Origin of the sequence: Paenibacillus koleovorans NBRC 103111 (assembly GCF_004000845.1) — a bacterium.
Classification (GTDB): domain Bacteria; phylum Bacillota; class Bacilli; order Paenibacillales; family NBRC-103111; genus Paenibacillus_AA; species Paenibacillus_AA koleovorans.
The window spans coordinates 1-57,671 of record NZ_BIMA01000036.1; the positions used below are offsets into that span (position 1 = coordinate 1).

The 57,671-nt window shown below is 48.1% G+C and carries 36 protein-coding genes, 2 pseudogenes, 2 riboswitches and 1 other annotated feature (1 of these 41 running past the window's edge); of the genes and pseudogenes, 5 read left to right on the plus strand and 33 right to left on the minus strand.

What is annotated here, in order from left to right:
- Positions 1-279 precede the first annotated feature (279 nt).
- The 9 genes and pseudogenes from PKO02S_RS13900 to PKO02S_RS13945 all read right to left on the minus strand — a co-directional run bounded on the left by PKO02S_RS13900 (position 280) and on the right by PKO02S_RS13945 (position 8,651).
- The gene (locus tag PKO02S_RS13900) at positions 280-1,128 is read right to left on the minus strand and encodes an AraC family transcriptional regulator (RefSeq protein WP_127583757.1); all 849 of its coding nucleotides are present in this window, start codon (positions 1,126-1,128) and stop codon (positions 280-282) included.
- A 555-nt stretch (positions 1,129-1,683) separates the two neighbouring features.
- Positions 1,684-3,081: an alpha-helical endospore appendage domain-containing protein gene (locus PKO02S_RS13905; protein WP_127583759.1), complete on the minus strand. Its 1,398-nt coding sequence runs from the start codon at positions 3,079-3,081 to the stop codon at positions 1,684-1,686.
- Positions 3,082-3,633: 552 nt separating this feature from the next.
- Positions 3,634-4,005 carry a hypothetical protein gene (locus PKO02S_RS13910; protein WP_127583761.1) on the minus strand — a complete coding sequence of 124 codons (372 nt, stop codon included), beginning with the start codon at positions 4,003-4,005 and terminating at the stop codon, positions 3,634-3,636.
- Positions 4,006-4,069: 64 nt separating this feature from the next.
- Positions 4,070-4,489: an IS200/IS605 family transposase gene (gene tnpA, locus PKO02S_RS13915; protein WP_127583763.1), complete on the minus strand. Its 420-nt coding sequence runs from the start codon at positions 4,487-4,489 to the stop codon at positions 4,070-4,072.
- Positions 4,490-4,950: 461 nt separating this feature from the next.
- Positions 4,951-5,262: a hypothetical protein gene (locus tag PKO02S_RS13920; RefSeq protein WP_127583765.1), complete on the minus strand. Its 312-nt coding sequence runs from the start codon at positions 5,260-5,262 to the stop codon at positions 4,951-4,953.
- Positions 5,263-5,544: 282 nt separating this feature from the next.
- Positions 5,545-5,920 (minus strand): annotated as a pseudogene (locus PKO02S_RS33885) (reverse transcriptase domain-containing protein); the annotation flags it as partial.
- 592 nt (positions 5,921-6,512) lie between these two features.
- Positions 6,513-6,962, minus strand: a complete 450-nt coding sequence (locus PKO02S_RS13935; protein WP_246067012.1) for an SMI1/KNR4 family protein — start codon at positions 6,960-6,962, stop codon at positions 6,513-6,515.
- Positions 6,963-7,088: 126 nt separating this feature from the next.
- Complete coding sequence (locus tag PKO02S_RS13940; RefSeq protein WP_127583769.1) at positions 7,089-8,072, minus strand: phosphotransferase enzyme family protein; 984 nt, start codon at positions 8,070-8,072, stop codon at positions 7,089-7,091.
- Between the two features lie 141 nt (positions 8,073-8,213).
- Entirely contained in the window at positions 8,214-8,651 is a 438-nt protein-coding gene (locus PKO02S_RS13945; RefSeq protein ID WP_127583771.1) for a hypothetical protein, read from the minus strand.
- A gap of 434 nt (positions 8,652-9,085) precedes the next feature.
- On the opposite strand from PKO02S_RS13945, the pseudogene tnpA (PKO02S_RS13950) reads away from it, so the two are divergent.
- Positions 9,086-9,505, plus strand: a pseudogene (gene tnpA, locus PKO02S_RS13950) (IS200/IS605 family transposase).
- A gap of 183 nt (positions 9,506-9,688) precedes the next feature.
- Here tnpA (PKO02S_RS13950) and PKO02S_RS13955 read toward each other — a convergent pair.
- Positions 9,689-10,279, minus strand: a complete 591-nt coding sequence (locus PKO02S_RS13955; RefSeq protein ID WP_127583773.1) for a histidine phosphatase family protein — start codon at positions 10,277-10,279, stop codon at positions 9,689-9,691.
- A gap of 381 nt (positions 10,280-10,660) precedes the next feature.
- The gene (locus PKO02S_RS32385) at positions 10,661-10,831 is read right to left on the minus strand and encodes a hypothetical protein (RefSeq protein WP_164821452.1); all 171 of its coding nucleotides are present in this window, start codon (positions 10,829-10,831) and stop codon (positions 10,661-10,663) included.
- Between the two features lie 180 nt (positions 10,832-11,011).
- On the opposite strand from PKO02S_RS32385, the gene PKO02S_RS13965 reads away from it, so the two are divergent.
- Positions 11,012-11,374 (plus strand): hypothetical protein, encoded by a 363-nt coding sequence (locus tag PKO02S_RS13965; RefSeq protein ID WP_127583775.1) that lies wholly within the window; start codon positions 11,012-11,014, stop codon positions 11,372-11,374.
- Positions 11,375-11,909: 535 nt separating this feature from the next.
- On the opposite strand, the gene tyrS is transcribed toward PKO02S_RS13965, so the two are convergent.
- The 9 genes from tyrS to PKO02S_RS14010 all read right to left on the minus strand — a co-directional run bounded on the left by tyrS (position 11,910) and on the right by PKO02S_RS14010 (position 31,907).
- Positions 11,910-13,109 carry a tyrosine--tRNA ligase gene (gene tyrS / locus PKO02S_RS13970; RefSeq protein WP_246067014.1) on the minus strand — a complete coding sequence of 400 codons (1,200 nt, stop codon included), beginning with the start codon at positions 13,107-13,109 and terminating at the stop codon, positions 11,910-11,912.
- A 107-nt stretch (positions 13,110-13,216) separates the two neighbouring features.
- Positions 13,217-13,470: a binding site (T-box leader), on the minus strand.
- An 87-nt stretch (positions 13,471-13,557) separates the two neighbouring features.
- Positions 13,558-14,838, minus strand: coding sequence for a GyrI-like domain-containing protein (locus tag PKO02S_RS13975; protein ID WP_127583777.1), 1,281 nt, complete (start codon positions 14,836-14,838; stop codon positions 13,558-13,560).
- A gap of 12 nt (positions 14,839-14,850) precedes the next feature.
- Positions 14,851-15,801, minus strand: a complete 951-nt coding sequence (locus PKO02S_RS13980; protein ID WP_164821453.1) for a helix-turn-helix domain-containing protein — start codon at positions 15,799-15,801, stop codon at positions 14,851-14,853.
- 282 nt (positions 15,802-16,083) lie between these two features.
- Positions 16,084-18,561, minus strand: coding sequence for an ATP-binding cassette domain-containing protein (locus tag PKO02S_RS13985; protein WP_127583781.1), 2,478 nt, complete (start codon positions 18,559-18,561; stop codon positions 16,084-16,086).
- Positions 18,534-19,424, minus strand: a complete 891-nt coding sequence (locus PKO02S_RS13990) for an energy-coupling factor transporter transmembrane component T (RefSeq protein WP_127583783.1) — start codon at positions 19,422-19,424, stop codon at positions 18,534-18,536. Before PKO02S_RS13990 ends, PKO02S_RS13985 begins: the two co-directional genes overlap by 28 nt.
- On the minus strand, positions 19,421-20,278 hold the full coding sequence (locus PKO02S_RS13995) for a DUF4430 domain-containing protein (RefSeq protein WP_127583785.1): 858 nt from the start codon (positions 20,276-20,278) through the stop codon (positions 19,421-19,423). Before PKO02S_RS13995 ends, PKO02S_RS13990 begins: the two co-directional genes overlap by 4 nt.
- Positions 20,279-20,290: 12 nt before the next feature.
- On the minus strand, positions 20,291-21,922 hold the full coding sequence (locus PKO02S_RS14000; protein WP_164821454.1) for an S-layer homology domain-containing protein: 1,632 nt from the start codon (positions 21,920-21,922) through the stop codon (positions 20,291-20,293).
- A gap of 75 nt (positions 21,923-21,997) precedes the next feature.
- Positions 21,998-30,112 (minus strand): S-layer homology domain-containing protein, encoded by an 8,115-nt coding sequence (locus PKO02S_RS14005; RefSeq protein WP_127583789.1) that lies wholly within the window; start codon positions 30,110-30,112, stop codon positions 21,998-22,000.
- 248 nt (positions 30,113-30,360) lie between these two features.
- A riboswitch (cobalamin riboswitch) is annotated at positions 30,361-30,487 on the minus strand.
- 220 nt (positions 30,488-30,707) lie between these two features.
- Positions 30,708-30,907, minus strand: a riboswitch (cobalamin riboswitch).
- 76 nt (positions 30,908-30,983) lie between these two features.
- Positions 30,984-31,907: an aminoglycoside phosphotransferase family protein gene (locus tag PKO02S_RS14010; protein WP_127583791.1), complete on the minus strand. Its 924-nt coding sequence runs from the start codon at positions 31,905-31,907 to the stop codon at positions 30,984-30,986.
- Positions 31,908-32,545: 638 nt separating this feature from the next.
- Here PKO02S_RS14010 and PKO02S_RS14015 point away from each other — a divergent pair.
- Positions 32,546-33,637, plus strand: a complete 1,092-nt coding sequence (locus tag PKO02S_RS14015) for a helix-turn-helix transcriptional regulator (protein ID WP_127583793.1) — start codon at positions 32,546-32,548, stop codon at positions 33,635-33,637.
- Positions 33,638-33,683: 46 nt separating this feature from the next.
- On the opposite strand, the gene PKO02S_RS14020 is transcribed toward PKO02S_RS14015, so the two are convergent.
- A complete protein-coding gene (locus tag PKO02S_RS14020; RefSeq protein WP_127583795.1) occupies positions 33,684-35,363 on the minus strand; it encodes a LamG-like jellyroll fold domain-containing protein in 1,680 nt (559 codons plus the stop codon).
- A gap of 182 nt (positions 35,364-35,545) precedes the next feature.
- Here PKO02S_RS14020 and PKO02S_RS14025 point away from each other — a divergent pair, with 182 nt between their 5' ends.
- Positions 35,546-36,445, plus strand: a complete 900-nt coding sequence (locus PKO02S_RS14025; RefSeq protein ID WP_127583797.1) for an AraC family transcriptional regulator — start codon at positions 35,546-35,548, stop codon at positions 36,443-36,445.
- 63 nt (positions 36,446-36,508) lie between these two features.
- Here PKO02S_RS14025 and PKO02S_RS14030 read toward each other — a convergent pair whose 3' ends face one another.
- The 3 genes from PKO02S_RS14030 to PKO02S_RS14040 all read right to left on the minus strand — a co-directional run bounded on the left by PKO02S_RS14030 (position 36,509) and on the right by PKO02S_RS14040 (position 40,051).
- Positions 36,509-37,282 (minus strand): IclR family transcriptional regulator, encoded by a 774-nt coding sequence (locus tag PKO02S_RS14030; protein WP_127583799.1) that lies wholly within the window; start codon positions 37,280-37,282, stop codon positions 36,509-36,511.
- Between the two features lie 64 nt (positions 37,283-37,346).
- Positions 37,347-38,021, minus strand: a complete 675-nt coding sequence (locus PKO02S_RS14035; RefSeq protein WP_127583801.1) for a cyclase family protein — start codon at positions 38,019-38,021, stop codon at positions 37,347-37,349.
- 227 nt (positions 38,022-38,248) lie between these two features.
- Positions 38,249-40,051: a heparinase II/III domain-containing protein gene (locus PKO02S_RS14040; RefSeq protein ID WP_164821455.1), complete on the minus strand. Its 1,803-nt coding sequence runs from the start codon at positions 40,049-40,051 to the stop codon at positions 38,249-38,251.
- Positions 40,052-40,209: 158 nt separating this feature from the next.
- Here PKO02S_RS14040 and PKO02S_RS14045 point away from each other — a divergent pair, with 158 nt between their 5' ends.
- On the plus strand, positions 40,210-41,091 hold the full coding sequence (locus tag PKO02S_RS14045; RefSeq protein WP_127583805.1) for an AraC family transcriptional regulator: 882 nt from the start codon (positions 40,210-40,212) through the stop codon (positions 41,089-41,091).
- Positions 41,092-41,657: 566 nt separating this feature from the next.
- Here the strand turns inward: PKO02S_RS14045 and PKO02S_RS14055 are convergent.
- The 9 genes from PKO02S_RS14055 to PKO02S_RS14095 form a co-directional block, all read right to left on the minus strand.
- Positions 41,658-44,009, minus strand: a complete 2,352-nt coding sequence (locus PKO02S_RS14055; protein WP_164821456.1) for an alpha-L-rhamnosidase-related protein — start codon at positions 44,007-44,009, stop codon at positions 41,658-41,660.
- 17 nt (positions 44,010-44,026) lie between these two features.
- A complete protein-coding gene (locus PKO02S_RS14060) occupies positions 44,027-47,176 on the minus strand; it encodes a glycosyl hydrolase (RefSeq protein WP_127583809.1) in 3,150 nt (1,049 codons plus the stop codon).
- A 17-nt stretch (positions 47,177-47,193) separates the two neighbouring features.
- Entirely contained in the window at positions 47,194-48,579 is a 1,386-nt protein-coding gene (locus PKO02S_RS14065) for a sulfatase family protein (protein WP_127583811.1), read from the minus strand.
- Positions 48,580-48,608: 29 nt separating this feature from the next.
- Positions 48,609-50,600, minus strand: a complete 1,992-nt coding sequence (locus PKO02S_RS14070; RefSeq protein ID WP_127583813.1) for an FG-GAP-like repeat-containing protein — start codon at positions 50,598-50,600, stop codon at positions 48,609-48,611.
- 42 nt (positions 50,601-50,642) lie between these two features.
- Positions 50,643-52,274, minus strand: coding sequence for an extracellular solute-binding protein (locus PKO02S_RS14075; RefSeq protein ID WP_127583816.1), 1,632 nt, complete (start codon positions 52,272-52,274; stop codon positions 50,643-50,645).
- A gap of 51 nt (positions 52,275-52,325) precedes the next feature.
- Positions 52,326-53,216, minus strand: a complete 891-nt coding sequence (locus PKO02S_RS14080; protein ID WP_127583818.1) for a carbohydrate ABC transporter permease — start codon at positions 53,214-53,216, stop codon at positions 52,326-52,328.
- Positions 53,217-53,226: 10 nt separating this feature from the next.
- A complete protein-coding gene (locus PKO02S_RS14085) occupies positions 53,227-54,075 on the minus strand; it encodes an ABC transporter permease (RefSeq protein ID WP_127583834.1) in 849 nt (282 codons plus the stop codon).
- Positions 54,076-54,751: 676 nt separating this feature from the next.
- Positions 54,752-57,022 (minus strand): helix-turn-helix domain-containing protein, encoded by a 2,271-nt coding sequence (locus PKO02S_RS14090; protein ID WP_127583820.1) that lies wholly within the window; start codon positions 57,020-57,022, stop codon positions 54,752-54,754.
- A 158-nt stretch (positions 57,023-57,180) separates the two neighbouring features.
- Positions 57,181-57,671, minus strand: partial view of an amidohydrolase family protein gene (locus PKO02S_RS14095; protein ID WP_127583822.1) — the 3' portion only. It continues 367 nt past the right edge of the window; 491 of the gene's 858 nt are visible here — the last part of the coding sequence; its start codon lies off the right edge, out of view; it ends in the stop codon at positions 57,181-57,183.

Consider the following 57,671-nt stretch of genomic DNA (forward strand, 5'->3'; position numbering starts at 1 on the left):
TTTCCTCCAATTCGATAGGTTACCCCTATCATAATTGCGAATCGGAGCGGTTCATACATCCTTTAGTATGTTTTTTCATGCTGTTTGGGTATCAGAGAAATGCAAGTCTACAAGCCTTAACGTCGCTCTATGGACAGCTACCATCGCGGATTTACACTCATCAAGGGTGAATATAGTATTATTTAACTATTCTGCCCGTTTGTTCAACGAAATAAGGGAGCGCGGCTTCAGCGGTCTGCTCCCTAGTTCATTTCACTAATATTCCTCGTTGAACAGTCGTTACTTTTTCTTTACTGGTATCCAGATCTCACCCTGTGTATGCCCTGGCATTCCATAATACATTTCGAATTGAGGGCCCTCAACCTGTTCGTATCCTGATGTCGGGAACCATTCGGTATATATACGTTCCCATAGTTTTTGCAAATCACATTGAGGTTCTGGGAAGATTGCCCATGTTAAAGTCGGTACTGACAGCTTGGTGAATCTTTCCGGAAGTTCAAGCCCCTTCGGTAAATGATAACATACCATGTACTTGAATGATTCACCCGTGTGATCATATAAGGCAGCATGTAACACATTATTACCAAACCGACCCAGTAGCCCGTTCATTAGATCTACACTACCATCTTCATCGCACTGTTGACGGAACCGAGGAACATCAATAAATGCTGATTGGAAATCCTGACTGACGAGACCATAAACGCCGAACATCTCAAACGACTTTTTTGGTTCAATACGATAATTCATTTCGATAGCTCCTTTAATTGAAATATTAAAGGACATACGAGGGTAGGCCTTGAGAGAAACGCCTTGATCACGCGCAGATGTCGGCATAATCCCGTGAAGACTCTTGAACGCCCGTCCGAACGCTTCTGGCGATTGATATCCATATTTAATGGCTACATCGATCACTTTTACATCGGTTGTCTGCAGTTCAAAAGCCGCCAATGTCAATCGTCTACGCCGGATATACTCGGATAACGAGATTCCGGTAATGAATGGAAACATTCTTTGAAAATGATAAGAAGAACAACAGGCTCTCTGCGCTACTTCATCAAGCGAAATATCGTCCGTTAGATTTGTTTCGATATATTCCATTGCACTCTTCATTCTCGTCAACCAATCCATCGTATCCCCTCCCTTCGAGATCAATTATATTGGAGTCAAAAAAGGAATACCGTGCATTCTCTGCACGAAATAGTCACATTGAGATCCGCCGCCAATACTAAGCTAAAAGAACCGTCGATACAGTTCTCTCCGACGTCCGCCACGGAGCTGTGGGGTATACGTTCGCTTCAATTTCTCCTCGATCTGCAAGCCGTTTTAAGGCCCTTCTAATCGATACCCAGGCGCTTGGCTTTAATCACTTAAGTTCATAAATTTATAATAAAACCTCCCTATAGCAGCTATTAAATCTTATAAGTTGAACCAGAACATTTCCTGTTAACAGGCAGGTATACGAAACCTCACCGTCGAAGTCATACTTACAAAATATGGGCGATGATTGACTATGAAAAACACAGAAATATCGGAAGAACAAACGCGCTTAATATCCTTAAATCTAATGCGGTCAAGGTAATGGGCTGCTGAGCTATCCTGTAGTAGAAAAAACCGCTCGTCTCAAAGGGAGAAACAAAGCGGTTTTTTTCATTATTTTATTGTAAAGTGCAATAATGCCAGCTGTTAAACTCGGTCTATTGCGATACTGCCGGTGAAATTGAATGGAAGAGCTTGCGCTACAACTCCACCGCTGTTTTCATATCCGGTAACTATTGCGATTCGCTCCCCTTTAGACACCGGAATGTTCAGCCCTTCAGCAATGCCAAATCGGGGTTCGCGAATTGGGTAGCTAACTCCAAGAACATAAGGCGGAGCGAGAGCTTTCGAGCTGTTTACAATAGTGAATGTGTTGGAATTCTGAGGGGCAATTGCAACCGCGATATAAAGACTCATATTGGATGGAGCAATCCATGCCGCAACTGTAGAGTATTGACCCACTACAGCGGTAATGATTCCATCGTATGGCATGCTAAAAACAACAAACTCATCATTAGCATCCAGTGAAAAGGTGTCTCCACCAGTCACTGAAATGATACCTGAATTGTAACCAAAACCTAATAAATAGGTCGAGGTGAGATCCGCGGAAGTATTCGTAATAGGAGTAATTGCATTCAAGCTAGCTGCCGGTATAATAGAACCGCCACCGGAACCGGCTGGCCCCGTCGCTCCTGTTTCACCGGTGCCGCCCGTGGCACCCGTGGCCCCGTCCGCGCCGGTAGCACCCGTCGCTCCTGTTTCGCCGGTGGCGCCTGTAGCGCCCATGGCGCCCGTGGCCCCGTCCGCGCCGGTAGCACCCGTCGCTCCTGTTTCACCGGTGGCGCCTGTAGCGCCTGTGGCCCCGTCCGCGCCGGTAGCACCCGTCGCTCCTGTTTCGCCGGCGGCTCCTGTAGCGCCTGTGGTACCGGCGGCTCCAGTAGCGCCAGTTGGACCGGTAGGGCCTGTTACAGAAGGGTTTTCTATAGTGATAATAGCTGATCCCTGGGCCACCGTAATATCCAGCGTACTGGATTGGAAGATCAGATTATCCCCTACTCCCATTGTAGCAACACCGGAAGGCCCAAGCACAGTAAATAGCGGCGATTCGGTATCAAACGCCCCGGTAGCTCCGGTAGGTCCGATAGGTCCGATAGGTCCGATAGGTCCGGTGGGCCCGGTAGGTCCAGGTGGCCCCTGTGGCCCGCCCGCTGGGCCTGTAGGTCCTGGAGGGCCGGTGGGGCCAACCATTGTGCTCGAATTTAACGCGCTATCCAATTTCGCCTGCAGAAACATTTGGTTCCGTGCCGTACTGTCCAACGTATTCCGAATGCTCTGGTTAACAGACAATAGATCCTGCACAGTCGCTGGAGGCCCGCTTAAGCCAGGCAACGTTCCCAACACATATTGGAGTTTTTCACCCTCGGCATTTAAAATATGGCTCAACCCAATTTCTTCCATTGCGATTGAAGATAGTACCAAGTTGATGACGTCTTCTCGGGTAATTGTAATGCTGGGTGTAATATTAGGGATGTTCGGTTGCGACATGTTTCTTCCTCCCACTTAAAAGTAAGGTCTTCACCTGCTACCTCACTCATTCATTTCAGATGAGGCAAAGAATGTTTAGGAGCACAACGCTGTCTTTACACAGTCCTTCAGTCTCGAGCAAGCGTTGATCCGACAAACGGGTGACAAAGTTCCTCTTCGACGCCCCATCTCCTATGTGCTTAGATAGGACGGGTATAGTTTGGGTTTATTTTTTCAATCCTCCCCTAAAAGAGTAGCGATACACTTTACATCGTACCGCTGCTCTCCAGAATTATTTCTTGGCTATATTATGCAATTGAGGAGTACAGTGCCTGTACGGCAATCTATTTTTTTCAAGACTAATCTACTTGGCGGTAAGCGTCAAATTGAGCCCGTCTCCAACAGAGGATCGTAAGTCTGAAATCCAAGTTCTCCGCACGTAGTTTGGAAAATACCGAATAAGCTGTGCCAATAACTAATTTGTAGAAAAAATCGTTTTTAAATCAATTCAGATGGTCCGTTAATGCCTTGCCAGCTCGTCTTCTCGAAATCTCCCAAGGGAAGCAGCAGGTTTTAGCCGCCTACATCGGCCGGATTGGCTCCAATCGCGGTCAGCGCCAGAACTAGGCGAGAATACTCGGTAAACTTCTTGTCGTGCAGATCCCCCTTCAATACAACGACATATTTCTCAACGGTTTTGTAGTACGCATCGAAGTAACTTTGAGCCACGGCTTGATCCGACCGAGCCAGACCGATGACCGCCCACTCCCCGCCGACCGAGCCACCCTCCGGATGGCTGACCTGGTTGAGCAGATATTGAGCCGTGTCTTCCAGAGCCATATCCACTTCTGATTGGCTTGCCGCCATTCCCGATGTCTCGGCTAGTAAATTCAAAGCCATGACGATAATTAACATCATTAAGGAATTTATGCGTATTTTGCTCATGGATGTCCCTCCGATAAAAAAGGAATAAGGAACAATCAATAAAAACCGGCTACCCCTTAAGGGGTTACTTCCCTGCCTTATCTTCGATGATATCCGCTTCTTCTTGCTTCTGAATGCACTCTCGAATCACATCTTTGTTGATTCCGACGGTACTTACATAATACCCTCTAGCCCGCAGATGTCTGCTACTCCCTTGCTTCATTTGCGGGAAGCGATCAAAAACCATTAGAGCGCTTTTCCCTTTTAGGTATCCCATGAATTCGGATACGCTCAACTTCGGCGGTATCTTTACGTACATGTGCACATGATCCGCACTTAAGCTACCTTTCACCAATTCCACATTCTTGTATTCACATAGCGTCCTTAATATTTCCCCTACTTCTTTTCGGATCTCCTTGAAGAACACCTTTCTCCGATATTTCGGGATGAATATGATAGGATAACTGCAAGCCCACCGGGTGTGGGCTAGACTGCTACCACCCATGGGTACCGTCCCCCTTTGCTTGAGAATTGGGCTGGCGAAACCAATTCTCAGTATAGCAACGGGGGACTTTTTCCCATCACGCCTCACGGCACTTCCTGTTCAGTTCTCCCAGGCATAGCCTGGGGCTTAATATTTGAGTTAAGATCCTCGATATTGATCATTTCCACTTTCCCAATCCGGCAGCCGGTGCTGTAGAGAAACTTAGCAGTGCTTATTCCCTAAGTGACTGACATGAGATTTTCAAGTGGATGACGTCTTCCTTAATCAAAAACTTAGGAATGCGGACTGAAGCCTTGAATGCGCTTGTCAGCTTCATACAACCCCCACAACTCACTTAAGTTCATAATAAAACCTCCCAATAGAAACTTTTAAATCTAGTTGCATCTAAGGAGAGGTTTTAATCTGTTTACTGTTTTGAACTAGCGTTCTCCGTTACTTCAATAAGTTTTTTCAATGATTTTTCACCTAAATGAACGATGGGGATTAATTTTAACAATCTCATAGTATGTACTTTTGTTTATTTCGAATCCACAACATGTACAAACTTCATGCATGGATTCAATTTTCCTCATTTTGCTGCCACAATTCACATAAAAGAAACTTCCTAGTTCACTTTTTTCAACTTCAGATATCTGTACTTTAACCTCTTTAGAATTTTCTATTGTTTCATTAAAAACTTTCTCCATGTGCTTTGAAAAATAACTATCTCCAGCTTTACAATATAACTTTGCATTATTAAATTTCAGTTCTTCTCTGCAATAAGGGCAATACATTTTTTTTAATCCTCCCTCAAATTAAAGTAGCAATAGGTAAGCGTTTGATGCGATCTCCAGCTTTTCCCCTGCTCCACACGGAGCGTGCCAGTTTCCCAAGCACTCCGCGTACCGTCTAATGGAGGTTACTCGTTCATTGGCTCCTCGTTACTCATGGATATAAGGTCTGGTTAGATCGGTTCTAGGCCGCATTGTTTGCGGTATAGGTTGATCTTTATCACCATTGACTCGGTGGGACCGAGTCGGGAAATGAGTACACCGTTTTTACATTAACAAGCGGGCATTATGGATCCCGAGTACAAAATTGTTGAAGAGTATGGCATTTGGAGCGGTCGGCGATGATCGCAGTATTTGAATTCGTTTCTTGGCTTCGGCCACGATTTTTTGCCTTTTGCCGGTTTTAATGCCGGTGTGCGCCACTCTCTTCTTTCCCTTTTTGTTCGCGCGGATGGTGAATCCATGGAATTCAGATTCTCGTTTTCGTAGATTGACGATCTGCGATTTTTCCGGCGAAAATATCCAGTTTGAGGCGCTCTTTCAGAAACTTTCTTACGGCATGGTACTATCTCTGGGCGGTCTTCCAATCCCGACAAAGGATCTTGAAATCATCGGCGTAACGTACGATGTATCCTTTTTTGAGTGTGGTTCGTCTCTTTGCATATAGCTCGCCTGATCTTGTCTTTTTCGGGTGACAGCCCTTGTTGCAACGTCCCTTGCTTTCCAAGTCCCTTACCGCCTAGCTATTCATACTGAACTTAGGTGCTCCCTTTAGGCCTTGAGCTGGATGCCGCCATAGTTCGGCATAGCGTATTTCAGTGGGCAAATTTTTACTTTACGCCACTCACACCATCGTGGATGGCCTATATGTTTCCATATGTTTTAACTGTAGACCCTTACATTCGGTTGTTTGTCAGTCCCTTTTTCGAACATTCTCACCGTATTCAGTTTTTCAGCCGCGCGGCATATCCGTTGGCGTACCTGTTCCGTTAGGACTGGCTCTAGTCTTCGTTCTGCCGGCTCCACCTGAACTTCATACCTCATGGCCTGTCCGCCACGACGCACGCAGGAGTATTGGCGGGATGGTTTTCGAATACATGGTTCCGTCATTCCCATCCTCGGTTGTAAAGTTAAGATTTTTCTTTAAATCTCCTGCATTTCGCACTGTACTGCTTATAGCAGAACTTGTCGAACCTGCCCGTTACTTCAATGAATATGGGAGCATCCGCCACGGCGGTCTGCTCCAAGGTTCATTATTCTAATTTTTCAATAAAACTGTCAAAACTTGCAGCGATGAAATAGTCAACGAGATCTTCATCATAAAAATATACTACTGCTGGATTTGCTACTTGATTTCTATAGTCTAGACACACATATCCATGGTTCTCAACACTAATAGGCACTATGTGTTTATATGCTTGATACACTTCTTTATTATGATCACTAAATGCTAACTGCTCTTCGATTATTGAAACATGTTCCCGATAGTTTTTTATAAGGTCCTCTAAAGGATAAAACCTACCAGTGTCTATGTGTTTAATGCCAGTTCTCTTTGTTATTTGAATTGTACCCTTTTTAAGCTTGCCACCATTCTGATGCTCCATTAAATTCAAGTAACTCTTAGGTAATTTATATCCAATACTGTTTTCAATCTCAATTAATTTATTTAAGTCGAGAGGTCCTCTCCTATTTTCATTAGTCATAAGCCACACGTCATTGCCTCCTAAAGAAATATGGACAAACTACCGGCATTTTTCCTTTTCTTCAACAAACGTTCGCCGTTACTTCAACAATCTGGCGATAACTTCGGCAGCCTGGCCGTATCCCAATTACAATTGAATGTCACATCCATCAAAGGTCAGGTCTTTTTGAATGAGTTCAACAGCGTTGACGATTGCACTTTTCTGGAGTTCTGAAAGGTTTCCTTCATCTCCATTCCAGGCGCTCAGCCACCAGAAGAAGGAACAAATATTTCTGTAATCCATAAACAGTGGAATCTGTTGGATCCAGAACGTGTCAAAGTTATTTTGCTTAAAGTAGCCTGTCAGAAACTCATTCAAAAACTGCTTTGCAAATTCATGTTTTGATTTCCGATCATGCTTAGGTGAACCCCACCAGACTGCATGGGTGGCTGCGACTCCAATATCCAGCGCAAACCAACCGTATATAGAGTCGTCGAAATCAAAAACCGTAATCTCGCCTTGTTCGATAAGGAAATTATATGGATGGAAATCATAATGGATCAGTCCGTACGATTTCTCGTCTTTGGGGAAGGATGAAATCTTTCTTTCAAACGACCGTAATTTATCAAGGAGGATCCGATAATTCCCTTCCTGCAAGTGAGGGTTATCGTTTTTGGCTGGACCCCAATCCGCTCTCTTTAAACTTGGGTCACCAAGATTGTAAGATTTCGTAAGCTGATGAATCTTCCCCATTAATTCTCCCCATTGATTAAACAAAGAGGGGCCCCACATTTGCGGCTCTCTGTCAAAGAAGATCCCTGGTGCCATTTGAAAGGCCGCCGCAATAACCCATTTCTCATTCTCATTATAAACGGCGATTAATTGTCCATCTGTTGTTGTGATTGGCAACGAAACCTTTATTCCGTTCTCGGCCAAATAGCGCACCCAATGAACTTCCGCTTTTATGTTGTTTACATAATCAAATGGCTTTTCAGATAATCGTAAGATGTACGGCAAATCGTTTTTTGAAAATCGGTACACTTCATTTGTTGAATTACTGATAAACGCTAATGTTTCAACATCAAATCCAAAGGATAAAGCTGCTCTAGACAATATTTCAGGAGATGCCATGTAAATCCTCCACACTCAATGTTTCCAGGCTAGGTCATAAACTACTTTACATGGAATAACTCGTCCCTCAGCTTTAACGCCATACTTCACTATGACAGCAGCGGCAGGAGAATCACTATTGAAGTAAACTCTTCCTTTAGTTCAAAGAGCAATATCCGCTTCATCAATCCAATCAGTTGGTATCTGATAATACTGCACTTCTCCACTGCTTTTGCTTTCCCAATCGGCCTTCCCGTTCTTTCCTTCAAGTCTGAAGTAGAGATTGTCATTCTTGTACTTTTGTAATATTGCTTTTAGAACAACCCCAATAAAGCTATAACGGGGCACAATGCGAGCGCCATCGCTAAACGTCCTTACTATGATCAATTTGCCGCCCATGCTGGACTTCCGTTCAAGTGTAGCAATGTGATCTTGAACCTGCCCGTACTTAATTGCAACGTCCGTGCTGGGACCCTTATTCTTAAGATGGTTATGTCCGCGAGCTTCGGTTGCAAATGCGTCCCTACCAAAGTTCTCAGCTGCCCAACGTTCCGCTATCTTGTATTGAAAATGATTTTTTCTGGCTTGATACCCCGGCATTATTGCGTCCCCCCTAATTGTTATAATGGAAAGATACCAGAGAAATCAAAAAGCCTCAAACCGACAGTTTTTTGACAGAGAGCAACAGAAACCCAGTTTCCTCCATAATTTAAGATTCAGCAACGTTTATCACCAATTTTTCATTTTCCGAAAATATTGATTCCTGAATCGTTCATTAATTCTCCATCTCTTCTATCAGTGCAAGTTGTGAGCATCACATAAAAATCAAAACTGAAGAGCAGCTGCCGTGGTGGCAAACAGCTCGTGGATAGCTGAACTCCCTCGTCACTCGTTAACTCAAATATTAAGCCCCAGGCTATGCCTGGGAGAACTGAACAGGAAGAGCCGTGAGGCATGATGGGAAAAAGTCCCCCTTTGCTATACTGAGAAGTGGTTTCGCCAGCCAAATTCTCAAGCAAAGGGGGACGGTACCCATGGGTGGTAGCAGTCTAGCCCACACCCGGTGGGATTGTAGTTATCCTATCATATTCATCCCAAAATTTCGCTGAAAGGTATTCTTCAAGGAGATTCGAAAAGAAGTAGGAGAAATATTGAGGAAGCTGTGTGAGTACAAGAATGTGGAGTTAGTGAAAGGCAGCATCAGTGCGGATCATGTACACATGTATGTAAAAATTCCACCGAAGCTGAGTGTATCCGAATTTATGGGATACCTGAAAGGGAAGAGTGCCCTTATGGTATTTGATCGGTTCCCGCAAATGAAACAAGGGAGCGGAAGACATTTGTGGGTACGAGGTTATTACGTAAGTACGGTCGGGATCAACAAAGATGTGATCCGAGAGTACATCCAAAAGCAAGAAGAAGCAGATATCATCGAAGACAAGGCATCGAAATAAACCCCTTCAGGGGTAGCCAGTAAAAATGGCTGGCGAAACCGCGCCTTTAGGCGCTGCCAGTATTAGGCCCCTTATAGGGGCGATATCAAGCCACCCGTTGAACGGGTGGTACTGTGACTTAGCTTCAGTATGTGAGTCCAATTTAGAGGAAGCTTGTAGTCGCTCAAATGCTGTTCAATAAAATTAGTTTTCTTCAAGATTAACTATCAATTCAGACAGATGAGATGTATCATTAAATTTATGCAAGGCATGCTGACTAAAGATGTTTGTTTGTAAAATTGAAATACTTCCGACAGATGCTAAGTAGTATGCTCTAGACAACATTTCAGTTTGAAAGTTCATCCACCACGCAATAATATATCCCAATGTTCCACCGTGAGTAACAATAATTAAGTTCTTCTGCTCCGAATTATATATTTTATCCATACAGTTACATACTCGAGTGAAAAATTGCCTCCACGTTTCACCTTCGTGAAATTCTTGATAATCTATATCAAATCCAGTGCCAGTTCGAGGATTCCTGTTTGCTCTTGCCCATTCTTTTGTTTTTCCAGCTGCAATCCCAGTGTTAATCTCTCGAAGGTCCTGCTCTTCAATAACGTTTAATCCAAGATGATTACCAACAATTTCGGCAGTTTGGTTTGCTCGCATCAAATCAGAAGAGTAAAGAATGTACTCATCTGTAGCAATCTCTTTAGCTAATTTTAATCCTAAGAATCCCGACCTTATTTGGCACGACTGAGAATGCCGTCTATGGCCAACTCTTCTCCGCACTCATCGTCTTCGTGCTGCTAAAATGGTTGTTTGATGGCGCATGTCATACGTTGCCTCGCCATGCGGAACTTAGTTTTGTTCGATTTACTCGCTTGCTGTTGCAAGATGAATTACCGATAGAATGGATAATAGGCATAAATCGCATGATTCGTTTTAATTTCGCACCCATTCCAGTTACAATTTCTGGTTAATCAACAGGCCTGTTCGTAAGTATATGTTACAAATCCTTCAATAGTTCGGAAAGAAAAAGCTGCCGCTTGGACCACGGCAGCTTCTTGAATTAGGCCAATCTTTTTTCCCTATACAGGACTCATCACCAATTGGTTAGTGGATACGGGATCAACCCGATTCCTAGCCGGTTGTTCGTCGATTGAGTCAACTCTACGGATTTGTAAACCAGCTCCCCTTTGCTGCATCATTGACGATCACCGCATACCCGACGTAGTTGGTTCCGGTTGCCCCTTTGTCCGCATCCTTCTGGTCCCAATAGATTGTCGGCGTAAGCGACGTCACGATAATTGGGAATTGGAGAACGAATGTCCAACTGCCCAATAATCGGGGTCTAAATCCTCGGTCCCCCACAGCACACTATCGTCTCGCTCCATATCGTCCGTATAACTTATGATAAACTTCAGATTGTAACTATATTTTCAGTCCATCCTTGAATAAGGTTGACATATTTGGACACATGTGCTAGAACGAAATTATCCAATCTGAAAGGAGGGATATATATTGAGTAAATACACATTTAATCCAGCTGAAAAAAGCGGAGAGAGTCTTACTGTCAAATATGACATCGAACATGTGTATAACGCAACACTTAAAGCTTTATCGGATTCTAAGGGGTACAAGAAGGTCGAGGGAAATAAAGTTCTGCATAGAATTTCTACCGTCACGAAAGCTTCACTGTTCTCTTGGGGTGAAAGGATTACAGTACAACTCAATGAGATTGAACCTCAAAAAACTCAAATATCTGTATTATCTGAATTAAAGACATCTGTAGGCTCTCAAGGAGTAGGTACACAGGCGACCATAGGCAAAAAGAATAAGAAAAATATTGACGTACTCTTCGAACTTATTAGCAAGTATCTATAAAATCATTTCGTGCGTTCAATTTATCAATGAAGGCGGACAAGTTGCTTAAATTTACTGTCTCTTTGCGCCTTTCTTGTGCAAGGGTTACAGTCATGGTAGCGAGCCCGCCTTTCGCTTATGAAACAAACCAAGTGTTTATTTAGGGCCAAACTGCTCAAAAGGTCATACATGATTCGTAAGCGATTGCCCTGAGACTTTGTCGAAAACACTTGACTTTTTAAAAAACCCGCATAAACGCGAAGGATACCTGTTCAACGGTATATCTTACGAGATTATAGGTGATCGATTTTGAAACAAACCCTTGAGCCACCACGGTTCCGTAAGCTTTCGCAAGGAGAGTGCGCCGGCGCACCGATTCTGCGTACCCTGTGGGAGAAATTTGATTTTTCCTTGTTGCTGACGCAATCCGGTATTTTCAAACGCAGTGGCGCACCGGCATGGATGCTTTGTTTTTTATAGTTTCAAAAACAATGTTAAGATTTGGTTCAATACCGTTTGCTATCCTGCACTCGTTCATCAACATCACAACAAAGGCCTAGCCAACAACTATTTTGGCGAACTTTCTTTTGCCTGCTTGAATGATGTCCCCACTTTGAATCTCCGCTCGTTCATTAGGGTCAAGAAGCTTAATTTCGTTGAGTTTAACCGCCCCTTGAACGACACTACGCCTCGCTTCGCTATTTGAGGACGCAAATCCGAGAGTTACAAGGAGATTGCTAATGGAAATCCCCCCTTCTTCTAGAAGTTCTTTTTTAACATGAACTTCTTCGATATGCTCAGGAAGGGATCGCTTCTGGAATACGGTGATAAAATGTTGCTCCGCTTGTTCAGCCTCTTCCTCCCCGTGGTACATCCGAACCAATTGTTTGGCCAGTTGAATCTTAGCATCACGAGGATGAACATCCCCATTTTCCAGTCCTTCTTTCAACTCGAAAAGCTCTTCATTCGTTATGCTTGTACTAAGTTCAAAGTATTTCAGCATCAAGTCGTCAGGGATGGACATGGTCTTGCCGAAGATTTCATTTGGGGATTCATCAATGCCAATATAGTTACCAAGACTTTTGCTCATTTTCTGGACTCCATCAAGTCCCTCCAGTAATGGCATCAGGATGGCCGCTTGACTGTCTTTAAGACCGAATGCCCCTTGTAATGTTCTGCCCATCAAAATATTAAAAGTTTGATCTGTACCACCAATCTCAATATCGCTCTCAAGTGAAACTGAATCATACCCTTGCATCAGCGGATAAAAGAACTCATGGATGTGAATGGACTGGTTGTTAGAGAACCGCTTTGCAAAGTCATCTCGCTCCAACATTCGTGCAACCGTAACTTTAGCTGCCAGTTGCAGAACCTCTTGAAAGTTCAGTTTTTCGAGCCATGTTGAATTAAAATGAAATTTTGTTCTATTCGGGTCAAGAATTTTATACAATTGCTGTTCGTAGGTTGCTGCGTTTCGTTTTACATCATCCTCTGTCAGTTGTTTTCTTGTCTCGGATTTTCCAGTAGGGTCCCCGACTCTTCCAGTAAAGTCACCTATAATGAGCTGTACCTCATGCCCCAAATCTTGAAATTGTCTTAACTTTTGCAGTACGACTGTGTGGCCTATATGAATATCAGGCGCAGATGGATCAAGCCCAAGTTTTACCCTTAGAGGTTTGCCCGATGTCACTGAGGCTGCTATTTTTTGTTTGAGTGCGTCCTCGGGTATGATCTCAGCGGTCCCTCTTCGGATGATGTTTAGTTGTCATTCCACTTCTTGTTTTTGTTCTTCAGAAAGCTGCTTCATGGTATCCATCCACCGTCCTCTTAATATTCAAAAATAAAAAGACAACCTTCAATCCCATAAGGGACGAGAAGGTTGTCTCGCGGTACCACCCTAATTAAAGAAGTATCCATAACTTCTTTCACTTATATTGAGATAACAGCATCTTAAAGATGCCGAGAGGAGCTACTTAGGTTCAACTTTTCACTTCTCCAACTCCGGATTGTAATTCGGAAAGATGACAGCACCGGTTCGCACCACCCACCGGCTCACTGAATGCATTCAATCATCCTTCTTACTAAGGGGCTCAGCCCCGATCCATCATTGCTTTTTACTTTATTCAATTTTCACCATTTAATCATATGACGAAAAGCATGTCAACTGCTCAATTCCCATTTACCCTCTTGATTATTAGTTTTCTTCAATACTTTTGAATACTAAATCGATTTCCATCTGGATCGAAGAAATGGAACCGCGCAAATCCGTTTAGATTACCGGAAATATCGGAAACGGATACACCGCTTTCAAGTAAGAATTGATGATAGTTTTGGAATACCCATTTATCATGAAGGACGCAGCAAGGTGTAACCGGGCCGTTAATTGGACCTGTATACGCATTCGGGGGCAGCGTTTCTAGCCACCATAATGATGTTCCGGGATGATGCTCTACCCCAAGCCCCATAAGAACCCATCCCTTTTCAGAATGCTCCTCTAGTAGAGACATCCCTACATGCTTCCGGTACCATTCCTTGGCTGCTTTTACATCCCTTACTCCGATACGAACCCAACTTGGACAAAGCCTTGCTCCGTAATCTTGTTCAAGCTCCGGGTACCCGCAAACGGTCAGACGCGTACCTTCGAAAGTTGCCCAAAGATCGAAATAATACCTTTCCCCCGGACCCAAATAAATGTCGGAAATGCGGATTTCATTTTCCTTAAAGTAATTGTGAGCCCCCACAATATCTTTAGTATTCCAGCACCAACGTACATTGGGATCAACTCCGCGATCCACCAAATCTGGATGCGGCCCACTTTCGGAAAGTACGGATTTTATCCATGTCCCAAAAGCATGCCGAGTCAGTTTCTCTGAGCTAGAGGCATGGGTGTCACCGCTTTTCCAAAGGAAATGCTTGGAGTACCATTCCGTCGCCGCTTCATGATAATCCCATAAAACATGGATAAAACCTCCGTCATATTTTAAGGAAGGGACTATGTTATGTTCCGTAACCTTTTTTTCTTTTCTCAATACAACGGGAAACCATACATCTATAACTAACGATGAATCGTCAACCATGCTCCTTAGCAGTTGAAAGTAAAACGGCGAAGCTTCAACATAATCTGAATTCGGCAGCCATTGCTTCAGGAAAAAATCTACGGTGGGACCTGTAGTCCGCACGGACCCGTTGTGAGAAATGACCGCATACTGATGTGCCGCTACTTTTGTAGAAGACATTCCTTCGGGCAGCCTCACCTGTTCCTCTGACTCAACACCGACAAAGAGTGTAAACGTTCGCCCGGGCATATAGTCATCAGAAAACATGGAATAGACATACACTTTATCGTTTTTGCGGCCGGGGATCTCTCCGATACGCTTCATGAATGCTTTAACTAAGTTGGCGGAGTCCCTGCCACTTGAGTCAATCGCTTCGGTTGTAATACCAACCAGAATTAGAGCATCGAGAACTGTCAATTGAACATTCATCAGATTTCGCTCCTATCCTCTTTTAATAATCGGAATGCAGCAATCCACATAAACTGCATTCCTGACATCTGATACTGAGAATAGCTCAAGCAGCGTTCTGTTATCATCAAAGACAAAACCACTTTCAGGAAGCCATTCATAAAAAAAGATATCCATGATGAAATCAAACAGGTTGGGATGCTTCTCTAACTGAATGACACCATACGTTCCGCCAGCAAGCTGGCGACTACCCATTCCTAAGGTATCATCCAGATTAGCAGGTATCGTTCGACAAGCATCATACCTCCAATGAACCTGATCCCCGCGTAAAGGGAAATGATAAGGGATTCCGATGTTCATGGATTGGTAAATCGCATTCGGGTTTAACTTGGCCCAGATCGAAACCCTCTCGAATGCTTGTCGGATCCTTTCTTGATCAGAGAAAGAATCTGTTCTTCCGATACATCGATCGTAGATGACACTGTAAGAAGGCAGCTGTTTTACAAAAACCTTTAGAGATCTTTTTACTTCAATTCGCACTGTACCATCCGGATTACTATTATTGTAATAGTTTGTATCGAAATATCTTTCGGTGATCTTGCGATCTATTTCACAAATCTTGCGATTTTGAAGATTACCTTCCCTGAACTCTGAAGCATTTCTTCCAAAGTAACTTTTGAACGAACGAGAAAAATCGCCGATAGATGAAAAACCGCAATCTACAGCAATTTCAGATAGACTTTGGCCATGATGGAGTATTATTTTAGTTAGAGATCGTTCCAATCGAGTTCTTTTTACATAATCGTTGAGATTTTCACCGGTGACCGCTTTAAATAAGCGATGAAAGTGAAAAGGCGAGTAGGAAACTAACTCCGCTACCTTTTGGAGCGTAAGCTTTTCATTAAGGTGCTCTTCAATGTAATCCATTGCATAATAAACTAAAAGGCGATGCCTCTCTTGAACCACAATGTGTTGACTGCTCATCTGCGCTCTCCCAGTCCCATAAAGGAGTTCATTGGACAATTTAGATTCCCGAAACATTGATTGCAAAAATATGGATGATCCCTTCCTCAGAAAATATTCGAGAAACGATTAAACTATCCTGCCTGTTAGTTTAATGGCCTTGCAGTTGCTCATCACTTCACGGCCACACCGTAGAATGCAAGCATCGGCAAATACGTCGCATCATCGACTGCGAATACGCGTTCCTGCGGAGCGCCGATCGCTCTCATCAGTTCCCGGCGCCCAATTGGATCCTTCCTGCCGTCATTGCATCATCCCGTACTTCTCTTTGATCCGATCCAGCTTCTCCAGCATGGGGTTGGTCAACAAGAACAGAAACACAACGGTTGCAAAACCATGAATCAAATCAAAGGGTACCCCTCGCAGAGCCGCAACCATAAACATTTCAAATGTAGGTTTGTTTTGTGCCATTAAGACCGACGACACATTCATAAGAGTCCCGTAAAGCACGAATGCCGTTACCCCGCCAAATAGACTAAGCGCAACTCGATTTCGACGAAGCAGCCCTTTCTTAAACAAGACTCCGGCGAAGAAACCAATGATGCCAAATCCGAACATTTGCCACGGCGTCCACGGCCCTTGACCGAAGTAGTAGTTAGAGACGAACCCTGTAATAGCCCCCACCATAAACCCAGCCTCCGCTCCGAAGGCCACGCCGGATAAGATCACGATCGCTACAACCGGCTTGAATTGCGGCACCATGAAGAACGCCATTCGGCCGGCGACTCCCAGTGCGCATAACACAGCTAATGTGACCAGCTCTTTGACATGCGGCTTACGTCCCTCATAAATCATTGCGAAGGGTAGTAGGGTTTCTAGAATAACAAGCATGGATATAAAATAGTACTTTCGGTCGTCCAGGTAATAGATCCCGAACCAGATCGTAAGCGGAATGATCAGCAAGATCGTCAGCATGGCCGTCAAGGTTCGTTTGGAAAGCTTGCGTTGTTCAACGGGCATCAGGTCCGCCGGCACAAGTGGCGCAATAGACCTAACGATTGCTGGTCGGGAACCCGGGTACGGGGCTCTCTTCACAGGTAAGGCGTCCTTCGTCTCTATGCCCCCAAAAGCGCGGATGATATCGTTGGATGTAATCGCTTGAGGAACAAAGTCACGGGCCATCCGGTTAGCGGATGTGGTGTAGTATCTGTTCCCTGCGAAGAATTCGCGAGGTCTGCCTTCCGAGACAATCGTACCGTCGAAGAACATGAAGCATCGATCGGCCAACTCGGCACAAAAATCGATATCATGGCTGACCATTACGATTGTCGTGCCATTGGATCGGAGCTGCCTCAAGACTGAAGCCAGCTTCTGCTTGTATCCGGCGTCCAGCCCCTTGGTGGGCTCGTCCAACAACAGAATAGCCGGTTCGAGCAGCAGCACTTTAGCCAAGGCGGCCCGTTGCTGTTCGCCTCCGGACAAATCGTAAGGATGCCGGTCGACCAGCTCCTGCAGCTCCCACAATTCCATAATGTAATGCAGCCGCTCCTTTGTTTGTTCTTGACTCCATCCTTTCCCGTACAGCATCTCTCGCAGATCCGCATCGACCGTTTTCCCGACGAGAATCGCTTGCGGGTTCTGAGGCAAGACGCCCAGCAACCCGTTATATTTCTCCTGATCCGCGTAATCCCCAGCCAGCTTCCCGAAGAGCTTGATGTAGCCGCGATAAGGCTGGCGCAGCCCGGCAATTAGGGAGAGCATCGTCGATTTGCCCGTACCGTTCCCGCCAACGATTGCATGAATCTCCCCGGAAGCGACTTTCAAGCTCAATCCTTTTAGAATGTCGGGGCTGTTTTTCCCGTACTTGAACCAAACTTCGTCAAGTTCGATCGCGGTTGCTCCGCTGGTATATTCAACTTGCTCCGGCGGAAACTCTATAGTGTAAGGTCGGGTCTCTGCCAATTGGTGAAGGAACTCCCTGCCCTCGCGGACCGTAACCGGACATTCTAGTTCATTATTGATTCTTGAGAAGACAGCCATCGGAGTTGGCATGGCATTGAACATGTCGTGCTGCAAGTCACGCAATTTCTGACCGACTTCCCTAGGCGAACCCGACGCGACAATCACGCCGTTTTCAAACACGTAAGCCTCGTCAGTCAACGGAAGCACTTCTTCCAACCGGTGCTCGGAAATAAGGATCGTTACCCCAAGGTCGCGGTTGATCTTTCCCAGAGCACCAAGAAATTCCGACGCTGCAATCGGATCCAATTGACTGGTCGGCTCGTCCAGCAAGAGCACTTGGGGCTGCATAACCATAATCGATGCGAGATTGAGCAACTGCTTCTGTCCGCCGGACAACTCCGTCACTTTCTTATGAAACCATTCCTGAATGCCGAAGAAGCTGGCTGTTTCGGCTACTCGCCGGCGAATTTCCGACGAGCTGCAGCCTAAGCTTTCCAGTCCGAAGGACAGCTCATGCCAAACTTTATCGGTGACCAGTTGATTGTCGGGGGACTGTAGAACGAAGCCGATCTCCGCAACTTGCGTTCGAGAGTCGACAGCCTCAATCGGCGCTCCTCTATATCGAATAGCCCCCCTTCTCATCCCGTGGGGAGCAAGCTCCGATTTCAAAAGCCGCAATAACGTGGATTTGCCGCAACCGGATTTGCCGCAGATCGTCACGAATTTCCCTTGCCGAATTGTGAACGAAACCTCGTGAAGGGCGGGACGACTCGAACCGGGATAGGTAAATGTCAAACCTTCGATTGCAAATGCTTCCATCGGATATCCTCCCGCACATTGATGAATAAAGGAATCGCACACAGCAGCGCATAGGCGGCAAACACACTAACGCTATAAACGGATAGCTCTACGCTGCGCATCGTAGGAAAATAGCGAAAATACACGGCATCCGCATACGCTCCGATCAAGGTGTAGCCTCCGATGGCGACGATCGCGGCTAATGCCTTCCGATCACGCCGGTCGAATCGAAATAGGGTGAAAGCGGTCCTCCCCTTCAAACCATACCCCCTGCTTTTCATCGAAGCCGCCGTCTCTACTGCGTTCTCCAGCATCCATGTCATCAGGATCGATAGAATGCGAATGCCGTTTCGAGCCCTCGCCAAGAGGCTGCCGTTCGAAACATCTTTGCCGATGCACCGTTGAGCGGAAGACACAAGCGCAAGCTGGGCCTTGAACCTCGGAACGAGGCGTAGCACCATCGATAGAACAAGCGAAAACGAAGGAATAAGGCGTCCAAACAAATAGATGAATTTATCTGAGGTCATCACGGCGTTGTAACAGGAGAACCAGCATATGACTGAAATGAACATTGTTGCCGCTGCAATCCCATACGTGATCGATTCCAAGGTGAGCGGATTGCCGCTGCTCAAATAAACAAGAATGGTCGCACCCTCATGATTGAAAGCCGGGTTCAGCAGTGCTGTCACCACCAGCAGAGGCATCATGTAATACAAATGGAACTTCACCGCTCGTCTCCCGTTCAGATAGATGGAATACGCAATAGCAAGGGTTAGCGAAATCGCCAGGCATCCCGGATGCATGAAAACCATCGCACAACTGATCACAAGCGCAAAATAAGCAAAGCTGACAATGGGATGATAGCTGGAAAAAGCATCCTTCATCGGGCGGCACTTCCTGCCGCTTTGTAGGTATCCCCTACATCACGCCCCAAATCGCATGTGTATACCCACTCGATAACATCGCCTTGTTTCAGCTTATAGCGGCTGCTTCCATAGTTGGGAAACCAATCGTTCACTTTGTACATCCATCCGGACAACTCGCCGCAATCGAATTCATACAGATTATGAATGCCTTCGATGTAAGCTGAGTTATAGATGGGCGTGTTCTCGAACTCCATATGAATCTTGTTCTTCTTCATTTCCCTCTGCAGTACGTTGAATACGGACTCTCCTTCATAGAAGGTGACCTCTCGCTTAGCGAAAATAACGCCATCCTTCGGCACCAGCTCGAGTTTTTCGCGGTCCAGCTTATTGAGATTGTTCAAGATCGTCTCGCAGGTTACGGATAAATAAGCCGTAAAAGCTTTGTCGGTAATCTTGACATCCTGCGGTTCCACAGGCAACGGTTTGCCGGAAGGGACCGGCTCGGTTAAATATTTGTCTGTTTCCGCCTTGGGTTCACCGGCTAGAGTCGTGGGCGAGGTGGGAACAAGCTGTTCCGTTACCGCTGGAGGCGGAGTTGCAGGCGGTTGAACCGATGCGGACGGCGTCGGTTGAGGCGTAACCGGTGCGGTCGTCGGCTCCGGTTGACTGGCGCTCGACGGCTGAACCACTTGTGCCAGCTGAGTGGATTGCGGTCCGTTAGGCGACTTTTCAGGGGCTGACGTTGCCGACGGTGAAGCCGTCCGTGTAGGCGCATCCACCTTTTTATCCGGAGGTCCGCTGCTGAAATAAGCTGCGATTAGAACCAGCACCACCGCAACGGCGGCAATGAGTTTATTTTTCGACACTTTCATAGGAACCCGCCTTTAAAGCAGATTTGCCGTAGTGAGCAGACGATGCAGCATCTCCGCCATTTCACCGCGTTTGACGGCGACCTGTGGTTCAATGTCCATAGCATCCTGCGACAAAATATGCTCACGGTAGTTAAAAGCAAGCGCATCCCGTGCCCACTCAGCCGATTGCACATAGTCTCCGAACTGGGCCAGCATATCTCTCGTCTCGGACTTGCTCATGGCCGTATCGAACCCGCATAACTTGGCAGCATTGGCGATCATGACGGCGGCTTCTTGTTTGGTGATCGTCTTAGCCGGGGCAAAAGTCGTATCGGAAGTTCCGTTTACGATTCCATAATGATGAGCGGATCCAATATAACTCGAATACCAGCTGTCAGCCGGTACGTCCTTGAAGACACTTGCAGGCTTCAACGGCAGGCCGAGACCTCTGGTCACAATGGCGGCGAACTCCGCCCGCGTCATTGTTTGATTCGGGGCGAACTCCTCCGTTGTCAACCCGTTAATGATTCCGCGAGAAGCCAAATCTTCAATCGCTGTTTGGTTCGGATGACCGAAAATATCAATAAAGGTCTTCATTGCCTCAAGTACTGGCAGCTTACGGACGTCTGCATGTTTATTCGGCAGTCCCAAGGCTTCGTTCCGCGTTGAGGGTGTTTTCCACTTTACGTCCGTCATGCGGTACAGGCTTCTTTTTCCTTCCGCTATCCCGACAGCATTGACCAAACCGTAAAACGCTTGTTCGGTAGACATGCCGGTGACACCGCCGCCGTCCGCCGTATGTTGAAACCCGTGCCCTTTCTCATAGAACGCGAGCAGGTTATCGACGATCGTATGGCCATTTTTCACAAATCGACTATCGGTGACGGAGATGCCGAGCTCGCATAACGCCATTAACACTTGAACGGAGCTTTCGGAGGTTGGGACGCCCCATGTTGAATATCCACCATCGGTATTCTGAAGCTTGGACAATACTTCCAGCGCCCGATCCGATGCCGTCTTCACATGCTTCCGATTCTGATAGTTGGATAACGCCTGCAAGGCCATTCCCGTAATATCAGGATCCGCTTGATCTCCAGAGAGCGCGAAGCCTCCATCCTTCAATTGGCGCGAGAGAATTTCGTCGATGTACAGCTCCCTCGTAGCTTGTACCTTCGCAGCCGTATTGCGCGGGATCTCATAGCTCCCGCTATCCATGGCAATCAGGGCGAATATCGGTCCGTTAATGCCTTGCCAGATCGTTTTCTCGAAATCTCCCAAGGGAAGCAGCAGGTTGTAGCCGCCTACATCGGCCGGATTGGCTCCAATCGCGGTCAGCGCCAGGATCAAGCGCGAATACTCGGTATACTTCTTGTCGTGCAGCTCGCCATTCAAATCGACGACGTATTTCTTAACTGTCTCGTAATACTCATCGAAGTAGCTCTGCGGTACAGCTTGATTCGAACGCGCCAGCCCGAGGACCGCCCATTCCCCACCGACAGAGCCAACCTCCGGATGGCTGACCTGCTCGAGCAAGTAGTGCGCCGTTTCTTCTTGAACCGCATCCATCTCCGTCTTGGTTGCCGCTTCTATCGGTGCAATCAGTACTAGATTTATGATCAAGCCAATAATTAATGTCATTAAGTAAATGAACCGATTTGTCCTCACAAGGTGCCCCTCCGAACTAAAGCAAGATGGGAGCAGCCCTTTCATAGCTAAGGACTGCTCCGCTTCGGCACAAGCTTATTTCAAATATTTAATAATCATGCCAATCATCTTCGCAGCTTCCGCTCGGGAGGCATTGGCACTTGGATCGAATACCCCGTTTCCTTTGCCGGCAATTACTCCAGCCTGCTGCAACGTATAGACCGACTCTTGGGCATATACGGAAATCTGATCATGATCGACGAAGCCTTCCTTGGGTTGAGCAGCTGTCAACTGTATCCCACCATATTTCAAGAAACGCGCAAGCATCGTTGCCAAATCTTGACGGCTGATACTGTCATTTGGTGCAAAGAGTTGATCCTCTCTCCCATTCGCAACCCCCGACTTGCTAACCCATGTCACATATGGCGCATACCAGGAATTCAGAGCTACATCGGCGAAAGCAGAGTCAGCCATCGGCATAACATCGCCGCTCATCCGGAACAGCATGGCTGCGAATTCAGCGCGGGTCACTTCCTTCTCCGGTGCAAATTTGCGGTCTTCAGTCCCTTCCATTATTCCTTTGGACACAAGCTGATCGATATAGGGTTTCGCCCAATGGGAGTCAGAGACATCCGAGAAGGAGGAACGCTCATAGACGACTGCAAACTTTGAAAAATGCTCGGTGTTAAACTGAATGCCGCCATTTTTCTCGTCATATACCGCGTTTGTCATTTCAATTAGGTCCCCATTATCGGCTAAATAGAAGACTGTCAAAAGGGCGCTGTTTTCTCCGCTCTTGGTTACATAAGGCAAGAACACGCCAATTTGTCCCCCGCCAAATGTTGTGACCCTGTTCTCGCCTACCGTTATCGCAAGCTCGAAAATCGGATGATTCCCAACAAGCGCCTGTTGTTTGTCAGTCAAATCGCTAAACTTGAGTTGACTCATGGAAAGCTCGACGCCTTGACCTGCCCCTGCATTCACGATCGCTGATATCGCTTTGGCGTCAAGCCGGAATGAACCGGCGCCGGTGTTGACCGCAAGGGTCGTATGCTCTTTCCCTTCAAAGGCCGCTAATAGCTCCTGGGGCAACAACATGGAAAAGCCTGTGGATCCTTCAGGCACCTCGATCTGAATGACTGCACTTACAGCAGGATCGTCTTTAAGCTTCTTAAGCTCAGCCAGGAACTTTTCCAATTGGGTTCCGACGATCGTTGCTCCTGCCACACCGTTCTCCCTCTTGGAAGCTGTAACTTCCGCGATGGATTCCTTGGTTTCTGTTCCAGCAGGGCTTGATGGTTGAACAGGCCCGAAATTCTCGTTACTCCACGGCTCAGAGCCCTCCTCAAGGCGGAAATCGTCTGTATAATGCCAAACGATAACATCGCCGTCCTGCAGGCTATACTCACGGAGTCCGAGCGCGGGATGCTTGCCATTTACCGTGTACATCCAGCCTGAATACTTGCCGTTATCAAATTCTGCTAAACCATTTATGGAGCTAATATAATTTCCGCCTGATGTAATGGTATAAGGGATGTTATGCTCCTCAAGCATCTTTTCGAAAACGTCTTTTACTGTCGCGCCTGCGGCAACTGTAACAGGCTTACTATCTATCCATTTTTCAAAGGCAGTGTGCGCGCCTGTTCCATGCTTGGAGTCGCCAAGCAGACTGAAACTTACGGCAATTTTTTTCCCGACTACCGTTCCAGGATTAGCCTCCCTTACGATAAGCAGGGATAGCTCTTCGATCACGTTATCCTTCAGTACTTTGATAACTACCGTGTTCGCTCCAGGATTCAAGACTATAAGGTCGGAAGGGCTGTTAGCAGCAGTTTCTTGATCTCCTATAATTACAGTGGTGCCTTGTACGGCTCTGGCAATCAGGCTGATTGAGGATACATAATACGGAACGTCAAGCTTGAACTGGGTCTCGCTGACTCTTGCCGGGTAGTAGCTCTCCGCATAAGCAACGGCCATCAGTCCGGATAAATTGGTGCTCAGCTCTTCAGCAGTGCTTGCTATCCGCAGCGTATAAATAACAGGCTCTTTTACGCCGTCCTGAGCTATTATACGTACGATCCTGGGAGAGTTCTTATCGATCGTAAAAGTAGAGCCTAAGGAGTCCGAAACATATTTATTGTTATTGATATAAATCGTTTCAGCAGCACTCTTTGCCTTTATATCAAAGAAGTTGGTTGTGACGGATTCGCTGTACTCATATTTACCCGGCTCTAGTACAAGTCGTTTGCCTCCAATAGAAAGCTCGCTTAAATCAGGCGTTTTGCCTACCGCCTCTGTCTCGGGGCTGACTCTTGCAACGCCTAATATCTCAGGAGAAACTTCACCAAGAGCGCCAGCGTCCATTAAAGTGGCGGAGTATGCCCTGATGAAGCTTACTTCATCGAGATGTACAGGGTTGCCGTTTTCGTCAACTGCCCAGGAAATATCAAAGCCATCGCCTTGCTTCTTATACGGATTTCCTGGCTTATCATAACCATCGCTTGCGTAGCCGCTATGTGTATCCGCATATCCGAAGGACGGCACGCGAGAAGCGATCTTCGTGAAGCTGGCAGTCAAGCTTGAGCTATTTACTTGTGCCTTTCCGTCAATGATGTAGTTTGCCGGATCGGGATAATAAGGCTGGGTATGGTAGAAATTAGCTCTTACATGGCTGCTTCCGCCAATGTTGTCATTCCAAGGAACATTTTTGGCATAATACTCTGCGAAATCCGGATCGGGATTTGTATAGGTTACGGTATAATTCCAATCCGTGCTGTCTTCATAATGCTCGCTGCCTGCAAGCGTGTACCAGCGATCAGGCTTTCCGTCATGGTTTAGATCCTGTGCTACCTGCACGCCTGCGGGTTCTTCGTTCCCGCTGAAGCTGTTCCCGTAAATAATAAAATCAACGCCGTATTTATTATGGGGCGAATTTTTTACAGGAGTATCAAACCTGTAAGTGATATACCCCCCGAACGAGCCGAGCGAAATAACCGGGCTTGAATTGCCGCCCTTGCCGGCAAACAGCTCTGTAGCGCCTATTCTGGAGAGATCCCAACCGTCACCCCAGCCGCTTTCTCCTAGCTTGCCGGTAACAGCCTGACCATGCTCGTTTATAAACTGACCTGGTGCTGGTACGACTTCCGTTACTTTGTCGGGAGCATAAGCCGGTTTTTGATAAATCGTAAGGGTGCTTTCCTTCACGTTCAATAGCCTGCGGAGATATTCTTCCTCTTGTTCGGTATATTGCTTTCCATTCATCGGTTCGCCGTCGAAGCCATAATGAAACTCTGGTCTTGAGTTGTTGCTGATAGAAACCACATACTGGCCGCTTGCCAAAGCGGACAAGGTTGTAGAAATCGTAACACTGCCAATACCGTTGGCGCTGTTCCCGTCAGGAGTAGAGACGCTCACCTTGGCAGAGGAGTCCTCGGCCTCGATTTTCAAGTCAAATGCCCGCACTCCATTGTCGACAATTGCGCTGTATGCGGAATAGCTCGGGTTCAGCAAGCCGGCCTGCTGCCCGACAATGTCGCCGTCCTTCAGCATGGTGATTGACTTTATGTTCGTGTTCGGCTTGCGGTAAATAATAACGGTATAGTCTTCAAGATCGTCAGGGTCGGTCGCGTCTTCGGGCACGCTATGGAACACAATTTTGTTTTGCCCGACATTCAGGTCGACTGTCGTATTCTTGCTTTTCGTAGCGATTGGTACTGGAGTTCCGCCGTTAACGCTCATCGTAATCTGTGTGGTGTCGTCCATTGCAATCGGCGTCACAAACATCTTCGTAATGTTATAATTCACGAAGCCCATATACATATGGTGATCTGCATTGAACTTGACAGGTGCCCCGTTGAGATAGCCAAGATAGGGCATAGCGTAGTTCATTACGGTTGAGTTGCCTAGTACGCCGCCAAGCACATACCGGCCTTCCGTCCCTGTCAGCGTCGCGTTTGTCGCGGACGTAAACATAAGGTCGGACAGCGTAGCGTCGTCGGATTTCTCATTATGCTGCGTGATTGTGATGAAGTAGCTGTACTGATAAACTCCCTTGTAATACGTCGCTACTTCCACTCTCTGAGGCTCTCCGTATTTGAGATTGATTTCAGAGGAGTTGTAAACAGACCACGCGGATAAGGGATCCCTAATGGATGTTACTCCGTTAACCTTAATTGAAAAATCAGATTCCTTAAAAATGTACCTTGTCGAGATGTTGATTTTCTTGATTTTTGCGGTATAGACGTCCACGTAGTATTCATGCACATCCGGATTGTAGCCTGTTGCTGTCGAAATCACATTTCCCTGGTCGTCTGTTCGATCGTACTTTAATTCTCCGGCGTTGGTCTTCAGCCAGTACAAAGTACCGAGCTGATCCGCATGTCTTATGGTTCCGTCGTCTCGGACCAGGCCTTCCCGGACTAGAGTGATTCTATAAGTTTTTTGCGTGTATCCGTCGCCGGCCGTGCTAACAAGGTTTATCGTCGAAGTCTGGTCGTAAGCAGGCGTATAGAATTCGCCGAAAACAAGATAAGATCTCGTGTAATGCGTAACAGAAGCGGAGGGGTCTGCCGTTTTCCCTGTTATCTTTACGAACTTGGTGTCGTAAGGAATGTTCACAGTATATTCGGAAGCTTCAGATGAAAACTCAGGGCTAAGGGTAAATAAGCCGCTATCGGTTTCCACCAGGATTTCGCTCAAGTTTGCGTTCTGATTGGTTCCATCGGGATCTGCGCCGCGTGTAATGTAATAAGTGTAACGGTCGCTGGCTTGCGCGCTTCCGTTAACGCGGTGAGTCATGATCTCTACGGTTGTTCTCTCCCCGCCTGGAATCGGGATTGGAGCGGATTTGGCCGCTCTATAGATCATTCTTGGCATAGGGCCATATTTGTACTCACCGGTAATCGGGTCCGTATACCAGCCTATCGAGGTTTCCGGGTATATCCAATATCCGCCGACGTCCGTTGCCAGTGTAGGTATTACGCTTTCGTTTACTTGGACGCCGTCCACATAGATGTCATAACCGGATATTTTGCTTGAATCCTGACCGAAAACCGGTTCGAAGACTATGCTGTCGATTTCGTTCGACATGGTCACATCAAATGACGAATAAGTCTGGGAATATCCGCCGGAGGTGTAGTTCGTTACTAGTTTACTGGAATATTTGGTGTTATCCAGGCTGGCTTGCGCCGTACGATCATAGAAGTTAACTCTGTTGATTTGGTTGTAAACATTGATGATTTTTACGCGTGCGTCTTCATAGTTGCTGTTCTTATAGGCTCGAATCGTTACAAGACTGTCGCCGCCCAAGATCGGAACCTTGTCCGTTCCTTCCGTACCGAAGGAATAATAGAAAAGACCGGCTTCGTTCTTAATGGCGTTAAGCGTTCTGCCTTCGTAAAGGATTTCAACTCTGTCGGCTGCATGGTCCGTGTACACATATAAATTTTGATGGCCTTTTGCGTTAGCCGGTTGGATCTGAGCCTGCATATTCAGCCAGTATTCGCCGGTAAAGCCTGGCAAAAAGCCTCTCTGCATGAAATCCTCGGATTCCTTAGCGAGATAATACTCCCGCGGACGCTGCAGTGCGTTAAGCTGGTTCGTATTATAAAACACAACATTCTTAACAATTGTGCTACTAGCCCAGTTGAGATTAATGCGATATTGGCTTGTTAAAGCGTTGGCTTCATTGCTTTCCTTAACAACAACGTCGATATACGGTTCGGAGCCGTTCAGAGTGACCTCGAAAACGCCTTTCGAAAGCGTACTGGCTTCTGCTCCAACAATGGAGAATCTGGCTCTGCTGTTCGGGGAAGCGACGCGAAGCTCCATTTTATTATTGTACGGGATTTCTTTTATGCCCTGGTACTGCTGCATCAATGAATAGTATAACGGTTGTTTGAGGGAGTACTCGAACAGGTTGCCGTCAAAAGACTCCTGGATGCCCTGTCCGGCATTTGCGATTACCTGCAGGTCGCTAAGCAGCGTCCCGCTTCTGTCGGGATATTGAAGATTGATCGTATAGGTCGTAGTCTCGTTTTTAACCGTATCTTTAACAATAATCTCAAGTTTGGAAGGTTTTGAACTCAAATCATAAGTGATCGTATTCAAGTCTGAGCGGACGGAACCTTGCGGCGAATTGACTGTCAAGCCGGCGGCGCCTTTTACGAATCCAATAGCAAAATGGGTCAGATTTTGGCTGGAAACGGTCATCGTATAGGTTAAAGCTCTTTTATCGAAAGCAGGAGAAAGCACATGATTCTCAGGTAACGTGACGCTATTCAGGACGGTCGTAGTTTCTTCCTGTTGGGACCCGACCGAATATGTTTTTTTAGTTTCTCCATCCGCCGCTGTAACGGTCACAGAAATTGTGCCCCTGTATGGCAGTACTACAAAGCCGGCCGGCGGTTCATACCCTGTGTTATCATAAAGCTCCTCAAGCTCAGCTTCGGTCAGAGCGGACGGGCTGTAGGACACTGTAGCCTGATCGTTCGAAACCTTTGGTTTAATGGCCACAAAGCTGATGTTCGAAGCCACATTGTCTCTCAGGTTGTATGCTGACGTATTAGCTGAGAAACTCGGTGTAACGACTGCATTTGCTGTTGCCGCGCCTACCCTTATATCCAACTGAGATAAAGTGGCGTCTTCGGCTGCACTGTATTTGGTCAACGTGTAGGTTTTGCTCGACAGGCGGTCTTCCGCATTTACAACTATCGTGATTGTATTTGTTGAAGACAAATCAACTTGGAACGGCACGCCGCTTGTTGCGTCTTGGTTGTTTATCTTTAATGAAGCGCCGGCCGCAGTGCGGACCGTAAGCGCGACTTCACTGGTTTTAGCCGGAACAAGCAGTAAATTTCTAGCGGAATCCCACGTGCTGTCGCCAGGTGTCTTACTCGTTCCAGTTATGGAGTCAATTGTGTTTCCGGATTCAGACCATTTGATTTTGAGATCATAGGATTTGGTCGTGCCGTTCTCGGCTGTGACAACCAAGGGCACCGATGATGTTGATTCGCTTAACCCCTTTAGAATAAATTGATTTGGAGGCAGTAGCGTATTGGTATCTGCAGTTGTAGCGCCGATTGTTTTTTTGCTGTCCGAAATATCAAGCTTTGCCGCGGAATCGCCTGTATAGGCCCGAATTCGAATCGAAGCGTCGACTGCTGTCTTCGCTGCCAGAGACTTGGGCAAGTATAGTGTGTAGTCCCCATTCGCGTGATCCACATAATAATCGCTATTGGTTACGTTTGTAGTTATTTTGTTATCGGCATATACCCCTTTGAGAGACGTATCGTTTGAAGGGCTTGGAGTTGGTTGCTGGTCTTCACCTGTGTAATTGACAAGAAAAAAATAACCGGTGCGGCCGTTCACCATTCCGTACGATACGAACTCGATTACATTTAGCCCCTTTTTTAACTCCATAACCGGGCTCAATATGGGATCCTCGTTGCTTAACGAGCTGTTGGCCGCAAGGCTTTTCCAAGCACCTCCGTTGACTCTGTATGTATTATGGTCGTTGTAAGCGTTCTGGCTGGCAATGGTTGCAGCTCTTACTATTCCCATGCGTATAAGATTGGTTGAGCTGATCTCGGCCTTGTGGTTGGTAGCGCTATTTGAGATTGCCGGAGAGATTTGCTCTGATCCAGTTAATCTACTCCCGTTCGAAGCATAAAACTTCATATCTGTAATAACGGCTGCAGTGTTAACTGGCATCTGCATATAAAGCTGATAAGTGGCAGAAGGGCCGGCATTTTTACTGACTTCTATATCAAAATAATTGACGCCGCTAAAACCAAAGTTCAAATTCGGGAAATCAACAGAGCTAGTGTACTGCGTGCGCTGGAACTGTGCCGTTGTGTATGAGTATGTCGCGCTTGTTACAGTTCCGGGTATCTCCTGCCCATTTAACCGGTTGACCATTTTAACGGAGTAGCCTTCAAGCGGTGTTTCATCTTTGAACTCAATGGTTATGGCATATTTATCGCTCATCGAATTAACAACCGGAGAAATGAGATAAACCGATCCATCGCCGCTGTAATCAGTTGCTTCTCTCTTATTGTTTCCGCCTGTTGTTATAGAAATAGTTTTAATCTTAGGCGCCACTTGCTCCGCGCTCTGAACCTCTTCTGCCTGTATACGAATGCTGAAAACTGGAAGAATCATGGCTATCACTAACAGGATAGACAAAGCCCTCTTAACGTGCCGTATTAACATCTACTACACTCCTTATCAATTATCATTTGTACAATTACAATCTAACCGCCACGAGATGGATAAAATAAGATCGCAGCAACTTACGGATTGTCCCCCCCCCTTTCAAAAAAAAATGCCGAAACACACCGAATGTGTTCCGACATTTTGAAATCCACGAATTCCATGGGAAATAGCCCATGAACATCACGAAAAACAAACCTGCACAGCCCTAACCTCAGAGGGAGAATCCGGTGTATGACAAACGAGAATATCCCGACTTCGCCCTCTCCCCTAAGGGTTTCCTCAAAGATCGCCTTCCCGGATGTGTTCTTCCAGTGGCTTTAGATCTTTTTGTTGGCTTCACGGTTGCTGAGACAGTGCCGGCTTTTAACCGGAGGGCATAGCCCTTTGACTTCCTCTCAGTCTGTCTTTTATTCAATTTTTATTACTCGCTGACCAAAAAGAAGCTGGCACGTGCATTCGCATCGTCGCCAGATCCAAACAAAAAAGCTACCCTGTCAAGGGTAGCCTGAACACATCACAACTAGCATTTGTCCACCCAAAACGTACATGAGTGAACAAACGTTTGTTTCTCCTTCTCACCCCCAAAGAATTTGAAACGCAATAAATAAAGGCAGGTCTCCTGGCTTATGCATCATCGCTTCTCTTGGCCTTCCCAGCTTGTTGCCAAGTCAGTGGCTTTCAGTAAGAGTCGCTCTGCAAGTACAGTGGTTGGGACCGCGTCGGCATTAAACCGAACTTCCCTATTAAGCTAACATCCTTACGGATGGTAGCACCCTTATTTAGATCCTATGAAATTGTCCAAGCCAATCATAGCTTGTTTGCTCCGTTTTGTCTATTCAGTATCTCAATCAGAGCAAATGCTCAAAGCTTATGTCAGGTTCAAAAGAAATTGTCGTGTGCCTTGATAGGCGTCTCTCCACCCCATCTTCGCGTAGAATCGAAGTCCGTCGAGTCCCTTGAAATAATAGGCGCCGAGCAACCGTTCCTTGAAATTCGGCATCACTTGGCCGGTTTTCGCGAGCTGGTCTTGATAGAGCTGGATGATGCCGCTCCTCGGCATGTGTCGATCGAGAATGGCTAGGTCCACGAGGCTATCTCCATACATGCAATTGCCGTCAATGATGCCGGTGATCCGCTTGCCGTCGGACAAAATATTCCACTGGTGAAAATCACCGTGGATAAAGCCTCTGTGCGATTCGTTATACGGCACGTAGGCCAGCATCCGGTAATAGATTTCTTCGAATATGTCTCTCTCTAGGCAAGACGTGCGATAGAGGTCGTGCCAGTTCTCCCAGAACGTCCCCGTCTGATCTTCCGAATTGAGGGCAACGACAAAATCCTTCCAGGATTCATAGGCTCCCTTACCGTCCGGCCCGATCCAGCCGTACCCCGATGTCGAGCGGACCTCCACCTCAGACAAATTCCTCAAAATGCCGATAAGCTCCGGCAATTGCCTGATTTGTTCCTCTTCCGTGCAATCGGCTAGATTGCGCCCGGCGACCCGCTCCATGATCACGCAAGCCAATCGTCCGGTTTTCCTTAGCGCCAAACATCTCGGAAAAGGGATTCCTTGTCCCGATAGCAAGTCAGAGACATAACGTTCTGTCTCGTATGCGCCGGCCAGATCGCTGAATTTCACACAATAACTTTGACCTTCGTGGACGAAGGAAAATACGCTGCTCAAGTTGCCGCCGGCCAGCGGAGTAATTTCAGCCACACCGGGTCCGAAATGTGCCCGCAGCACTTCCTCAATTTCGCTAAGGGCCAAGCTCGGTTTCTCATAGGCGGTCATGGTTCCATCCCCTGTTCATTAAGTTATTTTCTGGTTCCTACATTTTGGATCAAATAAAATAGTTGGCGGACACAGAAAAGCCGCGGATGAACATTGTTCACCCACGGCAATTTGGACGTAGGAATGCAGAAACAAAATAGACCGTTTTGTTTCGCACATTCTTTACGAAGCAGTGATGATAATGGTGTTCAAGTGAGGGGTGCACAAACGTCTACAAAGCAAATCAATCCCTACTAGTAATAGTAGAGTGCTTTATTCACGCTCGTACGTTTTTAGTTAAAGGAATTAACCTTTTACCTCAGTCAAGAACACAGTCATCATCATCACTGCATGTATACCACCATTCACTATTTGTTACTATGATAAAATGTATAAGGTAAGCAGTCAATATTTTCTTTGGTCAAAAACAAATACGATAACCCAAGCAACACATTGCGACCGGACGAAGGCAGAACGAAGGATATTTACATCCACTCCATCTGATCCATGCCGGCGGCAGGAAACGGATCGTTGAATTGACTCCAGTCTCCTTCTATCTCTTCCTTGTACTACATCATGCCTCACCGCCCATCGCAATTATTATCAAAGCAGAACAACGATATTGTGCTATTCTAGCATCGAAAGGAGCCTACGTTAGGATGCGATTTGAACTCGAAAAGGCGATTCGATATATTGAAAATAATCTGGATCATGATCTTTCTCTAAATGATGTGGCGCGGCACTGCAACTACTCACCGTACTATTTCTCGGTATCGTTCCGTCAAAGGTTGGGCGAAACCATGAAAAGCTACATGAAAAAACGCCGTCTTACCCGTGCAGCAGATGATCTTAAAAAAACGGATATGAGCATTATCCAAGTTGCAATTAAATACGGGTACTCGTCGCAAGAGGCATTTTCCCGTGCTTTTGCCGACATGTTCGGTATAACGCCCAACAAACTCAGACGGACACAAGGCCCGATTCAAGAAACCTTTCAGAAAACTAGTTTATCCTTTGAAGACAAGGAGAGCGACATGATGAATGCTACGATTAAAAGCCTGCATGAGAAAATGGAAGCCCAATTTCACGTCAACATTCTACATATTCTTAATGGTGCTTGCATGCTTGAAAGATTCTCAAGTGAGAAGCTTATGAATAAAAACGCAACTTATGTGCCCTTTAATGAGGCGATGTGCTGGGGAGAAACGGATGTTGAAATATTTTCGCAGGCTTTTATTAACAACAGAGTTCAGTCCTTGCAAACGACAGAGGAAGAATATCGAAGAATTGTACTGGAAGCATTAAAACCTCTTTTTGAAGAGAAGTTTGAAGTTATCGTTCTGTGGTTTGGAGACGACATGTTTTGTCAGATGAACTTGATTACAATTCTTGCCTATTTGGATCAAACCGGTTATGACGGCGATGTTCTTTTTTGCATGGCGCTTGAGAGAACGGATGAGATGCTGGAGGAAGCGTTTGAAATGGATACTACCGGTTATTCGGAGCTTTACAAGGCTGTTTTATGTAACCGCCAGAAGCCGGTAATAGAAACATTGCCTGTAACTTATCAAGCGGTAAAAATGTATTTGTCTTACAGAAAAGATGAAAGCCCGATTGTTAAGTACATTAAGAATCGTCCGCGAAAAGAGAATCTCATCGCAGACTTGTTGACGCTTTTTCCCGAATATGGGCTTGGTGATGCGCAATATCAAAGGATGATCGAGGAGATCAACTCGTTTGGGATTTCTTAAACCCAAAAACCTCTGGAGAAGGCTCCAGAGGTTTTTGAAGGGTCTTCTACTCAACAGATTGACCAGTGTTTGGGGGCAGCGCCGCGTCGAACAGCTCCACTTCCCGGATTCGGCCGGAGAACCGGCACTGCGGCCCTTGGCCTATGAGGAGCGGAATTTGACTCTGCGGTTGAATCTGCGAATTCGCATCGATCTGCGCCGTGGATACGAGTTCTCCGTCCAAATACAGGGATAGCGATACCAGATCGTAAACCGCCGTAACCTTATGCCAACCGTCAGTCAATGATCGGTTGTCCATGGCCATAGGATCGTTCTTCAAGCTCCAAACCTTGCCCGATGGCAGCGTCCCCGCGAACAGTTCACCGTCATACACGGCCATCGACCACACACGGCAATAATCGGTTTCCGAAGGAGCTTCTTCCAGCTTGGCGGACAGTTCCCACGCTGTACCGCCTTTGTAACGGTACACATGTCCACCCGGCAGCGTACCGGCATACAGTTGTCCATTAAATACGGATACGCCCATCACTTCAAGCTCTTCACCCATCAGCCCGCAATCTGTCCATTCTATCCCGCCGTTATATTGGTACATCCGTCCTTCTCGCCAAATCCCCATCATCAGCTCGTTCTGATAAACGGCGAAGCTGTACACTTGATCGCAATAAGGCACTATGCCATTAAATTCCCATGGCGATTCCAGCGTCCGGCTGTAGACACCTGCCGTCTCGTTGCATCCGACATACAGCCGCCCGCGGAATGGCGCGAGCGTGAAGGTACGCGTCTTGCCCATCGGCCCCGGCGCGCCAAGATCCTTGACGTTGCCGTCCGCATCAAAAGCGAAGATGCCGTAAGGATAGAACGACATGGCAATCAGATGATTCTGATAGACCGTCATTGCGCCTACGCTGTCATTCTCGCTGCCGGTGAACACAGTCGGTTCGTTCGGATTATACGCGGGCATGCCTGACTCAATCTTCACAGGCAATTCGGCAAACAGGCTCCACGTCTGTCCGCCTTCGTAGCGGTAGATCCGCCCGCCCGGTTCATGATTGACAGAGCCCTTCATATGAGATCCGCCGGCACGGTAACGCATGGAGCCTGCATACAGGCGGCCCTCCCATTCTACCAACGAAGCGACGCAGTTGCTCTTGTCGGGATGGCCGCAGTTGTCCCATGAACCGTCTTCGGCCAGCCGGTATACCCGTCCGATGGAATCGGCGGCATCGTCGAATGTGCCGACGTACAAGCTGCCATCACACACGCACATGGAGCTGATGAAGCTGGAGTTGCCCGGCGTGCCCCGATCCTTCCAAGCATCCGTGGAATGGCCGCTGCTCCAGCCGAACTGCAGATTCCGCCAGTTCGCCTGCGACATCGTGACACCGGCCTGGGTCAATACAGACAGATGCCATCCTGCCCGGCTATCGTTATCATATCGGCTGAACAGACCCCCGGGCAGCTTGCCCGTCTCATCCTCCACCTTGAATTCCAGCGATAAGGTGAAGGGTTCGCTCCCATTTGTCTCCGGCACATCTGGCAATATAATGAACGATGTTTCCCCGTCGAATATTGCCGCATCCTGATAACGAATCTTCTCTTCACGGCCATGTCTGCCGAATTCGCTCCAATCCCGACTGTCGGTTCTCAGCGGCCAGTGGCCGATTCGGTTCGCTTTGCCGTCAGAGATCGTTTGTTTCCAATTTTCCACCTGCATCAATCCTTTCATTGGGGTACGCTCCCGATTCTATGCTAAATCATTTTCACCAACGAGACTTGCCAATAAATTGATGTCCAATGCCATATTTTCGTTAGATAGCGGAAAAGCCCCGTGTTGTCATTCCGAATATCCCATGATAGAGTGGAAGAAACAATCGAAAACTAGTAAGTTGACAAGAGCGGGGCGAGGAAGTGGAACAGCTATATTTGGAGTATCAAGGAGATATCGACGATATACCGAGAATGCCGGGAACACGCGAACGGTTCGGCATTCTTGAAACTTCAGTTTCACGTACCCCTCTGCATTATCATGATTATGCCGAAATCTCTTATTTCACTGGCGGAAGCGGTGTTGAGACCATTAACGGCATATGCCACTCTTTGCAGGCAGGTACTGTGTCCTTCCTCCTGCCCAATCATATGCACACCATACAAAGCGCGCCCGACCAATTCGTTCGCAAATATTGCTGCATGTTCGATGTGCAGCTCTTGTTCGGGTATCAGGAGGATGGCGAATTTTCCAGATTGCTTCATACTGTCGGGACGGAGCTTCCCTCTTTTGGGGACTTTACCGGATCGGAGCAGGAAACCATGCAATCTATCTTTCAATCCTTATTGGCATTGACCCATGAAACGCAAACCCCTGTTCTTCGCCATATGATTCGCACCAAATTGACGGAAGCCGTGTTGCTTTTCCTTCGTTCGGCCAGTCATAATCAGTCAGTCTTGAAATCGCCGAACGCCACACAGACTTTTAGACAAACCCAGTTATTTTGGCCCGTCTTGCGACATGTCCATGTGCACTACAGAGAACCGATCAGCCTGGAGGAGCTCGCCCAGCGTTTCCACCTCAGTGTATCTTATATCAGTCTCGCCTTCAAAAAATACACAGGAAGCACATTCGTAAAATACATTCATCAGCTTCGCGTCGAAAGTGCTGTCAACATGCTGCGGCATACCACGATTAGTGTGACTGACATTGCGCACGAAGTCGGTTTTGCATCCTTTCGCACATTCGCGCGCGTGTTTCGGGAAATCAAGGGCGTCACCGCCAAGGAATTCAGAGGCATGTTAGGCGCGATCCACGGCTAAGGAGGCTTATGCAAGCATAAAAAAAAGAAGATCCGTTAAAACCCGTAATCTTCCCGTTGCCGTTTATAGGTTTACAAACTCGAGACGTTTCGACACTTGCAAGCAGTAATCTTTCACAATCGTTCCCACCTCATGGAAGCTAACGCTAGGCAAGTCATTACGAACCGCCGTAACCCCCATCGCGGCTACCACCTTGCCCTCGTTGTTGAAGATTGGAGCTGCAATGCTTCTTACACCAACCTCACATTCTTCATCCTCGATCGCATATCCCACTTCCCGTACGTTTTTCAGAAATTTCTTGTACACCTCCAGAGAGGTGATTGAATTCTCTGTAGCTCGGATCATAGGGTTCTCTTTGAATATTTCATCCAACTTATGCTCCTCCAGATAGGCAGCAAATGCTTTTCCGATCGCAGAGAGATGAAGACGGAACGACTGGCCGACCCTGGTACCGAACTGAACAAAATTCGGTCCATTTACTTTTTCAATATAAATCGCTTTGCCCTCACTCATGCTGGCCAAATGAACCGTGAGCCGCAACTGCTCGGCCAATTGCTCCATATAGGGTTTTGCAATGCCTCGGATATCGTAGTGCGACAGGATATCGATTCCCATATTGTACAGCTTCATCGAGACCCGATACCGATTCTCGTCCACCTTCTCAACATAGCCCATTGTCTCCAGTGTGGACATGATCATAAAGACCGAAGTCTTCGCAATCCCCATCTGTTCATGAATATCCGTTAAGCGAAGAGGAGCGTCAGAAGCGGAAAGCTTCTCCATTATTAATAACCCTTTTTCCAGTGCCGGCACGATATATGTGTTTTTTTTCTTCATGACCGATTAGACCTCCAGCAGACAGAACAACTTTTCTACATTTCGAATCTATTATACCAGCGGATTATAGCATCTGGCTCCCCTCGATCAGAATCGGACGGCAGGGCGTGCTGCATACCCCTGGAATATGCAGCGGCAGCGCCACAAGCGTGAACGGCCCTTTGCCTTTCCCGCGCATATTGACGAGTGGCGCGAGCAGAAGCCGCTCTTCCGCGTACAACATCCGAAGCAACTCGCCATCGTCTGCTCGCGGATCCTGCGCATGCGGCATATCCACAGCCAAGATGCCGATTTTCTTCTCAATAATCCACTCCATTGCTTCTTTCAGTAAAAAAGGATTTTGGTCCACGTAACCGGGCTTGTTCCACATTCTCTCCCATCCGGTGGAAACCAGAAGCGCATCCCCGGGCTGCACAAGCTCCCCGACCGCTGCTTCCAATTCAGCCGCAGTTACAGGCTCGAGCGCCTCTTTCTCCGACAGCTCGGCGATCCATGCTCTCGCCACGTAACGATCAATGGGAAGAGAATCGATCGTTTCCCTCCCGGAATAGAAATGCTCCGCGGTCTCTATATAAGTACCCGCCAAAGAATGAATATTCAAATGGTGCGCACTAAAGCCTTCCTTCTCTACAGAAGCGATCCGATCGATCCTTACAGGGGGGAACGGGTCCCCGTAGCCCCATATTCCATTCATAATCGGGCTTGCCAAATCGTGAATGCGATTTAGAGAACGCTGCATCTCCTTAACTCCTCATCCAATTAAATTCTAAATCCAGAACAGAATATCTATATATAGATTATAATTTATTGGGTCGATCGTCAATACAGGAAATAATGATCCCGTCGGTTTTGCATCCTTTCGCACATTCGCACGCGTGTTTGGGGAAATCAAGGGCGTCACAGCCAAAGAATTCAGAGGCAAGTCTCCATAGTTGTGTTAGTACTTTCGACCAATTAATGGAAGGCTTAATAGATGGTTGTGATTCCATGTTGGGGAGGATTCCACACTTTGCTGTCCTGGAAATGAAAGACCCAGTAGATTTGCTGCTTCCCTTCGGCAATCCACAGGTTGTGGCATAAGGTAAGCGGCCCCCTGGTACCTTCATGCCGCTTCAGACAATCAGCAGTGAGTTCGACACCTTCGCCGCCAGAGATTACTTTTATCCATAACGCTAGTTCTCCATCGCTTAAGCGAGCCCAACCTTCATGGAAGGCCCAGGCCAAATAGGTGCCTCCCAGCCAATGATAGCCGATCTGCAGCGGTCCCTGCTTGGAATCGATCGAGTCGCAAACCACAATACTCGCCCCCTGACCGGGAATAAGCCGGACACTCCGCTTCACACTGGTATCCGCTGGAAGATGGTCGTAGCATAATGAAAGATCCATGTCGGCATACAGATTCCCTTGTGCATCCACTTCCGCTGCAAGCGGTTTTGCGGCACGTCGCGATTGCGAAACCCCTTCGATCACTGGTGCATTATGTGCCTCCACACCCAAAGAGTAATCCTGCTCGAAGCCCGGACGGTATTGCTGATAGCCCGGATCCGTTATCCAGAATCGTTTATTGGTGCCAATCACCAGATGACCTCCATCGCAATGCAGATGTCCAAATTCATTCCTGCTAATACTTATAGCGGCCAAAGTGTCCTCGTTGCTCCAGCCCGTTCGCAATGTAATGGCTGCTGGATGAATCATGCCACCCGACTCAGGAGTTCGATTCGGTTCCTCCGAGTTTTCCTCCTCAGCCAATTCGGCTAATGCAGCTGTAGTCAATCGAACCAAAGGGATTCTGCGCAGCAACCAATACACGTCGGGCAAATCGTATTTCTTCGCACAGCGCAGGATTACTGTCATCCAGAACGGCATTTCGGGTTCGATATCGCCCAGGGGCGCATGGAGATCCGGCCTCCCCGGCAAACTCAGCTGCTGACAGGCGGTTACAAACATGGTAAGCGGCTCTTTTGCAGCTTGCCATAATGCATCGGCATCGGGCAATGCCATCATCCAATCCGTGACGGTCTCCAGTAGAAAACCATCATAAGTCACGCCTTCGGTATGAGGGTTGCTGCTGTTGCCCAATTCCATCCATTTGGCAAAAACCATACGTGCCGTGTTGTCCAAATCCGATTCATGCGCATTGCGGAGGACTTTGGCTAAAGCCGCACTTCCGAACAAGATGATGCAATTGATATTGTGCATACGTTTAACGGTAATTTCTTGATTCATCCAGCTGGTCTCATACCAGGGCCATACGTCCTGATCAATCAGCTTCGTTGCGGCAGCTACCGCTTTTTGATAATAGCGGCTCTCCCATCCAGACTCTTCTGCCAAGTATTGGGCCAAGCAGTCTGCAAGATGTCCCGTACATAAGCTTACATCCCCGGAATAATCCTTATAATTGTCCCATTCCGAAAGCTCCGCCAACTCTTGCTGCAGCAACAATCCGGCTTGCTCATCCCCATAACGGCGCCAGCCGATGTGCAATAAATCCCAGCGGTCCTTCAGCTCCCATAACAACCAGGTAAACCAAGGGTACTTAAAACCAGGAATGGGTTCCGGCAACACTTTGGGCAATCGTGCCAACGGCAACGGAAACGACAAGGTATAGCCTACTCGGTAATAATAAACCTCCAGTTCACGTCGATCTTTTTCCCTGGCTATCCGTTTCTTGATTTCCTCCATCGCTTCCGAAGCCGTTGCGGCTTGAGCAGCCCCCATACTCTCGGCAAGCTCGTAAGCAGATGTAACATACGGCAAACGAAATAACATGCATGTCCCTCCCCTTGTGCCTTTCAAATTGAAGTAGAACGCCTGGCCTGTAACTCCTCTCTCAATCCATTTCTTCTTTATGTTAATATGAAGGTAATGGCTCTTAACCGACAAATCCAAATGAAAATCAGTCATTTTTTTACTGAGGAGGACGGCGTATGCATAAAATACCGGTGTACATGGATCTCCCTGAAAACTATAACCGAAAGAAAGGTCAACTGCCTTTTTTCATCGGAATAAGCCACATCGCCAAATCCACGCCATTGCACCATCATGATTTCGTTGAGTTATCGTATATTATCGAAGGCACCGGCTGCGAAACGATCAACGGCAAATCCCAGAGACTCCAGCCAGGCGTTATCTCCTTTTTACTGCCGCATCATATGCATGAAATTCGCAGCGACCCCGGACAAACCATCCACAAATATTGCTGTATGTTCGATATGAGTCTGCTATGCTCCTCAACCTTTGACAGAGATTGGCTAAAGGTGCTGTATAGCATCGGCAGCGTATACCCATCCTTCGCCCAATTGGAGTCGGCTGACGCTGAAGCTTTGCATGCGATATTCAGGATCCTTATGCAAGAAAGCGCTATGCCTCATTTGCCCGGTCGCAACAATATGATCCAAGTGAAATTAACCGAAGCGATGCTGCTTTTCGTACGTGCCGTCTGCGCCGAGAATCAGCCGGGGGTTTCGCAGCCTGCAGAAAAGGACACCAAGCAGGATTTTCTCCCTATTCTGCAGCACCTGCATGTTTATTTTGCCAACAAGCTATCCCTGGATGGAATCGCCAAGCAATTCGGCATCAGCGCGCCTTATGTAAGCCGCATGTTCAAGGAGCATACGGGAAAAAGCTTCCTCTCCTACTTGCACCAATTACGAATCGATTCCGCTGTTCACCTGCTGGTCACGACCGATATGTCCATCGCCGACATTTCCGCCGAAGTCGGTTTTGAATCTTTCCGCACCTTTTCCCGAGTCTTCCAAAGCTTGAAGCAAACCACGCCAAGGGAGTTCCAATTGTTGCAGCGGCGGTAGAATAGAAAAGGACGCCTCTCAGCGCCCCTTTCTTCCTATAATTGGTTAATACCGCTTGGCATTTTGCCCGTACGTTGAATGCTGCGAATTTGTGATGTGGTTAGCCGGAATCCGACCAGAATAAACGACGAGGTTACATTGTTAAAATTGAAAGCTCGTAAGTCGGAAATGTTTTGGCTGCCACGGAAAATACGAAAATTCCCCGTAAAGTTTCGCCCCGCAAACAGCACTAGCGTAACTTGACTTGGAAATATAACATTTCTAAGTCGGAAACTGGAGATGATGTTATTGAAACCAAAGATCCCCAGATTAGATACAGCCACGCCTCTTCTAAATGTTAGGCTTCTTCCGGTAAAGTTAAAACCCGAGAAAAAAGTAACTCTAACATTACGATTAAATATAAGTCCCATCCCTATCAACACCTCCTACTCGCGTGATAGTAACAATGTATGTAGGGAGTGATAGATAGGATTGGACTTATTTCCATTAATTAGCGTTACCACATTTCCTTATTTCTATCATTCGGGAATAAATATCAGTAAGCACGGGTACTACATTCCGGAATTTCAAGTTAGAATCGCCCGAAAACCTCTTGTATGAAGATATCCGTCTGACGAAGCTTCGACATTCTCATCGATAAAATCTATACGGTATGGCAGATCATCCGGAAGATGAACGAGAATATCGTGATCGCTGACGCATTCATAATGGATCCCTTCCGAGCTGCGGAACCATGAAATTTGAATCGTATGATCCGTTCCGATAATCGGCAACGTTCCTGATGCGTAGCTCAGCTCTCCGGTCTGCAGCCTGAATTCGAAAGCGAACGGATCGCCTTCCTCACTTGTATGGAAACCAAGAAAATAACGCGACAGCTGCCAGGACGGGCATGCCGACCAAGCATGGCAATGGCTCCAACGGTGATCGAACACTTCCAGCAAAGTCGTGGCTCCCTGTTCCAACATCCATCCCCAGCAGGTTCTGTACTGATTCAGCACAAAATCCGTCTCCCTATCTTCCAATAAGGCCGCCAACGCAAAGTGCCCGAAATACGGAGTGATGAGCTGCGGATGGTTGGCTGCGGGGTGAGCGAGACGCGGGGCATCCTGGCGATTGGGAAAACAGTTCGTCATATGCCGTTTCACCAGCTCGACCGCTTTTCTTCGCTCTTCGCCGCGGAACAAGCCGAATCGAAGGGCAAGCACATTCGCATGGAATCCTGGCTCACTAGGCTGTTCATCTTCTACAGACCCAATTGGAATGGAAGGACGGAGCAGCCCTGTAGAGGTCGTCATTTTAGTACGAATAATCGTTTCCAGACGATCCCTTTGTTCAATCCGCTGCTGGCGCAGCTCATCTTCCCCTAGCAAGCCCGCCCAATCCGCTACCTCGACAAGCGCGTTCCACGTCAACACATTCAGGGCAATATTCACTTGTTCCTTGGAGACGATATGCCCCCAATCGATGAAATCCCAATAAGCAAAACGAGCAATCCCGACATCCGTCAAATGCGATAAATAAAAATCGACGACATCGTTTGCGGCGGCAAACTGGGTCTGAAGAAATGCTTTATCCCCGGACAGCTTGTAATATCGCATGCACCCAGCCACCCAGAGCATCGCAAAGGAAGAAACCGGAATGATCTGACCGGGGTAGCAGCCTACAATCATCCCGTCGTCACGGCGACAAAGCGCGGCCTGCTCCAAGCTTCTGCGGATCAAGCTCAGATCGCCATATGCCACGCTTAACGTCTCCACTCCGACCGCTACCGCATCGCCAAGCCACTGCCCCCGCTCTCGAGTCGGCGTATCGGTGAGCGCATCCTCGCTGCAAGACTGCAACGTCTCCACGCCCAAGCTCCAAATTCGATCCAGCAGCGGATCGCTGCTGACAAAGCGGCCGCTCGGCGAGCCGAAATAAGATCTTTGACTAGCAGCGACTTCATGCACGGTAATCAAGCTCGGCGGTGCCGCGATATGCAGCTCAAGAAAACGAAACCCTCTGGGCGAATAGGTCGATAGCGTTTGCCGCCCGCCCCGTGCAATCCATCGATCCACGTGGCAAGAAGCGCTAGCGGATAATGAGATGACCGGGATGACTCTATCGTCTGTCAAATACTCGCTGTATCCGGTCTCCACCTTCGTCCCCTCGGGCAGCTCCAGGTCGAGAATCGGGCGATACAGCCCAACCTTGCCAAAGTCGAATCGATACCAAATTCCATCCGGCGATATAGTTGGCTGCAAATCACGCAGAAGAAATCGAACGGGAGGATCGTCCATTTCATAGCCGAAACGATTCACATAAGAGCCGGAATCGATCGCATCAGCGGCAACGGGGATATTCCGACAGGCCATACCTATTGCCGGTCGATATTGCGGCTGTTCTCTCCCGCTCCACGGATCCTTGCCGGCGACCGGTTGCCATTTATCTTCATCGGCCGAAGCATCCTCCTCCGCATTTACGCACCAGTCCGGAAGCAATCGCATATCGCAAAATTCGGCCCAACCGAGCTGACCATTCACCCTGCGACCCAACGGCAAATAGGCTTCCAGCTCCCGGCATCTCCAAGTCAAGGTGATTGGTCCGTGTGCATCCATAGCTTCTACTTGCAAAAATGCAGGCAGCTTGTTGGAGGTAATCCGTGTGACCACACCGTAATGATGGGCAACGATCGTTAGTGTATGCTCCCCTTCCGGAAGGTCCAACGTAAAAACATCGTATTCCGGCCATTTTTCGGTGAATCGGGCTGGCCCTTCCCCTATTTCGATCCCATCGCAATATACGCGGTACACGTCGCTGCCGAACAGATGAAGGGTCACTTGTGTCGCTTCAGTCACTACCAGCTTGCTCTGAAAAGCTACATACACATTTTGTTCTCGCGACGGATTGGGATGCCAGAACGCCGGTACATGAATCATCGTCCAAATCCTCTCTCTCAAGTACGAGTCGATTGCGAAACCCTGCGCCTGACAATGTGCTGAGGCGGCATAGGAATTCCGGCAGGCCATAGCTCATACGCATCACAATAACGATCGCCAGTAGTATGAAAATGTTCAGGCGAGTACGCATTGCTCTGAGCTGGCTTCATATGAAGCGGCCCGAATGTATTGCGTCGTGACAGGAAAAGCTGGAGCTCGAACTGGTCCTTAGAAAGCATAGGGAGCGTAATGTTGGCTTCATACGGCATCCACGGCATCGATTGAGCTTCTCCATTCCCATAGACGACCTTTGCGCAAGCGCCGTTAATCGCCTGAAGTCGCAACAGATGGACATCCGTATTCCCGTTCTCATCGCCCCATAAGCGCCGTTCATCCGCATCGAGTTGGAATGCAATCATCCCTCCATAAAAAGGGAGACCCTGCTCAGCCAAGTCACCGATTCCCATTCTCTCCGGGAGAGCAACGATCTGCTTTTCCGTGCTTTTCAGCTTAACGCCGAAATCTCCTAAAATATAGACGACTTCCAAGTCAACGCGTTCATGGAAAGCCGTTTCCAGCACAATTCGGTTCTCGCCTTCACGCAACATGGAAGCTGGCAAAGGGAGTAGTCGAAAACAAGGGTCCACCCACTCTCCTGGAACCGGGACATTCGGCAAAGGGACATCGTTCACGAAAAGTGTGAAACGCTCTGGATGCTCCATCGCCAGATGCCAGTGTCTATCCGTTGTGAACGAGTCGAGATGAAACCGAAAGGCGAGGGAAATGCGACCTAGCGGCTCGCTCGGCCATTCACCGTTTGCAAGGGCGTACCACGGCTGGATCATCTTGTTGTTGCGCCATTCCACCTTGAAATGATCTCGCACCGCTCGATCCACTTTAAGAATATCATCCTCATCCTGCCAATCACCGTCATCGATCCGGTATGCCGCTCGATCAAGCACACATACATTCGACTCGCTCAATCGATACGCAAACGGGCCGGTCCAGTCTCCTGCAACGGTCTCTTCAAAAGATTCCTGAAGCGGAACCGCGTCATCGGGAAGTGCTCGAACGAAATATAGCTGTTCTCCCGAAGGAGGGAACTCCGCAAGGAGCTCCAGACCTTCTACCGTCTCGACAGCCGGCACTCGAACTCGCTCCCCTGTCAACACGTTCCATTGTTCCGCAATGCCCCTTATGTTCTTCAACCGTAAACGTACGTTTCGCAGCCAATGGCTACGATCCGTATTTTGAAACATCACCAGATAACCACCATCAACCATACGAATTTGGCAGTAAATGTCCCGAACCGGTTCATCCGTCCCACTATCTGTAGCTTCCGCGAGCACTCGAAGCGAAGTTGAGCAGGCATCCACTACAGCCGCCTCACTCCATTCCACGGCAAGGGTGCGTCCCAATGTATGCCGAGCGGCTTGCGAAGGCAGTGCATCCACATAGGTCGGCGCGGTTCCGGCGACAACGACACGGCCTCCCGCTTGCAGGAAAGCATCCAATAGTTGCAGCGTAGAAGTGCGGATGGTGAGCATACCTGCAACGATAACGACACGGTATGTCGATTCCCCGATTCGAAGCTCAGGTTCGCCGGAATCGTTCACCTCTACGGACCCGTACCGTGACAGATGATGTTCGTCTCCGTAATCGAAATCGATCTGCGAGCTCGACAGCCATTGAAACAAGTCCTTGTACTGTCGTTCGACTTCAATGACCTCGGGTGATTTAGGCACAAGCATGGAGGACCACCCACTGTATACTTGGCACCAAACGCTCTCGACGGGATTCAGTACCAATACGTCGCAAACCGCATTCCCTTCCGACATGGCAACCGCCATACGCGAGAAGTACGTCTCCACCTTCTCATACTCCTGCCACCAAGAGCATTGCGGCCCGATCGTTCCCGGGAAATCGCGTTTCGCCTCGCCCTCCATCGAGTACCAAGCGAGATGGTGACTTCGAGCATTGATCCCGAATAACGCCTGCCAATCTCCGACTGCCTTGTGCCCCTGGAACGACATCTGCCAGCCGGTTGCCCCGTACAGCTCGGAGAACAGCCACTTCTTCCCGAATTGTCGAGCTACAGATGACAGCTGCTTGGCAATCCAATAGCAGCGATTCGCTTCCGTGAGCACGTCGATCCCCGGATCATCCATATATTCGTAATAGCGCATGACCGAACCGGACATCGCCGTCTGGGCCGTCAGCGAATCTTCATGCAGGACGTGGCCGGTCAAACGAAGACCGTGTTTCCTGCACCAATCCTGCATCGGCACGGCAAAATTGTCGAGAAACATCATCTGCAGCAGTTCAACGTAATGCCATTTCACCTGGGAAACAACGTTACCGTCCAACCGATAGAACAGCTCCGGCAAATGCGGAATCAAATCATAGCCGAATGCGCTGCGGAACCGGTCGAACAGATCATAAGTCCAAGGTACGTGTCGTTCCTTGTCAGGATTAAGAATCCCAAACCCGTCCAGCAACGAACCTCTGTGCGGCTCATCCGTAAAAATCCCTTGGATATGGCTGCCGAACAAATCTCCGCACGCCTCGTTATACTTGTCATGGGTCAATGCCAGAAAACGATCCGTCGCTTCCCGATTGAGGGTATCCAGATAGGTCGAGCCGTTATAGAAGGAGCTCGTTTGCATTTCCGTCACGGTAAAAACAAGCACCATACCATCCTGCGGCAGTTGTTCTGTAAAGCCTTTCTTCAATTGCACACAATGTCGGATATTAATGCCTTCCATCCGGCAATGAAACGCTGCAACGACAGCTTCCGTCCACTCAAAGGCGTCCGTTGCAATCGGGTCCGCCTTCATAAATTTCAACCGGTAACGCGGCTCCTCGGTCACTCTGCCCCCGGCCGTTCCGCTCGGCCAACGATCCTCGTCATAGAGCCAAGCTTCCATCCCGAGGCGTTTCGCTTCTTCCGCGCATTCACGGGTAAGCGCCATCCATTCTTCTCCCAAATATTCGGTCTTCAGACCGACTCGGGAATGCATATAAAATCCGCCGAACCCCATTTCTTTGAACGCATGGATTTGCTTCAGCAGCTGATCCCGGTCCAGCTCACCGTTCCATGACCAAAGCGGCTTGCCGCGGAATGTATTCGGGGGAGTTCGGAATCGTTCATACAGATCATGCTGCATCCTTGTTTTCCCCCTTCTTAGAGCTTCATCCCTTTCTGCAGCTGACGTTTCATCCAGGGATTCGCTACCATCGTATCGCCTTCATGCATCAGAATCTCGTAGAGTCGGTTTCGAAGCCGATCCACAACATCCTTCATCTCTTCATGGCCGATCACATTGTTCAACTCCGAAGGATCGTCTTGCAGATCGTATAGCTCATCCACATCCGTAGGGTTCCAAACTAATTTCCAACGTCCGTCCGTTATCATTCGTTGAATAAACAAACCGAACTGCTGCCCGTTGTAGGTAGAGACGATTTCCTTGCGCCATTCGGGCGGAGCGCCTTCTCGAAACAGCTGCATCAAAGATTGCCCTTGGAACTCACCCGGTGCAAACCCGGTCCATTCCGAAAGCGTCGGCGGGAGATCCAGCAAGTTATAAACCATCTCTTCCCTCACCTGTCCGGAAGCGATGCCCTTTCCACGGATGATCAGAGGAACGTGAACCACATCCTGATACATGACGCAATGCTTATCCATCATCTTATGGGCGCCGCACATGTCGCCATGATCGGCGGTGAAAATAATAAGCGTGTTGTTTCCCATTTCCGAATGATCCAAATAATCGACGATTTTCCCGATCGCCTCATCCATTTGGCTAATAAACGCATAATACAAGGCAACCGTCGGAGACCAATCCGGCCATTCGTAATTCTCCACACCCCAAGTGAGCAATTGCTGCTTCTGGATATATGGTTTGTTCGTAAAGGTATCGTCGAAATTGTCCCACTTCGGCACCGTGTTCGGATCGTACATCGAAGCGAAAGGCTCGCTTGGTCTGCACGGAAGATGCGGCTCGTCGAAATCCAATCGAATATGCCAAGGCACGGAGGGATTCCGTTCGTACTGCGCCATGAACGCTATCGTTCGATCCGCCATCCAATGCGTCCGGGCATCCTCTACCGGAACCGGATCCGTCTCGCCGAAAAATCCGTTCTTGTATTTAGCCGCTCCATAACGCTCATCCCGGAACCGCTTATAGTCCTGCAAGGAGACATAGTCTTCATAGCCGTAATGCGTCGGATCGAATGTGGGATGCACATGCCATTTGCCGAGATAGGCTGTCGCATAGCCGGTTTTCTGCAGCTCTCTGGGCCAAGAATACGAATCCGGTTGCAAAGCAGGAATGGGGGGACCCAGATCATAATTCCAGAGCGACCCGAAGGTTTCGGGTCGCCTGCCATTCAACAAGCTTTGCCTGGCCGGACAACATAAGGGAATATGCGTGTAAGCGTTAGAGAACCATGCGCCTTCGCCGGCCAGACGATCAATGTTCGGCGTGCGGACAGGATATTTCCGACTGAATCCGATGCAATCATAGCGCAGCTGATCCGACACGATGAGCAGCACATTAGGTTTCTCCATCCTGATCCTCCGTCAAATAAGGTAGCTTCTTACTGAAACGTGAATTGCAATTCGCCTAATCCGATTTCAGATTTATAGATCTCAGGCGCCACCGGTTTCTCGGAAGTTGCAGCGACATATAGCGCGCGGAATGTGTCATTCCCCAAATACTCCAGTTGTCCCGTACCGTCTATCGTGGACAGGCCGAGGAAATACACGTTGCTGTTTGAAGCAGGCCCATTACTGGTAGCTAACAGTGGGTATTGCCGCGTGGTATCGCGTACCCACACCAGTCCATCTCTCGACAGCTCAATGGTAGGATGCGTTTGATTCGTAATCGCGTTCTTGACGAATGAGATCCGGACGAATACTCGTCCTCCCGGAGCTTCATTCGCATAGCCGATCTGATTGCCCAGCTGCCCCATGCCTGTAGTCGCTTCGCGATCCAGCCAATCGAATGTGGTCGGATCGTCCGAACGAATTCTCACATGCGATTGAGCGACACTGTTCTCATAGTAGTACACGTACATCCACCAATTTTTGCCGTCGGGATCGTCCGGAACATAGACCATTTCCTGATGCGTCAGCTTGGTCGATGCCGGTAAAGTCAAATTGATGACAACGCCGCGATCGGTTTTTCTCGTCCAGCTTATTCCGTCGGTTGAAGTAGAGAGTCCGATTCGATCGGCCAATACTGTAGCCGTCTGACCCGTATCCACCGGCTGACCCGGGAAAATCTGAGATTGCCAGAACATATAATAAGTGCCATTCACTTTAAGAACTTCCGGCTCCAGCGTATTGTCCGTCCACCAGTCATAGAAGCCTTCTTCTTCGCCCTTATAGAAGACCGGCCGCTCGAATTGGCGGAACCATTGATAGCCGTCAGGGGAGTAGGAATAGAGAACATGATCCCCGTCGTACACATTCACATTGTTCACGAGTATCGGATCTCCATTCTGATCCACCGTCTTCCAACGTCCGCCGGTCCACATCCTATAGCCGGTCCCGTCCTTGATCAGATGAGCGGAATAATCGTATGCGCCGAATCCATCGGCGAATCTTGTTCGGAAATATAGATTCCCAGGAATAAATTCCACCAGATCCGCTGCTCCATCGCCATTGATTTGACCGATACGCGGGATCGCCGAAGCATTGTTCCATGTGTGATACGATTTTAAGTGATACTCGCTTTTGGTACCAATCTCGGCTAATTTCGGTCCGAAGGTGCCGTCTCCTCTACCCATGCGGAACGCAAATCCGGTCGAATGCGTGCTGCTGCGGTACAACCCGATATCGGCCAACCCGTCCTGATTCACATCGCCGATCACGATCTCCCCACCGACAATCGTACCGTTCCAGCTTGTGCTCACCCCTGAGAGTGTTGGAAATTGCCCGCTGCCATCGCCGAACCATATATCAATGGAGCCCGTTGAACCCGTGTAGACCACAATGTCGGCATTCTTATCCCCATCTACGTCGCCGGCTACAATCTGACCGCCTGAAATCGGTACACCAGAGGCGACCGTCGTTCCACTGAATCCACCGGCTCCATTGCCGTAGCTGATTGTGATATCGGCGCTGGAGCCAATAACCTTCACGCCAGCCAAATCAGCGTTCCCATCCCCATTGAAGTCTGCTGCGACAAAGGCGCTATTTTTCCCGTCATTCCACAAAAAGGTGTTGGCGCTTCCGAAGGTGCCGTTCCCTAAACCGCGGAACCACTGGAGCTGACCGCTGACAACATTGTAATACAGCGCATCATCCAGTTGGTCGCCATCCACATCGGCAAGGCGAAAACGCATATTGCTGCTCCAGACGATACTCATTACATGGGCGGATTCACTGCCGAAATCGAAGCCGTAGTTCGTAAAATCCCTATTCATCGCCTTCTGGTACCCGAGAAATTCACTTGTGTAATCCACCGACGTGAACCCCGTAAATCCGCCGTAGCTCACCGTTTCCGTAATCGGCGCAGCGGTGCTTGCCGTAGCGCCCCAAACCATGGACAATCCCAACACACCGATCAGCAGCTTCTTATTCACAGCAGCCAGCTCCTCTCGTAATCTTTCGAAATGCGTTCGAAATTATTTACTTGCCGACTTCCAACGATCGTAAGCTTTTTGATAGAGCTCCACATACTGTTTCACTTTCATCTTCTCGAGCATCGCGACATATTCACTCCATTTACTATCCAGCGACGCATCACCGACAATGAATTTACCCGACATCTCGTTGACATACGTTGTCAGATCGGTCTCCAGCACCTTCAATTGCTGCTGCTCCTCGAGCGTGAAGTAAGTTAATGGGAAGCTGTCTCTGGCGACCGGCTCGAGCTTCTTCTTGGTTTCCGTATCGATATGGTAGTTCAGCGGGTTTGTTTCTTGCAGCTTATACTGGTTCAATTTGAAAATAGGCTCATTGACGCGAGGTATGAATGTTCCTGCATTTGGAGAAATCGTCCCCCGGAATTCGGCAGGATTCGCTCCGTCCGGAACCAACGCCTTCAATCCTTGCCCGTTGTCGATATACTCGAAATGTTTGCCTTCCATCCCTTGCGAGACGAGCATCGACCCCTCTTTGCTATACAGATAGTCCACCCAACGAATAGTCGCTTCCGGGTTCGGATTGCTGGAAGTAATGGCAAACGTGCCCTTCGTCAAATAGTTGTTTCGAACCGAAAACGCCTTCTGATTGACTGCGGACGTAAGAGGCGGCAGGATGTTGAAGTCTTTGTCCAGATTATTGCCGACGACCTGGAATGGACCGCCTGCGGCAACAACACCGATTCGATTGGCATTGCCTTTCGCATTTTTTTGCTGGACCGTCTGAGAATACCCTTCCTTATCCAACAAGCCTTCTGCATAGAGCCGATTCATGAAAGTTAAGTACGCTTTGTATTGGGATTCGTACGGCGCGAAGCGCACTTTATCTTGATCTACTGTCAAATTGCCTGTAAACCCGAAAGCATTTTGCAGTACCGATTGAATATCGGGTACGCCATTGGCCGCGACCAGATGGAACGACATAGGAATTTCGTCCGGTTTGCCGTTTTTGTTCGGATCCCCATCCTTGAACGCCTTCAAGACGGCAATCAATTCGTCCGTAGTTTTGGGCATGGTCAAATTCAGGTTCTTCAACCAAGTTTCATTGATCCACAACTTGGGATAAACACCGAAAGCGCCAGGGGCGTCGATAAACGGCAACGAATAAATATGCCCGTCCGGTGTCGTAATATTGCGGCGTATATCGGGACTATCTGCCAGCAGCTTCTGCAGGTTCGGCGCATACTCCGCAATCAGCTTCTCGAGCGGGATCAATTGACCTTGACCACCGAATAAGATTTCATCCTCCGGTAGCAGATTCGCTCCGAACAGCACATCCGGCAAGCTTCCGCTGGCAAACTTCAATCGCAGCTTTTCCTTGTAGCTCTCGGCTGCAGGGGTATCAAATTCGAAATTGATGTTCGTTTGTTTCGCTATTTCTTTAAAAAACGCCATTTCTCCCCACACCAGCTGGTTGGCTGTTTTGGCCCCCATCATTTTGAGGGTGATCGGCTTGGTTACAATCGGAAATCCCGTTTTGTTCAAATTTTCCGGAAGCGTTTCCTTTGTTTGTTCCGGTTCGGTTGCCTTCTTCGTCGTATCGCTGCATGCGGCTAGGACGGATGCTGCCAGCATCGTCGCCAAGATGGTCGGAAGCCAAGTTTTCTTTTTCATAGGTAGACTCCTCTTTTTTCAATAGAATCGCTGTATGTTCTCTGTTTTGCCTTACCCTTTCAACGAGCCGATGAGCACCCCTTTTACGAAGAAGCGCTGGAGAAACGGATATACGATTAATAACGGCAAAGCGGACACAATCATCACCGCGTATTTCAGAATGTCCGATATTCTGGCTTGCTCCGCCAAGGTGTCCAACTGATCCCCGCTCATGAGCATAGCGGTATTCATCTCCTGTAGAATCAAGATTTCTCTTAGAATGAGTTGAAGCGGGAATAGCTCTCGATCGGATAAATACATCATCGCCGCAAAATATTGATTCCACAACCCCACCGCATGAAACAAGGACATGACGGCAATAATCGGACCGGCCAGCGGCAAGGCGATGCGAAAGAACACGCCGAACAGATGACAACCGTCTATTTCTGCAGCCTCTTGCAGCTCATGCGGGATGTTCATGGTGAAGAAGGTTCGGGTTACGATAATGGACCAAATCCCGATCGCATTAGGTAGAACAATCGACAACCAACTGTCCATCATCCCCAGATTTTTGATTAATAAATAGTTTGGGATGAGACCGCCGTTAAAAAACATGGTCACCAGCAGAAAGACCAGGATGACGCTTCGGCCTCTCATATCCTTGCGCGACAGGGCAAACGCACATGGAAGCAAAATCGCAAGATGGATAGCTGTGCCCAAGAGCGTATACAGGATCGTATTTCGGAATCCCATCCAAATTTCCGTGTTTTGGAGCACCCTAGCATAACCTTCGAACGTGATGCCTTTTGGCCAAAGCCACATTTGTCCCGAATTGACAGCCATTGGATCGCTGATCGATGCGCTTACAATATAGACCAACGGATACAAGACCACTCCCAGCATAAGCAACGTGAAGGCAAAATTGAAGGTTACAAACATTTTGTCTGACAAGCTCCGGTTCATTCGCTCACCTCTATAACAGGCTTGTGCTGCTGAATTTACGTGCGATCTGGTTGACAGTCAGCAGCAGGATCAGATTGATGACCGAATTAAACAGACCTACCGCACTCGAAAAGCTGTATTGCCCTTCCATGAGTCCGCTTCGATACACATACGTTTGAATGACGTCGGAGGCTTCCAGATTCAAGGAATTTTGCAGCAAGTAGACGCGTTCGAAGCCAATCGACATGAAGCTGCCGGTGTTGAGAATCAACAGGATAATAATGGTCGGCATAATGCCGGGGATATTGATGTGCCAGATGCGTTGAAGCCGGCTCGCCCCATCGACGGTCGCCGCCTCGTGTAGCTCGGGATTAATCCCGGTCAAGGCCGCCAAATAAATAATGGCCCCCCACCCTAGGTTCTGCCATTCGCCCGACAGCACGAAAATACTCTTAAACCATTCGGACTCGGTCATGAATGAAATCGCATCTCCGCCGAGCCAGCCCACGAATTTGTTCACAATGCCTGTAGACGGGCTTAAGAAAGCAATGATCATCCCGCTCATCACAACAACCGAGATAAAATGAGGCGCATACGTAACGGTTTGTACGGTTTTCTTATACCAGCCATTCGATAGTTCGTTCAAGGACAACGCCACTATGATCGATACCGGGAATAAAGCCAACTGATATAAACTGATGAGCAACGTATTGCGGATCAATCGACCGAAATAGATGGACTGAAAAAACCGCTCGAAATGGGCAAATCCTACCCAATCGCTCCCCCAGATCCCTTTAGTAACTACATAATTTTTGAATGCGATCTGAACGCCGTACATGGGAACATACTGAAACACAATAAAATAAACAATCGCCGGCATTACCAAAATGTACAATGGCCAAGTCCGACTCCATCGTGATGCATGTATCTTCTTCACCCCCTTCTTGTTGTGGCGCCCGTTCTTCACCCGAAGTATATACAGCCCGAGCCATACGCGTAAATATACCGTTCTTTTGCGAATGTTCCGTTGGTTACATGCCGGTTTCGGGGATGTTCCGGAGATCAAGTACACTGTCGAAAGAGTCCTGTTGGTGCGTAGAGAGGGCAGGCAGAGGGGCTCCGGTCGCTGTTGTAATCCTGGCCCTTGATGGAATAGGAGTAGTGGTTAGGCCACGATTACAAAGGCGAACGCTTCGCTCCTCCACTCCCTCTGCCCGCCCTCTTCTGTTCTGCTTTTGTTCTTGGCGTTACTTTTGAGGAGTCTCTCAACTCCTGCTCGGACACAGTTGACCTTACCTTGATTTGCCACATGTTCGCACATTCTCCCGCACAATAACAAACTCAACCCCCGCTAATGCCTGCAACAAGTTTGCTATTAACTAACTTTCGTTTGTTATGCGGCCGTCCGCCGATTTTCCCCGAAATATAGCAAACTTTTGTTTGGTATTAGCCAACTTTCGATCTACTCCCCCTTTAGCACCAACCTTCCATAGCAATAAAAAAAGCCGAGCATGCTATGCAGCCCGACTCCTTTCCGAATTGCCGTATGCGGTTGGTCACCCTTCCTGACTCTTGCGATACAGCTTGCGATACTCGCCGGGCGTAATGCCTTCTTGCTTGCGGAATTTCTCGATGTATTTCGATACGCCGATGTACCCGACAAGTCCCACAATTTCCTTGACCGGCAAATCCGTCTCGACCAGCAATCTTTTCGCCTCCTCATGCCTCAGCTGTTGCACGTAATCGGTGAACGTCATCCCGGTTTGTTCTTTAATAAATCGGCTGAGATACGAGGAAGATAATCGGAAGTGTACCGCAAGCTGCTCCAGCGAAAAGTCAAGGGATTGATAGCGCGACTGAATCAGCGCAATGACTTCATTCTGCAATCGCGTATTATTGCTCTCGCGCTTCTGGACAACGTGGTCGCAAATATCCTCTACAAGCTGGCCAAGCAGTACTTCAAGCTCCGATAGGGATGTGAACTCCGCGATGTCGCGAATTTTATCCGTGCTGTCTACGATCCGCATCTCTCGCATTAACTTAAATACCGAATTGATGAGATCGGAGCAGATCAGCCGCAGCATCAACAACGATTGTCCCCGATGTGCAATGCTCTCCATAATCATACGCAACGTTTCCGCCGCTACCCCGGCATCTCCTTGCTTTAAGCTTTGGATAAATCGAATTTGATCCTCAATCGGATACCAGATATCATCGTAATTCCCGTCTTGGATATCTTCGAAGAAAATCACGCCTCCGCTTCCTTCGCGAATACGGTATTCCATCGCCCCGGATGCCTCGATAAACGACCGATTGATCAGCTTGGGCTGAGCGTATACTTGTCCTACGGAAACCGTTAGCCGCGCCTCGATGCGACTGGCCACTCGCTGCTGCAATTCCATGGCAATCTTATTCCGCATTCGCTTCGTATCTTCATACTCTTGTTCCAGAGCAACAAGGAGCACCATCTCGGTCTCCCAGTCCTGCTTCGCCCCATAGGCTTCGCCGCCATCGAATACGAAGTGATTCAATGTACGCGAAACTTCTTCCTTGTGCTCGGCGGACAGCAAGCCGCTAGGCCCATTTTCCAAATCGACGATCAAGACAAAGTAGCAGTTCCCCTGTAAATGCAAGTGATGTGTGGAGATGCCTTCTTCCACCTGCTCATCGCTGAGCTTGCCTTGCAGCCATTGATGCAGAAACTTTTCTTTCATGATCTCCTTCTGCAAGTCTACCCGTTCGATCAGCTCCAAATTGCTGCGATATGTAGTGTGCAGCGTATTCCCGATATAGTCCAGCTCGTTTCCAGTCTGTTGCTCTGAGGGCCTCGGCAGGATGTTAAGCGCATTCTGAAACAGTCGGCCGATCGGCTGATATTGTCGTCTTGAAATGACCAGAGTCCCTAGTACACCAACACAAATGAGGATCGCTAATACAAAAAAAACAATAATTTTCATGCTAATCACGCGCGAGAGGAATTGCTCCGTCGGCATCAGCGTAACGAACGACCATCCGGTACGTTCCGAGTCGACAAAGGCGAGCGAATAGCTCTTGCTGTTCCAATCTATTTGTCGGATCCCCGGCGTCCAGTTCTCTTGCCATACTTTCGACAACATTGATTCCGTAATAGGTAAGCCGCTGTTCTCATACGCCATTACCCGTTTGCTCTCATCCAGTACGAAGATGCTTCCGCGAAGATCGCCAAGCAAATTCCGGATCTGATTCGTCAAGCTTTCCCCATTCAGCAGCAGGACGACTTTGCCATAATGAATAAAGCTATTCTGCGGAATGGGGGATACATAGGCGATTAGATCCGAATTCCGGCCTTTGACCTTCAAATTGACCGCCTGGATGAACTCGGAGTCTAGCAAAATATCCGACTGTTCCAGCCACATGGCTATATCCCGATCGGGGAAACGATAGAACTCATTCGCCAGCGTATCAATGGACATCGTCCCAAGTGTGGAGTACAGCTCCTCATTCCCGTAATAATACAAGAGGATATCTTCAAGATGGGGATTGTAGGATCGATACCGTGCCAATTCACGAACCGATTCAAGCTGGGCATACCCGTTTCTGCCAACCATAAAGGGCGTTAATTCGGGATCCATGGACAAATGTGTAGTTAAGGTATTCATCTCTTGCATGAGCTTGTCGATTTCATCGCGTACAAGCTCAAGCTGGCGAATATTGGTTCGTTCGATTTCATGTTGAAGACTAATAACGGCGTTATAATAAACCATACCGCCTAGAATCAGAAAGGGAATCGTAAAAATGAAAAAATAAGACAGCCAAATTTTTTGTTTTAGACTTAGGGATCTTCTCATCCACCTCTGACCGCCTTCCTTGTAGCTCTTCACAATCCCGCTCGATGATTCTCACACATTATATACTGGCTCCGATCAATCGCACAATTCCAAGTCATGTATCGAAACTAACAAAAAAATAACCCGACCTATTCAGTCGGGTGGTATTGCGAATCCGATCAAGGCACAAGCTTGAGCGAGTTGCCGGAGTAGATTTTGTTCAGCACGTCAGATGGCAGCTCGAGCGAGTTCAGAAACTGCTGGAGGTGGTTGTCGTACTGGTCGCGGCCGTACAGGATGCGATCCTGGAACTCCAGCAGAAATTCCTTCGTGAAGCCGACATCCCGCTTGAGCGCGTTCAGCCCGGAGTACGCCGACAGATCGCAGTATAGATTCGGATACTGGCGCATCATCTCCACCACTTTACCGCCGGGGAGCACTTCGCCTCTCGGATAGTCCGAGGACTTGTAGCCTTCATCCTTGGAGATATGCGACCAGAAGCCGGGGCCATGGCCGAGGAAGCTCGTATCCGCACATTGCGCAATGGCGCGTTCGAACGCATCAATGCCGCCTCCGTACCAATACCCAGGCCGGTTCGGGAATCTTCCGTCGCTGCCGGCACCGTAATTGACTTCCACAATGACGGGCAGCCCTCTCTTGCCGCATACTT

Excerpts from the sequence above, each read along its gene's own strand:
- PKO02S_RS13990 (WP_127583783.1), bottom strand. The coding sequence starts at position 19,424 with ATGAAGGATGCTTTTTCCAGCTATCATCCCATTGTCAGCTTTGCTTAT.
- PKO02S_RS13920 (WP_127583765.1), bottom strand. The coding sequence starts at position 5,262 with ATGTATTGCCCTTATTGCAGAGAAGAACTGAAATTTAATAATGCAAAG.
- PKO02S_RS14085 (WP_127583834.1), bottom strand. The coding sequence starts at position 54,075 with ATGCCGGCGATTGTTTATTTTATTGTGTTTCAGTATGTTCCCATGTAC.
- PKO02S_RS14030 (WP_127583799.1), bottom strand. The coding sequence starts at position 37,282 with ATGAAGAAAAAAAACACATATATCGTGCCGGCACTGGAAAAAGGGTTA.
- PKO02S_RS14040 (WP_164821455.1), bottom strand. The coding sequence starts at position 40,051 with ATGTTATTTCGTTTGCCGTATGTTACATCTGCTTACGAGCTTGCCGAG.
- PKO02S_RS14055 (WP_164821456.1), bottom strand. The coding sequence starts at position 44,009 with ATGATTCATGTACCGGCGTTCTGGCATCCCAATCCGTCGCGAGAACAA.
- PKO02S_RS14075 (WP_127583816.1), bottom strand. The coding sequence starts at position 52,274 with ATGAAAAAGAAAACTTGGCTTCCGACCATCTTGGCGACGATGCTGGCA.
- PKO02S_RS13935 (WP_246067012.1), bottom strand. The coding sequence starts at position 6,962 with ATGACTAATGAAAATAGGAGAGGACCTCTCGACTTAAATAAATTAATT.
- PKO02S_RS13980 (WP_164821453.1), bottom strand. The coding sequence starts at position 15,801 with ATGAGCAGTCAACACATTGTGGTTCAAGAGAGGCATCGCCTTTTAGTT.
- PKO02S_RS13975 (WP_127583777.1), bottom strand. The coding sequence starts at position 14,838 with ATGAATGTTCAATTGACAGTTCTCGATGCTCTAATTCTGGTTGGTATT.
- PKO02S_RS13905 (WP_127583759.1), bottom strand. The coding sequence starts at position 3,081 with ATGTCGCAACCGAACATCCCTAATATTACACCCAGCATTACAATTACC.
- PKO02S_RS14090 (WP_127583820.1), bottom strand. The coding sequence starts at position 57,022 with ATGAGAAGATCCCTAAGTCTAAAACAAAAAATTTGGCTGTCTTATTTT.
- PKO02S_RS14060 (WP_127583809.1), bottom strand. The coding sequence starts at position 47,176 with ATGCAGCATGATCTGTATGAACGATTCCGAACTCCCCCGAATACATTC.
- PKO02S_RS13940 (WP_127583769.1), bottom strand. The coding sequence starts at position 8,072 with ATGGCATCTCCTGAAATATTGTCTAGAGCAGCTTTATCCTTTGGATTT.
- PKO02S_RS14015 (WP_127583793.1), top strand. The coding sequence starts at position 32,546 with ATGCGATTTGAACTCGAAAAGGCGATTCGATATATTGAAAATAATCTG.
- PKO02S_RS14065 (WP_127583811.1), bottom strand. The coding sequence starts at position 48,579 with ATGGAGAAACCTAATGTGCTGCTCATCGTGTCGGATCAGCTGCGCTAT.
- PKO02S_RS13945 (WP_127583771.1), bottom strand. The coding sequence starts at position 8,651 with ATGCCGGGGTATCAAGCCAGAAAAAATCATTTTCAATACAAGATAGCG.
- PKO02S_RS13910 (WP_127583761.1), bottom strand. The coding sequence starts at position 4,005 with ATGAGCAAAATACGCATAAATTCCTTAATGATGTTAATTATCGTCATG.
- PKO02S_RS13995 (WP_127583785.1), bottom strand. The coding sequence starts at position 20,278 with ATGAAAGTGTCGAAAAATAAACTCATTGCCGCCGTTGCGGTGGTGCTG.
- PKO02S_RS14020 (WP_127583795.1), bottom strand. The coding sequence starts at position 35,363 with ATGAAAGGATTGATGCAGGTGGAAAATTGGAAACAAACGATCTCTGAC.
- PKO02S_RS13985 (WP_127583781.1), bottom strand. The coding sequence starts at position 18,561 with ATGGAAGCATTTGCAATCGAAGGTTTGACATTTACCTATCCCGGTTCG.
- PKO02S_RS14005 (WP_127583789.1), bottom strand. The coding sequence starts at position 30,112 with ATGTTAATACGGCACGTTAAGAGGGCTTTGTCTATCCTGTTAGTGATA.
- tnpA (WP_127583763.1), bottom strand. The coding sequence starts at position 4,489 with ATGGGTGGTAGCAGTCTAGCCCACACCCGGTGGGCTTGCAGTTATCCT.
- PKO02S_RS13900 (WP_127583757.1), bottom strand. The coding sequence starts at position 1,128 with ATGGATTGGTTGACGAGAATGAAGAGTGCAATGGAATATATCGAAACA.
- PKO02S_RS14035 (WP_127583801.1), bottom strand. The coding sequence starts at position 38,021 with ATGCAGCGTTCTCTAAATCGCATTCACGATTTGGCAAGCCCGATTATG.
- PKO02S_RS14080 (WP_127583818.1), bottom strand. The coding sequence starts at position 53,216 with ATGAACCGGAGCTTGTCAGACAAAATGTTTGTAACCTTCAATTTTGCC.
- PKO02S_RS14045 (WP_127583805.1), top strand. The coding sequence starts at position 40,210 with ATGCATAAAATACCGGTGTACATGGATCTCCCTGAAAACTATAACCGA.
- PKO02S_RS14010 (WP_127583791.1), bottom strand. The coding sequence starts at position 31,907 with ATGACCGCCTATGAGAAACCGAGCTTGGCCCTTAGCGAAATTGAGGAA.